This window comes from Blautia sp. AM42-2 (genome assembly GCF_003480245.1).
GTDB classification, from domain to species: domain Bacteria; phylum Bacillota; class Clostridia; order Lachnospirales; family Lachnospiraceae; genus Fusicatenibacter; species Fusicatenibacter saccharivorans.
Genome location: NZ_QUIM01000005.1, coordinates 391 through 58,061 on the forward strand (window position 1 = coordinate 391; position 57,671 = coordinate 58,061).

Sequence of the window (57,671 nt, forward strand, 5' to 3'; positions counted from 1 at the left end):
AAATGCCGCGATTTATTTGAAATCATCGAGTCCAGAGACTGCCGCAAGGCAACTATTATTATCTCACAGATTCCAGTATCCGGATGGTATCAGCTTTTTGGGGATTCCACCTACGCAGATGCCTGCTTAAGTCGAATGACATCTAAGGCATATCGCCTTGAATTTCCTGGCAGGGATCGCAGAATAACCAATAGTAATTAATCAACCTGCTGAGCTTTGCTCAGTTTGAAGCGGAATGGCGCTCCGTTCCTCTGGAACGGATGCGCAGTTCTTGCGGAATATGCAAAAGTATATAAACCCAAAAGATATTTGGTTGTAGGACGAAGAAATGATTTTGAATGCGATGAATGGATAGAAATTAAATCAGATTATACGGATGTGGAAATAGTTACGTATGATGACTTAGTTGACACAGTAGTTTCCCAATTCTATCAATAAAGAATTTAGCAAGGAGGATAAATGCCTAAAATAATATTACGATGCAACTACTTAAAGAATGCCCCACCTTCACATCTTGCCAATTACATGAACTACATCAGTACCCGTGAGGGTGTGGAGAAGGTAGACAGCACCAGCGCCTTACTGTACTGGTGCCGCATTCTTTTCTTTTTCAATCATTAAATCAAGATTAGAAAGATCCAGATCTTTAAATTCTACTCTTGTATTAGAACCTTCTTTGTGGATAATCATACTGGAAGCTATTTCTTCAAAATAACGCTCTTGTTCTTGAAGATACTCAACGGTCGGATGAAGAATATTCTGTCGAAGTCGTGAAGAATCTTCCTTAGATAAAATAATGGGACCTGTCATAACAGTATTGCGCATAATATTCTCCTTTCAATACCCTAATAAGTCAGCGGTCTGTTGTTCAAAATAATTTTTCACATACTGACTGTCCTTAATAAGGTCAATATACATGTATGTATTTACCGCATCAATATTCTTGCCCATCTCTTTAAATCCAATTTTTTTGTACCAGTCCACTTTTTCAGGTACTGCATTCAGGGTAATAAAACGAATTGGTAAAAAATCAGTCCATTGCCGTGCTTCATTAATAATTTTTTCTAATGTTTTTGTCCCAATTTTATTCTTTTGATATTTTGTTCCTATTGCCAGATAATTTATATACAAACTGGGAAGAAATTCTCCAAAATCATCAATTTGATAATCAGATATTTCTGAAATACAATCATAAAAAGCGACATCCCGAAAGGTTATCATATAGTATCCCACTACGAGTGACTTATATTCAATTTCATATGCATAACACTGTTGCAGCAGTGTGGCAAAATAGGAATTTTCAACATACTCATTAATCGCAGAATTCCCACAATCAAAGTTATTAACCGCAGATGTCATCAATTTATATTGAAGCTCTGCCATATCTTCACCCTTTCTTTTGGTTTAATTAATAGTCTGTATTTTACCAAGACAGATCATTTGTGTTAAAATCCATAAAAATAATTAGAATTCTTACTTTTTTATGCTAATTTGGCATGCGTGATCAGCTTCACCTAAAAACACTATATCTTAAACTTCAGCACAAATATGCGTGGATTATTAGTGGCAATGTAAGACATTTCCATGCCTTTACCGGTAGTTTCTCTATTAGATATGGGGTAATCCCTATCCCCTATATCAAACCCTGCGTGCGTTATTAACGCATACAGATCTTCTCTTTATATTTCATACTTTATTAGAATACAAACGTACATTATACTAAATTCCCCAGTCCACACATTACTTTAAGTATATCACAAGTCAGCAAATAAATCATCCTTGTATAAAATTATTTTCGGAGAAATTATGAAAGAAAAATCGTTTGTAAAAAAATAAAATTATATGATATCACAATTAAGAACAATACGGACACTGGAAATGTAAAAATCAGGATTTTTACCCCTGATACTATTGACGAATGCGAATTAGAGCGGATGAAAGTAATGCAATTAAACGAAGTACAAAAATTAGTGCGGAGTTCATATAAAGGAACAGTAACAATTTTGCTTTAATTTTCAGGTATGTCAGAGCGGCGAAATCAGTTGAAAGCGGCGGAGGAATACACATTGGGGTCAGACCCCATTAAAGATTACTAAAAAAGGGGAAGAAAGGATGTAGTTTTTAACTACATGACAACTATATACTATGATGCTATAATGGGATTAAAACAGGAAATGAGTTGGCATTGTACGATGAATCCGGTGGAATAGAAAATACAGGGATACGCCGACAGGTGATAAAGGAAATTACTGATTTTGCAAAAAAATATGATGTAAAAAAATTCTTCTCTTCGGATCAAGGCAAGAGGTGATTTTAAGCGTACGAGTGACATTGATTTAGCAGTGTCAGATGGAAAGTTTGATCGTTTTGCGCTTCATTAAAAATATGAAAAAAATATGAGACAGGAGGCGATTATAATGTACATATTCATACCATTTTTCTTTTTCATCTGGGGCGGTCTGACGGTGGCTTATTTTCATTTCGGATTTCAGCCAGAATGGCTTGCTACGATTCTGAATACGAGTTCCGCCGGCGACAGCGCAGCCAATGCTTTTATGCTCAGCACACGCGGTGGAATTTTTATCATCGGTGTCGGTGTTTTTTGCCTGATCTGGATTGTAGTTCGTCTTTGGCTTGGGATTGATAAATTCGAAGAACCTCAAGACTCTGGTTCTTTGCGCGAAGATATTGTGGAGATTTTTGACGCTTTGCTCACACCCATTCCCTCGTATGAAGAGGAGAAAGAAACAGATCCACTTAGCTTTGGTGCACTCTTCGATGAACTTTCCAGTACATCTTCCTCGGAGCCGGAATATCTGAGTGACAGTGATGGCAAAAGCGTTCGTATCACCGGCCGCGGTTCTGATGTTTTTTATCTGGAAAACGGTGATGTTGTCTATACTACAGACGGTCGTGATTTCTATACGACAGATGATGATGTGTATCATCACTATGAATGAAGCGGGCGTATTTGAAAGCAGTGGAGCAGTACGTTTGCCACATTGGGGTCTGCCCGTGCGTCCAGCAAAGGGTATATAGTCCGGTGGGTGGAAGCCCCATCAAATAAGCTGCTAACCACAGCATTTGAAGCGAGTGTTGAGTCTGCCGCGGCAACGCTGCAGGCTAAGCGTAGACAGCAAGGTAACAGGGATAGCTAGTGAGCGCCGAAATCCCAAAAGAACCAGAGGGCCGACATCGTGGTCAGGATGGAAGGCAACATATGTACTTATCGTTATTTTACTTGACTTTGCAGACTATCTGATTTATTATACTCGTAAAGAAGTAACTTACGAGTTACTAACTCACGAGTATAATTATTGGAGGTGAGCAGATGAGTCAATTCTATTGCCGTGAGGATGAGCTGCGGAAACTGAATAAACGGTATGCAGGTGATAAGTTTGAGTGCATTGTCATCTACGGCAGACGGCGTGTTGGTAAAACGGCACTGATCAACGAGTTCTGCAAAGATAAGCCTACCATTTTCTTTTCTGCATTGAACACGACAGGAAAGGAAAATCTGGAAGCTCTCTCAAAGTCGATTATGAGTTTTGAGCGGCCGGATATGGAGTCTGCACCGGAGTTCAGGTCCTATGATGCAGCTTTGGATGAGTTGACAGCACTTTCAAAGGAAAAGAGGATTGTCTTTGTCATTGATGAGTATCCTTATCTTGCAAAAGCAAAACCAGCTATTTCAGCGATGCTGCAGCACATCATCGACCACAAATGGACAGAGTCCAAGATGTACCTGATTCTTTGCGGCTCCTCTATGAGCTTCATGGAGAGTCAGGTGCTTGGAAAGGAAAGTCCGTTGTATGGCAGACGTACTGGCCAGTTTAAGATTGAGCCGCTAGACTATAAAGAAACCGCTGTGTTCCACCCAAATCTGTCTGCAGAAGACAATTCCCTGATTTATGGGATCACGGGAGGAGTTCCCCACTATATCAATAAGTTGGATGTGCGAGATAGTGTGGATGAAGCTCTGTTGGATAATTTCTTTGACCGCTCCAGCTATCTGTATGAGGAACCGGGGAACTTACTGAAGCAGGAACTCCGGGAGCCGGCCATTTATAATGCAATCATTAAAGCGATTGCAGAAGGTGCTTCCCGAATGAACGATATCAAGATGAAGGTCGGCGAGGAAAACTCGGTCGTATCGAAGTACCTGAAAACGCTGATCGACCTTGGCATTGCGAAGAAAGAAACACCGATTACAGAAAAACCGGGTAAGAAAACCATCTATCTGCTGGCTGATAACTTCTTCCGTTTCTGGTATCGGTTTGTGCCAATCAATATGAGTGCCATTGACTCTGGCAGAATTGCAAAGACCTATCCACACGCTGTAAAGCAGTATCTTCCTGATTACATGGGTCTAATTTATGAGAAGATGTGTCAGGATTACCTGCTCTATTATTCGGATAGCCTTCCTATTGAGCTGAGTGAAATCGGCCAGTGGTGGGGGACAGACCCGAAGAAGAAAAAGCAGATACAGATTGATATCGTCGGAACTCCTGTTGAGGGCAAAGACTATATCATCGGTTCATGCAAATACCGGAATGAGAAAATCGGTGTGGATGAACTCGATTTGATTCGGGATTATGCCTCAGTTTTTGGAAAGGGCAACAACTATCACTACTATATCTTCTCGAAAGGCGGATTCACAGATGGACTTCTTCAGGCACAAGAGCGAGGTGAAGTTCGGCTGATAACGCTGGAAGACCTTTACAAGTAAAAATTCTAATCAACCCTGCTGGTGAAAGCTGGCAGGGTATTTTTATACCCATTTTTAGCCTGTCTGCTCCGTGCAGATGGGCTTTTTTCATGCCGGCAAGGAGGTGGTTACGCAAATGGCATCCAGAATCCAGGGCACCACCGTTGAGATCGGCGGCGATACCACAAAGCTCTCCAAAGCACTGGAAAGTGTAAACAAGTCAATCAAGGGGACGCAGTCCGGACTGAAAGAAAGACACTTATACCTCTCTGGAAGCCCTGAATGCTGCGGTCAAAAAGATCGTAGCGGACATCAACCGGCGTCCTTTCCAGAAAAAATCTGACATTCGGAAATCCCGCATGAATGGATTTGAAAAGTACGACAAACCGCGTATGAACCAGCTTCCAGGCGAAAGTTATACACTTTGTGATTATAAATACTTTCTTAAAGTTCCAGATAATTACCACCTTGAGTATGATGCCCACTACTATTCTGTATTGTATACCTATAAGGGGAAGCTTGCAATTCTTAAGGCTACCATGACGGAGATACGGATCTGCGACGAGTATAACCGGCTGATCTGCCGACATCCGAGATACCCGCATAAACCACAGACAGCACTTCGGTATGCTCCAAGGTGCAGTTGTGGCTTATGCGGGCTTTTTTGTTATATGATCAACAAGTTATAAAATCAAACTCCTAAGCCGTATAAAATTGCTTTCATCTCCTTTACCATCCGGGTGAGAATCTCCTGCTCAATTGCATTACAGTCTAAAAGCAGACGGTGGATCTCGGAATCGGCAGTGGACGCGGAGTGCGTCAAACTGTCTACAAGAAGATCATCTGCTGAGACATTTAGTGCGTTGGTAAGCAGCTATTTGTTGCAGTGACTTGGCTGACTTTATTAAAAAGGCAATAGAACTCGAAGCGATTGATAGTGCCGGAGATTTGTATGGTGATGACGATGATCTTAGCCGGGATGAATATATTGAGAGAGATAAGAGAGTGCTTCTTTACATGAAAAAGCACCCAGAAATACGGAAAATCGTTGAGGAACAAATTGGAGAACCGATTACATCGATTTGGAAAGATGCTGAGGTGTAATTTGCCAAAAGTAAAGAGGCACACACAAATGGGGGTGTTAACATTGATTTCAAAATGTGGAATTTATACGTCGCAAGGAAAGCGGGTGCTTCTTGCAACCCGTGCAGTTGTAAATGGCCGCAAGGCTGTTGCCTATGTGAAGAACGGGCAATTGCAGGTACTGTCCGGATAACTGATCATATCCGGAGCATTATTTTGGCAGAGAAAATACCATCTTCATAAGTAAAGTCACAGGCACCGCCGTTTTTGTCGGTAATGTGGCGGACAGATTCGATCCCTATGCCGTTTCCGGAGTGTTTGGAGGATTGGAAAATATTGTTTTTTTGCTGTATTTTGCCATCGAAGGTATTCTCCACATGAATCAGAAGCAGATGATTATGGTGGGGATAAACCTCCACATTGATCTTTCTGCGGGCGGGTTCTGTTTTTACACTTGCCTGGATGGCATTTTCCAGCAGATTGGAAAACACAAGACACAGATCAATCTCGTCTATGGAAAGATCAGCAGGCAGGGAAACCAGTGCATGAAAAGGGATGTTTTCTCTTTTGGCAAGGGCGGAATAATATCCGAAAACACTGTCAACAGCCTGATTTTCACAGAAATGCAGGTTATAGTCAGAGATTTTGCCGGTTGCAGCCAAGAGATATTTTTTGATCTTTTCCATGTCACCCTGTTCTGCCAGAGCGGACAGCTGGACAAAATGATGGCGGATATCGTGACGGGCCTGTCTTGCTTCTTCAATGGCCATGCAGAGATTCTTGTACCTTTCCTGCTGAAGGGAAAGAAGATGGTTCTCATGCTGAAGTCTGGCATTTCTGTTCAGGCTGACCGCCAGCATGAGAAACATGGCATAAAACAGGAGCAGGATTATGAGCAGTACAAGACTTAAAACAATATAACACTGTAGGACCCGTCCGGTATATAAAGTACTGCGGTATTTAGGGATCATAAAAAGATTCACTCCGATAAAGATTACCGGAAGAATCCAGAATACATACCAGGTCTGGGCAAAGTTTTCGTCTGCGATCATTGTCTGTACACGGTGGCAGGCAGGATACCAGGCTGCCAGAACAAACAGCAGGCAGATGACATTATAGAAAATTCCGGCACCGGTATGAAACCACAGTTCATTTTCTGTAATATGCAGGTCAGCAGTTATAAGTGCATTGACTGCCCGGGACAGGCTGTTGATACATGCAAAAACTGCAAAGACTGCCAGAAAAATACTAACGGATTTCCAGACAGAGATTTTTAGCGTTTTATGATAAATAAGCATAATAACGGGCAGCAGAGGAAACAGGACCCATCTGGTGGGAAAGTGGAAGGCACAGCAAACCGCTCCTCCGAAAATACAGATTCCCAGAAGAAGAGGAAGAAGCCACGCTGTCAGCTTAAGCGGTGTCTGTCTCAAATAGCTTTTTACAGGCAGATATGTCAGCAGTATGCCGGGAATGATCACGGAAAGCTCAAGTACAGGGCGAAGCATGTCAGCCATTTCAGAACCTCCTTTGGAACAGAAATTCCATAAATGTCTGTCTGGCGTTTTTGAGAAGCTTTCTGCTTACCGGGATATTGCTTCCGTTATCAAGGCAAAAGCCTGTTCCGTCAAAATCAACTGCATGTTCCAGATTGATCACGACGCCCCGGTTACACTGATAGAAGCGTGGATCCATTTTCAGGGAGGTTATGAAGGAATCAAAGGACTGGCGGGTGACCAGTTCCCTTTCACCGGCAGTGTGGATGTAGATCATATGGGAAAAATGTTCTGCGTAGATTATTTTCCGGAAAGGGATCTGAATATTGCTGCCGTTGACCTTTACATCTATGTATTTCCCGGAATCCGGGATGCGGGAAAGGATTTCATCTGCCAGTGCGGAAATATCATTTTCACTGTAGGGCTTTACAAGATAGTGCAGAGCCCGGACCTGAAATCCTTCTAATGCATGGTCAGTGGAAGTTGTTGTGAAGACCAGCAGACAGTCAGTGTCTGATCTGCGAAGTTCTTTTGCTGTATCGATCCCGTTGGAACCATTCATATAAATATCCAGAAACACTACAGTGAAAGGACATTCCTTTGCCGCAGTGAGGAAGGCTTCTCCATTTTCATATTCAAGTATATCTGTATGGACATTGCGCCTGGAAAACTGAGATTCCAGTCTGTTTCGTAACAGTGTCCGTTCTTCTGAAATATCATCAACAATTGCAATTCTCATAGTAAATCTTCCTTATAATATATATTTATAAAATTCTGCCTGCTGAGAATTCCTCGTTACTGTTCACGCTGTTTTCGGTAATATTTTTTCATCTGTGCAATCGAATTCGCAGACAAGCAAGTGGTGTAGTTATTTCGAAAACGCTCTGGTAACAGTATATCATAAAACAATACCACGGAGTTGTAATTCATGTCATTTTCTGTCGTTTCGTGACAGAATTATTGAAATAATTTTGATATTTTTTATAATGAGGGTAACAAATGAAAGTACGTTAAATGGAAAGGAGAGGGATCGTGTATTGTATTGCCATACTGACCGACCAGGAACAGGAAGGACAAAACAGCGCGGAATATATCAGGAAGTACTGTGCAGAGAAGAATGTCTTTCCGCTGATTGAAATCTATCAGAGTCAGGAACAGTTTTTTGCAGAGACATTGAAAACAGTACCAACAGTGCTGTTTCTCGCATTACCGGGTGTAGCCGGCCTGAATGCAGCAGAACATCTTCGTTCCCTGTATCCGAAATGTGGAATCATCTGGTGTAGTGACCTTGATTTTTCTCTCCATGCGTTCAGGCTGCGGATAGAATATTTTTTTATGAAACCTGTGGAAGAGCAGAAAATAAAAGAAGGACTTTCCATCTGGCTTGAATGTAACAAAATAAGATAAGAAAGACATTTGTGAGGAAAACAACATGAAGACGATCATGAAGTATGAACTTGTCATAAATGAAGCACTTAGATCCGCACTTAATTACCATACACCTGACGAGCAGATTAATGAATTTATTCGTTTTTTCGGCAGACATATCAGTTCTGACAGAATATATATTTTCGAAGATTGTAAAGAAAGGCATGTCACAAACAATACGTATGAATGGTGTGCGCAGGGAGTGGTTCCCGAAATAGACAGATTGCAGAATGTAGATATGGACATAATAAAGTGGTGGTACGATACGTTTTCCAAGGGCGAAAGTATCATTATCGCTGATATAGAAGATATCAAAGAAGAACATCGCATGTCCTATGATATGTTAAAAGCACAGAATGTAAGAAATGTGGTGGTATGTCCTTTGCGTTACAAAGATGAGATAAGTGGTTTTTTCGGTGTGGATAATCCTCCAAAGGGTGATTACAGGGGGCTTACTATTTTTCTGGATATGATAGGAACGCTTCTTATCTCGTTACTGAAATTGCGTAATTCATTTATAAAGTCAAATAAAGAGGCACGGCTCAGCAGTTATACATCCCTCTCGAAGATCTATACATCCATGCATTTGGTTGATGTGCAGACAAAGAAATATCATATTGTAAAAATGACAGATCAGATCGTGGAATGTTTGGGAAAAGATTTCAAAAAAATGGGAGAATATGAAATCAGGGATGATTTTTGCGGACATATCAATGATATGGTTGAGAAAATGTGTATAGAATCACAACGTCAGGAATCACTGGAGTTTGTAGATATCAGTACGCTGGAAAAACGGCTTCTTGGAAAAAACAACATATCACATGAATTTATAGATAAAAAATCAGGTTGGTGTCGAAGCAGATTTATTCCTGTAGACTACGATGAAAATGGAAGACTTCTGCATGTGCTTTTTTGTATTGAGTGTATAGAAGAAGAAAAAAAGCGTGAGAACTGGCTGATTTATCTGGCGAAGACAGATCTTATGACAGGATTATGTAATCGTGGAAGCGGAGAAAAAAGGATTACTGAACTTTTAAAGGAAAAAACAAAGGGATTGCTTTGCCTGATCGACTGTGACAAATTTAAATCCATCAATGATACTTATGGGCATTCTGTAGGAGATAAGGCAATTATAGCCGTTGCGAAGACGCTGCAGAAAACATGTCGTGACAGTGATGTGGTTATGAGGCTTGGAGGTGATGAGTTCGCAATATTTATGCCGAAAATGTTGGAGCAAACAGTAGCTGAGAAATTCTTCGAGCGCCTTTTTGAAAATATTCGACAGATTGATATCATAGAGATGCGTGGAAAGAGTATAGAAATAAGTCTGGGTGCGTGTTTTTATGATGGATATGAAGATGTTTCTTTTGATCAGCTATACAGAAAGGCTGACAGGGCAATGTATCAGAGTAAAAAGCAGAAAGGCTGCAGTGCTGTAATTTATGGGGAGGGAATGTAAAAAATCTGGAAGGTTCCCAGTTATGAGCTGCATAGCGAAGCGGAACAAAAGGAGAAGTCTATGAAAGAAAAGAAAGTAATTGATTACACCAGAACCTATCGAAGAATTGAGATAGATAAAAAGAAATGTATTCTGTATATTGTCATACTGATTCTGCTTGGTTTTCTGCTTATGTGGACGCAGATCGATGATCTGACCAGGGTGATCTGTAAGATAGGGGCCGATGCTTTAAAAAAATATGAACCGCAGATGTATGTTGGGATCCGTTCAGAAACGTATCCTCTGTTTGGAAAAATCAGCTATCTCAGTGCAGGAACCGTATATCCGGGAATACAGATAAGCCTTATAAATGCAGCAGTTTCTCTTGCGGCAATCATTCTGCTGGCGGGACTTCCATGGAAGGGGCGCCCTCTTGCCATTTATCTGATCCTGTGCAGTGCGATTCATCTGATAAACAGTCTGTGGTTTGTGTTTGGGGAAAAATATTTTCCGTATACCTTAACCGTTTATTCAAAATTATATATGCTTCAGGAAATTGGCATATGGGTGATGTTTTTTGTCATGACAATTATGGTCACCGGAATTATAGGAGACCGGGGAGTGATCTATAAGCTTTTGACGCTTCTTGCAGTAATGCTGTATTCCATAGTATTTGGAACTGTTCGCTATGTGATCTTTATCTGGCTGCTGTACAGATTTTCTGTGATCTATATGGCGTTTTTCTACTTTATAATAGGGCCCATGTTTGACTTTTTGTATCTGGTTATGATTTATGCAGTGTTTGTCGACCGCATGATCGGTGTTTACGATTCAAGAAAGGGAAGGGAGGTATGGAAATGGTCGTAGCTATTATGAAAGGTTATACTATTTTTGTTATTATCCTGATGCTTCTGTACACTGCCAGACATTTTTATTTTACAATTGTACGACTTCTGGGCAGGCAGCGTCTCTATTACAATGATATCCTTACAGACCGGATGAAAAGTATTTCCGTACTGATCCCTATGCATAATGAGGAGCAGGTGCTTTCCAACGTTCTGGATTCTCTGCTGAAATGTGAGTATGACAGGGACAAACTTGAAATTATTCCGATCAATGATAATTCTACAGACCGTACAAGGGAAATGCTGGATGAGTATCACAGAAAGTATGAGTTTATACGCCCCCTTCACAGAGATTGTCCGGACAGAGGAAAGCCGGTAGGTCTGAATGATGCAATGAAGCTGGCAAAAGGGGAGATCATCATTGTATTTGATGCGGATTACAGACCTGCCAGAAACATGCTGAAACAGATTGCGCTGGGATTTGAGGATCCGCAGGTAGGTGCAGTTATGGGGCGGGTGATACCGTACAATACCAACACAAATATGCTGACCAGACTTATCAATCTGGAACGGTCCGGCGGATATCAGGTAGATCAACAGGCACGATATAACCTGAAAACAATTCCGCAGTATGGCGGTACAGTGGGAGGATTTCGAAAAGATTTTCTGTTAGAAACAGGTGGCTTTAATCCAAAGGTTCTGGCAGAAGATACGGAACTTACATATCGGCTTTTTACCAATGGATGGAAGGTCGTATACGCTAACTCGGCGGAATGTTATGAAGAATCTCCGGAAAGCTGGAATGTGAGAGGCAGACAGATCAGACGCTGGTCAAGAGGTCATAATGAAGTATTGTTCCGTTATCTGATCCCTACGATCACAACTCCTTATATGGGACTATTTCAGAAAATAGATGGCTTATTTCTGCTTTTTATCTATTCGGTACCGGTATTTCTGCTGTTGGGCTGGGTAGTTTCCCTTGGATTGTTTTTCCTGGGTGAAATGCAGATATTCAGTGGCTGGTGGGTTATATTGTTTTTGGGAATTTATAATTCCCTTGGAAATTTTGCACCATTTTTTGAGATAGGTACCTCGCTGATCATAGACGGACTTCCCGGAGAGGCATTGCTTCTGCCTCTTATGATGTTTAATTTTTTCTTCTATATGTGGAATATCTCTCTGGGATTTTGGGATGCAGTGGTAGATACTGTTACCGGAAGAGGTGTGAAATGGGATAAAACAGTGCGGTTTACTGTGCAGAAAACGGAAAAGGAGGCTGAAAAATGAAGGTATGGATCTTGATCTTTATTTGTATGTTCTCTATGCCTCTGTTGGTCGCAGTATTGCATTTCAGGATGAGAAAAGGGCAGATCCTGAAAATAAGGCAGGATTATGTGAAAGATGCCAGATATTTTGGAAAAAGCTTTTCTGCTCTGGTGGAAAAAGCTCTTCCGGAAATGAAGAATGGTACGATCATGCTTTCAAGACAGGAAAAGGTATTGGAAGCAGATGGAAACCAGGAATTTGCGCAGCCTGACATTGAAGATCTGGTCATTGCCCGAAATACCGTCTTTTGTCCGCAGCAAAATGATCTGCATTTTCAAAAAGAGATCTACAGTGAAAAGGATGCGTTGTTTGTGAAAGAAAACATACGGATCCGGGCTGTATACAGCAAAAAAAGACTGCTTTTCGGAAATAAGATCCGGCTTCTCAGATGGGCGGACGCAGAACATGCGGTTGCAGTTTATGATGAATGTGATCTGGGTGAAAGGGTATCAAGTGGAGAACAGCTTGTGATAGGCTTTGACAATGTTTTCCATAGTCTGTATGCACCGGTGATCCGTCTGGGACAGCGTCCGGAGGAACCGGACCGGTTTATGGAGGAATGTGATCCCAGAATATTTCGTATGCCGGTAATGAACAGTCATGAATATAACAGGCATTACATAGATGATGATATGGTTACGGAAAGCGGGACAGTTCCTTATACGATTATTTCCGATGGGGATATAAAGGTGATAGAGGACATTATCCTGCAGGGAGATATCCACAGTGATGGGGCTGTGAGAATCATGGAAAATGCATCGGTGCTTGGAAATATTTTTGCGGAGAATGATATACTGCTGGAAAAAAATGCAACAGTGCTCGGAAACATTTTTACACAGGGAAACATTATATTTGAAGAAGGCGCCAGTGCAGGTCAGCCGGGTAAGATTACTTCAGTTGTTGCCCGCGGAACAATAACATTTTATGGCGGTAATTATGTTTATGGATATGTGGTTTCAGAGGGCGGTGGAAAAATCCTGAAATCGGACAGAGAGGTATTGGGAGAGTATTGTTTTCCAAGTGAACCTGTTCATGAAGAAAAGATTACTTTCCGGGATCTGTCAGAATATGAAAATGTTAGCTTTCAGGGATTTCGAGGAGATATATATGTAAAAGAAGCAGTTATTCCTGAAGGTGCATCTGTTATTCCGAAGAGTCAGTTTTTTGGATGCAGAAGTCTTGAAAAACTGCATCTGCCGGAAAGCGTTTCTGTTATTGGGGACTATGCATTTGCTGACTGTCATGTGCTGAAAGTATGGGAAAGCATAGAAAAGCTTTCGCTGAAATCGGTAGGGACATCAGCTTTTGAAAACTGTTATGCATTGGAATTTGTAAGTCTTCCGGATTCCCTGACTGTGATTGAAGGAGCTGCATTTGCTGGCTGTGTGTCTGTTAATAAACTGATATTTTCAGATACCGCGCTGTTAAAGAAAATAGGTGATCATGCTTTTCGCGGGTGCAGGAATCTGAAAGAAGTATACCTTCCGGACAGTGTGGAATATGTGGGAATCAGTGCATTCAGAGATTGTGTTTCTCTTGAACAGATTTCCGTATCAGAGAAAATAAAAGATCAGCCGGGTATTACAGAACTGGAGAAAAACTGTCCAAATGCCAGGATCAGGTTCAGGGAGGTGAATTCAGTTGAAAAAGAATAAAACCGCAGAAGTGTTTCTGGTTTTGCTTGTTTTGATCGTGATGTCTGCAGGAATTCTGATCCTTCAGAATGGAATGGAAAAGTTGCAGAGTGTTAAGCAGGAAAGCGTATATGTTCCGGAAACAAGAGATGTATATAATAATTATGGCTTGAAAAATGACCAGTCTCTTTCAAAAACCAAAATCCTGGAAACGCAGGATCAGGTGATCTATACAGACCGTATCTTTAATATAAATCAGATTTCTGAGGATCGTATTTCATATGCGGCAGATATTATGAAAGCATTACAGAAAAAGAGTGGAAAAGACACTTATATTATGCCGATACCGCAAAGAGCAGTATTTGAAAGTGGATATGAAACTGAAAAGGAAAAATACAGTGATTTTATAGAGAAACTGGAAGCCTCTTTTTCAGATCCCTCAGTGGTTTTGAATCCGCTGTCTGAACTGGAGAAACATCAGGATGAATATATTTATTTCAGAACTGGAAATAGCTGGACAATGCGTGGGGCATTTTACGGGGCGCAGGTGATTTTTGGAGAACTTGGATATGATAAGGAAAACCTGGATGCTTACCGTGAATATGTTTTTGGAAATTTTAAGGGAAACCTTCTTTTGGAAGCGCTAGGAAAGTATACGACAGACGAAATAAAGAAAGGAATAGAAAACATGGAAGAAGAACCATTCTATATTTATATCAATGGTTCAAATCCCAATCGCGAAGAATTAACCTTTGAAAACAAAGAAGGGCAGCTACAGACACTAAAAAGACAAACGATACAGTTTAATGGCAGCGGAAATTATGCAGTCATTGGTTCGAGTTATAAGCATAGTATAGTGGAAGGAAGAGGAAAAGGACAGAGAAAGGGAAATCTTCTTCTTATTGCAGATACAAGAGGAAAGATGATGATATCTTATCTTTCAGAAATCTTTGAAAAGGTTTATGTATCTAATATGTATGAGGATGCAGATCTTATACAGAATCTGGATGAAATACTGGAAAAATATGATATAGAATATATTATATGGGCACAGGATGTTGCTGAAACAGGAAACAGATCCTATATGAATGCATTGAATCCACTTTTAAAGGAAGGAGGGAATGGCTGATGTCGGAACTGATCCTTAAGGGAACGGAACTGTTTATGGAAAAAACAGGAAGTGCAGACAAGCTTCATATAAGCGGAAATACAGAAAGAATGCTGTTCCTGATCCTTGGGATTCTGCTTGTTTTTGCAGGAGCTAAGGTGTACCGTCTGATTGTTTCCTTCATAATGTTCTGGGGAGTGACGATTGCCCTATGTACTGTTATGGATGGAAAAACCGGATGGGGGACGATCGTAACAGCATTTACGATACTTGGGTGTCTGATGGGATATATGGCATTTAAGTGGAAAACAGCAGATTCCATGATCTTGTCTGCCATGACTGCTGCGGCAGTTGTATGGATGTGTTATCCGTTCTGGTGGGCTGTAGTTATTTTCGCTGCAGGAGCTGCAGCTGCAGCGGCCTTTTTTCCGCTGGAGGGCGCGATCCTTTCTTCTGTTGTGGCAGGAATGTTTCTTCTTCATGAGACGGGAGTCAGATACGTGGCTTTGCTGACAGTATGCGGACTCCTGTTCCAGATCGTTCTGTTTGAACGAAAGTCAGAGAGGGGGCGTGAGATTTGGAAACGGTTTTTCGCAAAGAAATCAAATATCTGATCAGCCGCAGAGAGGCCATGATTCTTCAACAAAAGCTGGATGGCATTATGGAAAGAGATATCCATGGAGATAATGGCAGATATTTTATCAGATCTCAGTACTATGATTCCATAGACGATCAGGATCTATGGGATAATCTGGATGGAATGTATGAAAAAAGGAAGATCCGTTTAAGAATTTATTCCTTGAATGATCTATCTGCAAAGCTGGAGTTTAAATGCAAAAACGGATTTGACGGAGTGAAATATTCCATACCTGTCAGCCGTGAACACGCACTTCGGATGGAACAGGGAGATGCTTCGTTTCTTCTGGAATATGAAACAGAGCTGGCTATGAGATTGTATTTGCGGATCACACAGGGTTGTTACCGTCCAAAGACGATCATAGATTATCAGAGGCTGGCATTTGCTTATCCTGCAGGTGATGTAAGGATCACTTTTGATACGGATATCCGAGGAACGTTATATCCATATGGTCTGTTCGAGGAGGTTGGAACCGATGCGCTGGGCAGTACAGAACAGGTGCTGATGGAAGTAAAATATACAGGATTTCTGCCGGATATGATCGCTGAGACATTGAAAAAAGCGGATGAACTGTCCACCAGCCACAGCAAATATTCCAGAGCCAGAATGATGTGACTGTAAGTTTTACATGCGGCAGACCGGAGACCGATGGGAAACCGGATGCCGGGATTGGAGAAAAATATGAGAGAATTTATCGTAGAAAATCTGACAAATACAGAAGCACTGAGTGTGACTGTGATTTTAATGAATAATGTGATCGCACTGATCGTTGCCTTTTTTATTATGTTTACTTATAAAATTTCTTATGCAGGACCTGCATACAGCAGAAAATTTAATATTTCGATCGGATCGATCACGATTATCACAGCTATGATCATGAGCATTATCAGTAATAATATTGCATTGTCCCTTGGTATGGTTGGTGCTCTTTCTATCATAAGATTCCGCACTGCTGTAAAGGATGTAAGAGATGCTACTTATATTTTCTGGGCAATTGCGGCAGGCATTGGCTGCGGTGTATCTCAGTATGCGCTTATTGTTATTGGTTCTGCTTTTTTACTTCTTTTTCTTATTATTACAAGAAAAGGCTTTACATCCTGTAATAAGCTGCTGGTTGTTCAGGGAAAACCTGACTGCTTACATAAAACAGAGGCAGCAGTGGATACCTTCTTTTCAGGAAAGGCACATGTTTCCATGAGAAATGTTACAGAAGGCAGCTTTGAACTGGTTTATTCTATCGGAGAGGGAATCCTGTATAAAGCTGCAAAAGAAAATCAGATGGATATTTCAGAGAAACTGATCAAAATCGATGGTGTGAAAAGGATAAATATAGTTGACCAGAAGGATGAACTTTCGCAGTAAAAGGCTGCCTGAATGAGAGGTGTTGCTATGAAAAGGATAAGACGTATCCTTTTATGTATTCTGATGATAACAGTTCTCTGTGGAATATCCGTTGTGGGAAATTCTGTTGTAAAGTCGGAAAATAAGTCAAAGGAAAAAAAGAGAACCACTATCACGAAAGAAGAAGTGAAGGAGTGGGCTGCACCGGACGAAGAGAGTCTGGAATACTATGATTTGGGAGAATTCTCTACGACACTTCCGGTAGTCTATATGAATACAAAGGGACAGCAGGTCCTGAAGGAGAATGCAATCTGGGGAAATATTGCTCTGTTGGATGGAAACGGAGAGGAACAATCTGTTTTTTCTCTTCCCAATTCCATATACCGCGCTACGATCAAATACAGAGGCGCTTCTTCTTATAGCAAATTCGATAAAAAGCAGTATCGCATTAAATTTTATAAAAATGAAAAAGACAGTGCAAAAGAAGTGTCTCTTGCAGGAATGGGAGCAAACAGTGAATGGGTGTTAAATGGTCCTTATCTTGATAAGACGCTGATTAGAAATAAACTGGTATATGATCTGGCAAGGGAATTAAATGGATGGGCTCCGGACACCCGGTTTGTGGAATTGTTTGTTGATGGAGAATATCAGGGCGTTTATCTGGCAGTGGAGCCTGTAACAAACGGAGAAAGCAGACTGCGTCTCGCGGAATTTGGTTTGTTGTCCGGAGAAACTGCATATATTGTAAACAGAGACAGAATTGATACGGGCTCTGAAGAGATAGACACATGGGGAAAGACTAACGGCTATACATATAACGCTTTGTACATAAGATATCCGTCAAAAAATAAAATAACGGAAAAACAAAAAGCATATATCCAGAAAGATATTTCCGAATTTGAACAAGTTCTGTATGGGAAGAATTTCAGCGACAAAAGAATTGGATATCAGGCATATATAGACATGGATAATTGGGTGGACTATTTTATTATCAATGAATTTGCCATGAATTATGATGCTGGTAATCTTTCTACTTATTTGTATAAAGAATTGGACGGAAAACTGCAGCTTGCTGTATGGGACTTTAACAATGGTTTTGATAATTATCAGTGGTTCCGGACAGAAACGGATGTTCTTCATACTGTGGAGAATTCATGGTTTCAAAGGCTGTGGCAGGATGAAAATTTCAGGGACCGTGTCTGTGAAAGATACAGGCAATTACGAGAAACTACTCTCGCTGATGAACATATCGCTGAGAAAATAGCATCTTATCAGGAGAAACTGGGAGAGGCTGTGGACAGAAACTTTAAAGTGTGGGGATATTCTTTTAAAGAGAATCTGTTAGCCGGAACCAGTAAGGAGGGCACATCGAGGAATATCAGAAGCTATGAAGAAGCTATGAAACAGCTGACAGATACTATCCGCGAAAGACTGGCGTATCTGGATAAAGAACTGGGAGGAAATTGAAAATGAAAAAAGTACTGGTGATTTTTGGGACAAGACCGGAAGCAATTAAAATGTGCCCTCTTGTTCTGGAACTGAAAAAAAGTGAAAAACTGGAAACGCTGGTGTGTGTCACAGGCCAGCACAGGGAAATGCTGAAGCAGGTTCTCGATATTTTTAAAGTGGTCCCGGATTATGATATGGCGATCATGAAAAAAGGGCAGGATCTTACGGATGTGACAACGGCTATTCTTACAGGAATGAGGGAGATCCTGAAAAAGGAAAAACCGGATATTGTGCTGGTCCATGGAGATACGTCTACTGCATTTGCCGCATCTCTGGCTGCATTTTACCAGCAGATCCCGGTAGGACATGTGGAAGCGGGACTTCGTACTTATAATATGAAATCTCCCTATCCGGAAGAATTTAACAGGCAGGCCATTGGACTTACTGCCAGCCTGCATTTTGCGCCCACTCAGAAAGCAGCGAATGCACTGCTGAAAGAGGGTAAGGATCCAGAGCGGATCTTTATCACAGGAAATACAGGAATTGATGCTTTGCACTATACGGTGCGAAGTGATTTTTATCATCCGGAAACAGAATGGGCAAAAGGCAGCAGACTGATTGCTGTAACAGCACACAGAAGGGAGAATCTGGGAGAGCCCATGCGTGATATGTTCCGGGCTATACGCAGGATCGTGGAAGAATTTACAGATGTGAAGGTTATTTATCCTGTACATTTGAATCCGCAGGTCAGGAAGATCGCAGATGAGGAATTTGGTGGATGCGAGAGAATACACCTGATCGAACCACTGGATGTGGTGGAATTCCATAACCTGATGAAAGCCAGTTATCTGATCATGACAGACAGCGGCGGAATTCAGGAAGAAGCTCCTGCACTGGGAAAACCGGTACTGGTCATGCGGGATACAACAGAGCGTCCGGAAGGTGTGGAAGCAGGAACCTTAAAGCTTGTAGGCACGAAGATGGAGGATATTTACAGAGAATGCAGGCGGCTTCTTACAGAGCCGGAGACATACAGAAAAATGAGTGAGGCTAGAAACCCTTATGGTGATGGGACTGCAAGTATCAAAATCAGAAAAATCCTGGAGGATATAGATGCATAAGCATAAACAGAGCCAATGCAAAAGAAAAGTGAAACATCGAAAGAACGTGATGGGACTTATTATATTTTGCATAACTGTGTGCATTGTGTTTATGTTTGCTTATTATCAGAACCTGAGAAAAGAAATATCTGTCCGGCAGGAATGGCTGGAAACCGTCCTGACCAGAGAAAAAAAGTGGATCCTTGAGAATCAGGGCCCTGAAGGCGAAATCTATATGAATGGAAGTAAAGCCGGAGATGTTAATCCATACTTTGCATGTGTGGCTGCACTGGGGCTTCTGGCAGAAACAAAGAATTGCCCCATGACTGAAACAGAGCAAAAAGCTGTTGGCAGGTATCTGGACTGGCATACTGGGGTTTTGCTGGAAACAGATGGAAAAATGGGAATCTACAGGAAAGAGGGTGGGGAACTTATTTATAAAGAAAAGGCTGATTCCGAAGACGGATATCTTGGTATGTACCTTTTTCTTATGGGAAAATATCTGGAAAAGACAGAAAGTACAGACCTGCCGGAATCCTGGAAAAATGGAATCAGCCTTGCATTAAAAAAGATTCAAAGCCTGATGCAGGATGGAATTACACAGGTTTCAGAAGAAAACACAACAGTTTATCTGATGGATAATCTGGAAGTGTGGAAAGGCCTGTACGAATTGGAACTTGCAGGACTGGAAGATACGCAGGCGATCAGTGAAATTCGTAAAAAGATACAGAAACAGATAGAAAAGATATTCTGGGATGATGCGAATCAAAGATGGAGAATTATCGGAAACAGTGATCGGTATCATCAGACAGAATTTTATCCGGATGGTGTTGCTCAGATTTATCCGCTGATTTATGAATTTCCGGTAAAAGAGAAGAAAAAGCAAAAGGTATTATATGATCAGTTTACGGAAAGGTTTCAGTGGCAGAAACTGAATAAAAAAAGAACTGGCTTTTTGTGGGCAATGACAGGAATGGCTGCTGCGCAGATGAGGGATATCAATAACCTTGTGGAATTAGTAGGAAATTATGAAACAGAATATTGTAAGGAACGAAAATATCCGCTATATACAGGCGAAGCAGGATGGATATGCATGGAATGCGAGAAATTGTATGGATTATATGAAAGAAAAATAAAAACAGCATTTATACCATGTATATGATCTTGTGCAGAGTGAATAAACGAATACTATCGCAATTTTCAAAAATAGTACCTGTCAAAACAGCATATTTGCAATATGCAGTTTGCGGATGTTGATGAAGCCCAAAGAACCCGAATCTGATTGTAATCAAGTAAAACGCCGGTTGTGTGCACCAAGGCATAGCACATAAAGTGTCCCCGGAGAGCTGTAACAAGCCCTCGGGGGACATTTTTGTTCTTCATAGAGAAAACCACAAGCTATGCTTGTGGAAGAAAAGAGCCGTAGCGTTGAAACGGTAGAAAAAGAACCTCCTTTTGCTATAATTAGAAGCGGGTAACGCCAACCGCATCTTGGCGATGATATCGAGAAAGTCATTGTTAGAAGAGTGACTTCGATGACGGCTTTTGGGATGATGTCACTGTGTAAAAACTACCTCAAAGATCGTTCCACCAGACGGGCTGGACTGAACGGTTATTCTGCCGTCATGTACGCGCACGATTTCACGAACCAGGGCCAGCCCAAGGCCTACTCCGCCAAGCTGGCGGCTTCTGGATTTATCTACGCGGAAGAATGGTTCAAATATGCGTTCATTTAATTCAGCCGGGATTCCGCTTCCGGTATCTTCTACGGACAGGCAGATGCTTTTTCCCTTCCGGTATGCGGTTACGGTAACCTGTCCGCCGAAATGGTTGTATTTGATTGCATTCTCAACAAGATTGTATACCATCCGGTAAATCAAAATGTCACTTCCGACCATAGTGGTATCGTTACAGTTCCCGATCAGTTTTATCTCCTTTTCCTGGGCAAGCGGTTCCAGATCCACCAGTACTTCATCGACAAGGGCGTCAACGGCAATGGTTTCATCCCTGCTTACTGTTTGAAGCTCACTCATATCGAGCAGTGTCTTGACCATTTTGCTGAGCCGGCCGTTTTGCTCTGTCACCATTTTCAGTGTCTGTAAGGTGTCGGCGTCATTGCCCGGATGCGGGGTGGAATGGTATAAATCGAGCTGTACCTGCATGACAGACAGTGGAGTGCGAAGCTCGTGCGCTGCATTTGCCGTAAACTGTCTCTGGATTTCAAAAGCATCTGCGAGACGTTCCAGCATCTTGTTATACGAAATACGAAGCTGGTTCAGCTCTTTTACTTTGTTTTCTTCAATGCGCGAATCGGCCAGATTCTGTGCCTGCACCTCCTCGATTTTTTCGGAGAACTCACGAATGGGCCGAAGTGCATGGCCACTGATAAAATAGGTAGCGACACCGCCAAGAAGGGCCAATAAAGCGGAAAGGATCAGGCTGTTTCTTTTGTAGTCTGCTTTATTGTTGTACACCTGAACAGAGAAATCTCTGGCAAATTCATCCCACTTGTCCTCCGGAATGCTGATATAGATTTGATCGGAACCGTCTGCGGTACCGTCTCCGCCCTGATCTCCGGCATCATCGCCCCGGGCATCTACGGTCTCCTGCAGGGAATCGATATAATAAATTCCGTTTTTATAAACAAGCAGGGTCAGACATCCACAGATGACCGCAATATACAGGGTAATGATACAGGTAAGTCTCCACTGCAGTGATATTTTTTTCATCGGTCGGACTCCTCTCGTATTTGATATCCTTCGCCTACTTTATTTAAAATCGGATCGTATCCAAGTACCGCCCTGAGCTTTCGGCGAAGAGAAGACATATGGACGCGGATGGATCCGCTGAAGCTGTCCATGGAGGCATCCCAGACATGCTCGATCAATTCTTCCTGGCTTACCGGTCTGCCAAGGTGAAGAAGCAGATATTCCAAAATGCCGTTTTCTTTTCTTGTCAGGGAAACCAGGGTTCCGTTGGCATAGGCCTCCCGTTTGATGGTATCGAATTTGATCCCGCCACTTTCCAGACAGACATCCTTTTGCACAAATTTTCTTCTCGTCAGACTGCGGATCCGCGCTTCCAGCTCCTGCAGATGGAACGGCTTTTCCATATAGTCATTTGCCCCGGCATCGAGTCCTTCTACTTTGTCTGCAATCTGTCCTCTTGCAGATAAGATCAGAACCTTCGTCTCTTCGTTTTCCTTCCGGAGCTCTTTTAGAAGATCCATTCCGTCCATGCCGGGCAGATTGAGATCCAGGACAATCAGATCATAATTTTCTGCCAGGATGCATTCCAGAGCCTCCGCGCCATCATAACAGGTATCCACCTCGTACCCGGCAGCGTACAGACTTCTGGCAACTGTGTCACACATTTGTTTCTCATCTTCTACGATTAATAATCTCAAAATTTTTTCACCCGCCCATTTCTTAACAATGATTTTACAACTGCTATTGTATAATATCAGAGTCAGCTGGTCAATCAATAGAATAAAAGGAGCAACTATATTTTGAAGTGCAGAAAAATATCTCAAATTGTTTTAGTTATCACAGGCATAGCAATGATGGGCTATGGCGCCGTCAGAGGGGAAGCGGCTGCTGTGCTTGGGAAAGCAATTAAATTATGTCTGGAGTGTGTCGGAATTGGATAAGAAAAAGAAGTTACGATCAAAGAAAATAGCCGGAATACGCGGGTGGATACAGGCAGCGGCCACACTGCTTACCAATCCTCATATCCCCAATTTTTTTCAGGGCAAAATATATCAGGGCAAGGCGAAAACGGTATGCGTACCGGGACTAAACTGTTATTCCTGTCCTGCTGCGACGGGAGCGTGCCCCATCGGAGCCTTTCAGGCGGTTGTCGGATCATCCAAATTTAAGTTTTCCTACTACATAACCGGGTTCCTGATTTTACTCGGCGTGACACTGGGAAGATTCATCTGTGGTTTTTTGTGTCCGTTTGGATGGTTTCAGGATTTGCTTCACAAAATCCCCGGAAAGAAATTCTCCACGGCCAGACTGAAGCCGCTGCGGTATCTGAAATACATCATCCTTGTTGTTTTTGTGATTCTTCTGCCGATGTTTGCAACGAATTCGATCGGGATGGGAGATCCGTTCTTCTGCAAATATATTTGTCCGCAGGGCGTTCTGGAGGGGGCGATCCCGCTTTCCATCGGAAATGCCGCAATCCGGTCTGCACTGGGCAAGCTGTTTTCGTTTAAATTCTGTATTCTGATTACGGTTGTCGTGCTCAGCATCTTGTTTTACAGACCCTTCTGCAAATGGATCTGTCCTCTTGGGGCAATCTATTCCTTATTTAATAAGGTAAGCTTTTTACATATCACGATTGAAAACAGCAAATGTGTCGGATGCAACCAGTGTTCCAGGGCATGTAAAATGGATATCGACGTGTGCCGGACCCCAAATCATCCGGAATGCATCCGATGCGGAGCCTGCATCAAGGCCTGCCCGAAGGATGCGATCCACTACCAGTTTATGGGAAAAACGTGTCAGAAAAAGGACACTGGAGATCAACAGTCAGAGATCAGAAACCATTGATCAGCAGCAGATCACGAAGCATCGAAGGATGATATTGAATTCTTGTTTTTTACATTATACTATCTTAAAAGGAGCCATAATTTATGAAAACCAAAAGAACTTTTATCCCTGTTTTTACACTCAGCGTAGCATTATTACTTACCGCATGCAACGGAAAAGAGGCTGTAGACACAAAGAAAACGCAGACAACCCAGACGGAATCCGGCACAGAAGCTGTTACGGGATCTGTTGCGGAATCCGGAACCGAAACGGCAGGGGCTTCCGGCACAAAGCTGGACGATTTATATCAGCAGGAGAACCAGATTTTTGCAGATCATGCGGATGTATGGAACAAGGTGTTTGGCATGATGAATAAAAGCACGGCGGATCCGAGCGGAAATTATGCGGATTATCTGGCAGACACGGTTGAAGCCAACAAGGACTCTTTTTCTGAGGACGAGCTGAATACACTGACGGATGATATTGAAACGATACGAAAAATCGAGGAACAGATGGCGGAATTGGAAAACGGCAATACAGCATCGGAAGATAGCGATGCGAAAAACGATTCCGAAGAGGCATCTCCGTTCCGGGATTTCTCGGGCCAGGATTATGATGGCAACACCGTTGACGAAAGTCTGTTTTCCAAAAATGCGGTAACGGTCGTGAATTTCTGGTTTACCGGCTGCAAGCCTTGTGTTGCTGAGTTATCCAAGCTGAACGAATTAAATGATGCAATCAAATCCATGGGAGGCGAGGTTGTAGGCATCAACACAGAAACCTTCGACGGAAATCAGGATGCGATCAAAGAAGCAGCAGCGGTTCTTGAAAGCCAGGGTGCGAAATACCGCAATCTTTCCATTGACTCTGCTTCCGCTGCAGGAAAGTATGCTTCCGATATTATGGCATTTCCGACCACAATCTTAGTCGATCGAAATGGAAATATTGTGGGAGAACCGATGCTTGGCGGAATCGACAATCAGGAGAATTATGATACGCTGATGAAACAGATCCAGTCTGTGATAGATGCAGACAGCGCGAAGTAAGACGAGAGCTGCGGCAGCCAAAGGAAGCAAGCGATACCGCAAAGTGGGGCTTGCGGAAGTGATTTAGGGCTTGACATTATAGGAAGGGAGTGCGAAAAAGCAAAGTTACGTTTTTTCGCACTCCCTTTTCATAACAGGATTTTTTTCAAATACATTTACAAGACGAGGTAGCAGACAAAGGAAAAAGGAACGTTTTATTTTCCGTTTTGTTATGAATGGATAGTCCGTTCTGAATCCGCAGGTTTCATGGAGATCGTCAGTGATTTCCTGACGTTTATATACCGGCATGAAACCCTGTTCTTCTATATCCGCAAATGTTATGTCTTTTAAAGTGTGAAGTAATTGTTCTGTGGTATAAGTCCCTTTCAAGGAGCGGTTTAATAACCGGATGAAAAATATTGCGGTGGCTCCTGTTATTCTGGAAGATGGAAGGCTGTCCTTCTGTGTTCCGGGGGATGATGGTCCTCCGTGGTCCGGGGTGTGGAACCTGACTGGAAAGATTGTTTTGGGCGGGGATGATTATATTTACGAAAGCATCGGTCACCTGGTTGGCTGGTGCTTTTTTCGTGGGGAAATGGAGGTGGCGGAATGACGTATGAGTTCGGGTCGAAGGAGATTGTGAAGGGTTCTGGATATATTTCCAGGTAGTGCTGAACCACATTGGGGTCAGACCCCATTACTGTTGTGGGAAACTTTTGGGCGATTCCTGTTTTGGGGCTTGAAATTCGAAAAATCTTTATACAATCTTAATACCATGGAAAAGGTATTTATACGTTTTTAAAACGGAAGTCTCTAAAATAAGGAGGAATCAAAAAGAAGGAGTAAAAAGAGAAATGTGGAGTATAAAACTGCGATACAGGAAACAATGGTCGTCGTTTGAAATTATCATTCTTGGATTTGCGGGGGTAATTCTGGCAGGAGCACTGCTTTTGATGCTTCCTGTGGCTTCGCGGGAAGGAAATGTAACGCCATTTACAGAAACACTGTTTACTGCAACATCAGCCGCCTGTGTGACAGGACTGGCAGTCAGAGATACAGGAAGCTACTGGTCCGTCTTTGGACAGAGCGTGATTTTGCTGCTCATTCAGATCGGCGGTCTTGGTGTGGTTACGATCGCTGTTTCGATTGCGATGCTTTCCGGGAGAAAAATTTCCCTGATGCAGCGAAGCACGATGCAGGATGCGATTTCTGCCCCGAAGGTGGGCGGAATTGTGCGCCTGACGCGTTTTATCCTCAAAGGAACCTTTGGAATTGAATTGTTGGGGGCGTTGTTTCTTCTGCCTGTTTTTTTTCGGGATTACGGCGGAAAAGGAATCTGGATGGCGTTGTTTCATTCTGTATCCGCATTCTGCAATGCAGGATTTGATCTTCTCGGAAAAACGGATCATCTGTATCCGTCCCTGACTTCTTATGTGGGAAATCCACTGGTTAATCTTACGATTATGGGGCTAATTGTAACAGGTGGAATCGGATTTCTGACCTGGGATGATATCTATACAAAAAAATACCATTTTCGTCAGTACTGCATGCAAAGCAAGGTGATCCTGCTTACAAGTCTGTTTCTGATTTTTGTTCCGGCGGCCTTCTTTTTCTTCCGGGATTTCGCTGGAATGCCGGTCAAGGAGCGGACGCTCTGCGCATTGTTTCAGTCCGTGACAACAAGAACGGCCGGATTTAATACGGCAGATCTTTCCGGGATGACAGGTGCTTCCCAGGCGATTATGATTGTTCTGATGATGATTGGCGGAGCACCGGGATCAACGGCTGGCGGAATGAAAATTACCACATTTGCCGTGCTGACAGCTAATGCGTCTGCTACGTTCCGTCAGAGAGAGGACACACAGATGTTTGGACGCAGGGTGGGCCAGGAGGTATTAAAAAATGCATCTACGATTCTGATGATGTATCTTTTTCTGGTGCTGATGGGAGGAATGGTGATCAGTGTGGCAGAAAATCTGCCGATTTCTGAGTGTCTGTTTGAGACAGCATCTGCTGTTGGAACGGTTGGCCTGACGCTTGGAATTACGCCGCAGCTCGGTGTTCTTTCGAAAGGAATTCTGATCGCACTGATGTTTCTTGGAAGGGTTGGCGGTCTGACTCTTGTTTATGCTGCGATGCCGGGGAGAAAGAGCGCACATGCAAAAATGCCGCTGGAAAAAATAAATGTAGGATAAGAAGAGAGGAAGAGAAGAGATGAAAAATATTTTACTGATTGGAGTAGGAAGATTTGGGAGACATATTGCCATGCATCTGAATCAGCTTGGACATCAGGTGATGGCGGTAGACCGAAATGAGGAACGGATCGACGCCGTGATGCCGTATGTGACAAATGCACAGATCGGTGACAGTGTCAATGCAGACTTTCTGCGATCCCTTGGTGTGGGAAATTATGATGTCTGTATTGTGACGATCGGAAGCAGCTTTCAGGATTCGCTGGAAACCGCGTGTCTTTTGAAGGAGCTGGGCGCAAAATGGGTCGTGTCCCGGGCAGAACGGGATGTACAGGAAAAATTCCTGTTGCGGAACGGAGCGGATCAGGTTGTTTATCCGGAAAAACAGATGGCAAAATGGACAGCGATTCGTTACAGCTCGGATCATGTGTTTGACTATATTGAAATTGACAGTCAGTATGCGATTTTTGAGGTTGAAATTCCGGAGAACTGGATTGGAAAAAATGTCGGCCAGCTGGATATCCGGAAAAAATACGGTATTAATATTCTGGCAACAAGAAAATATGGAAAAACAGATGTTGCGGTGTCTCCGGAGACAGTTCTGGATGGCGATGCTACCATATTGGTTCTTGGTGAATATAAAGCGATCCAGAAATGTTTTCGAATCTGAAAGAGAGGTGATTTCTGTGTTAAGTGTAGGACTGCTCTTCGTTACCCTGGTCGGTTTTTTGTCTGGAGGCGTGCTCGTAGATCAGATAGAGACATTTTTCACGGAAAACAGAAGAGAGGAACCGGAAACGGGACAAAATTTCACGGAAAACAGAAAACAAGAACAGGGAACGGGAGAAAAAAAGATTTCCTGACTATAGCTTTCTCTTCGTTTATGATCTACAATAGGAGGTGGGGTGAGACAGTTGGAAAAAGAAAAACAAAAAAAAGAGCATATCCTGGTGTGTCTGTCCTCTTCGCCATCCAATGAAAAAATTATTCGGACTGCGGCGCAGATGGCACAGGCGTTTCAGGCCGGCTTTACGGCATTGTATGTGCAGACAGCAGAAAAAACAGAAAAAACACCGGAGGATCTGGCAAGGCTGCAGAAGCATGTTCGTCTGGCAGAGCAGAGCGGGGCAGAAATTGTAACGACACACAGTGAGGATATTGCCCTGCAGATTGCAGAATACGCAAGAATTTCCGAGGTGACGCGGATTGTCATTGGAAAGAGCATGATGAAGCAGGGCTATTTCCATCAGCGAAGGGTGTGGACCGAGCGTCTGACGGATCTTGTGCCTGATCTGGAAATTCACATCATTCCAGACTCAGACGTGTACCGGAGATATCAGAAACGAAAAAAATTTCTGGAGTGGATGGAGCTGCCTTCCTGGAAAGAACTGATGCTTACGGTTCTGATTCTGGCTGCTGCGACCGGAATTGGAGAAATCTTTTTTCGGCTCGGTTTTACCGATGCCAATATCATTACCGTATATTTGTTTGGCGTCATGCTGACATCTATTCTGACCAGCGGTTATACCTGTAGTGTAATCAGTTCTGTGGCAAGTGTTATCCTGTTTAATTATTTTATGACAGAGCCAAGGCTTTCGTTGTATGCGTATGGTTCCGGCTATCCGGTGACCTTTGCGATCATGCTTGGCACTTCAATCCTGACCAGTACGCTTGCTTTAAAATTGAAAGAAAATGCAAAGCTTTCTGCACGAGATGCCTTTCGAACCAAGATTCTTTTTAATACCAGCCAGCTTCTGCAAAAGGCAGAGGATGCGTCAGAAATTTTTGATATTACGGCAACGCAGCTGATAAAGCTTCTGGGAAGAAATCTGGTTGTGGCGCCGGTAGAAAAAAAGAAAAACGGCATTGTGCAGGGAACTCTTTATAACGCCGAAACAGGAATAAAATCAGAAAAAGTTTTTAATGTGAAAGAACAGGAAATCCTGCAGTGGGTTCTGAAAAACCGGAAACGGGCGGGAGCTATGACAGAACGTTTTTCTGAAGAACCGTATCTGTACCTTTCCATCTATGCGGCACAGAACAGATATGGTGTGATCGGCATTTTCATCGGACAAAAGCCACTGGATGTGTTTGAGAACAGTATCCTGCTTTCTATTCTGGGAGAGTGCGCCATGGCACTGGATCGGGAACAAAGTGCGAGAGAAAAAGAAGAGGCGGCAGTCATGGCGAAAAATGAGCAGCTTCGGGTGAATCTGCTGCGGACGATTTCCCATGATCTGCGCACACCATTGACATCAATTCTCGGCAATGCAGACTCTTTGATCAGTAACTTTGACGCACTGGACGAAGGGATGCGGAAACAGATTTTTTCGGATATTTATGAGGATGCCGGATGGCTGATTGAACTGGTGGAAAATCTGCTTGCGCTTACGAAAATAGAAGATGGAAGTGTAAAACTGCAGTTATCCGATCAGGTGGTTGAGGATGTAGTCCGTGAGGCGCTGCGCCATGTAGAACGGCGGAAAAACGAACATAAAATTACGGTGGACTGCGGGGAAGATGTACTGCTCGCCCGCATGGATGCAAAGCTGATTGTACAGGTACTGGTAAACCTGATCAATAATGCAGTAAAATATACACAGGCAGGATCCAAGATCCGGATTACGGCCGGAAAAGAAGAAAAAAACGTATGGATTGCGGTGGAGGATAATGGACCCGGCATTCCGGCGGAGTGCAGGGAGCATGTATTTGAAATGTTCTATTCCGGAAAAAATAAGGTGAGTGACAGCCGCAGAAGCCTTGGTCTTGGGCTGGCGCTGTGCCGCTCCATTGTAAATGCGCATGGCGGGGAACTGGTGCTTCGTGACTGCGCTCCGCACGGCTGTCATTTTCGTTTTACGCTGCCGCTCAGTGAGGTGAATTTAAATGAATAAGACATTGATACTGGTCGTGGAAGACGATACGCCAGTCCACAACCTAATTACGACAACACTGAAAACACACGATTATAAATAACCACATTGGGGTCAGACCCCATTACTGTTTAGAAATTTTGTTCCTGTTTTGGCAATTCTGACACTGCAGACTGTGCTGAATGACAATATCAAAACGGCAGAAGATGTTGAAACTTATCTGGGTCTTAACACCTTGGTCGTTGTTCCGGATTTTGGAAGCAAAAAGAAATCCAGAAGACGAAGAAAAGACTGAACATAAACACAGAAAATTAAAAAGGAGCATCTCCGGTTTCGAACTTGAAACCTGGAGATGCTCCTTTTTCGTATGCTGCAGAATGAAAAATTATTCTCCCGCCACCGTCACATCCCGCAGCAGTACCGCACACGGTACCACGCGGTTGTTGAGCTGCTGTGTCTCTTTCGAGAAAGTCAGATTTTTCAGCACATCGTCATAACGGGCGGAAAGTGATCCGCTGGTTGTAGGATGGGAGGTGGTTCCGTCGCTCTCATATGCGAGACGGATCTCACCGCCGCAGGTGCCGCTTACGGCATCCATATCAAACGCACTGAAATCGGTGATTTCTATATGCGGCATGCTGCGTAGCTCGTCGAGTGTTTTCGAACCGCCTTCAACTACCATGTTATTCATGGAAGTAGTATCCTTCATGCCGATATAATGGGCATGCTGAAGGCTGCCCCAGTAGGAGCGGCAGATGCCGTTTTCAAACAGAACGCGCTCGGCTACCGGCATACCGGTTTCGTCGTACGGCGCGTTTTTGGCAGAGCCGTCGAGCGTCGGCACGAGGCGGATGTTCAGCGGATCAGCATCCGCGCCGGTGATGGATTCACCGATTTTTGCTTTTGCAACGCCCATATACTGATAAGAAGCGTTGGTATGCATGGCAAAATACTGGAAGAAGCTGCCGACGGCGTCTCCACTTAAGAGAACATCGGCGTGCTCGTTCTGCCGGGTCGGAACAGCATTCAGACGCTGGCGGCCGGTGTGGAACATTCCGCGCACTTCGGCGATGATCTTCTCGGCAGATTTGTCGGAGAAGCGGAGATCCCTGTAGATCTCAATCTCATGATCATCCTTGCGGGAGTTTGTGACAACCTCGATCTCACAGTCAAAGCCGGAGAATGTGACATCGACACCGCGGGAATTGCGGATGTGTGTCTGTTTCTGATTGACAAAAATCTCATAGGAGTTTACGCGGGAATCCTCTTCCGATTTGATTTCCTGCATGGCCTGCACCAGTTTTACAAGTTCAGAGGTAAGATCGCGGGAGGCATCAGGCATTCCATCATTTGCCGGTGCATCCGATGGCTCTGCAATCGGGTACCATGGGTTCTGCACGAACTGTGCAGCGAACAGCGCCTGGTCAATTTCCTGCTGCATTTCTTCGCGGGAAATGCCCTGGTGGATCTCTTTTTCTGCGCTTCCGCGGAATTTCCCATCCTCACTGTCGACAAAGACAGTCAGAAACGTGTGCGTTACTTTTTTCGCACGGCTCATGTCGAGCTTCTGACCGATGAAAAATGCCTCGCGGGATTCGGTCTGCTCTTCGCGGATCAGAAAGTCGCTGGTTTTGCTTGTTTTTAATACATCGTATAATTCGTTCATCAGCCTAACCTCACTTTACATTTCAGATACGGGCCGCCATCGCTGACTTTGACCCATTCTTTGTGACCTTTTCCGCACATGCCGGAGCCGAAGAGCTCTTCTTTGTCGGAAACCATGGAGATGCTCTTTAAGAGATCCGGAACGTAGCCGGTCAGGGTGACAGGAGATACGACTTTTCCGGTCAGCTTACCGTCTTTGATCTCGCGGCCGAGTCCGACCATGCACTGGATGCCCCAGTGTTTCGGGTCTTCCATACCGGACTGAACGCTTTCGAGAAGATAGCCGTGCTCAATCGAAGCGATCATATCATCGAGTTTATCTGTGCCTGCGGTGAAGTAGGTGTTGGTCATACGGGAGTAGACTTTGCGCTCGAAGCTCTCGCGTTTTCCGTTTCCGGTCGGCGTGGTGCCAAGGCGGAGTGCGTTTACGAGATCGCTGATGCCGGTAACGAGTGTACCGTGGTCGATGACCGTGGTGTCGGTGCCGAGCGTTCCCTCATCATCAAAAAGATAACTGCTGACCTGCTGTGCGCCGACTGCTCCGTCGTGCATGGAGGAGAGCTGGGAGGCAACAGGCTTGCCGATATACTCTTTGGCGAGTGCGCGGTCTTTGACAAACATATCCATCTCGACACCGTGGCCGAATGCCTCGTGTGCAATCACGCCGGTGACATCCGGTGCGGTGATGACATCGTACATGCCAGGGGTGACCGGATCGGAGTGGAGCTTGTCGTACAGAACGGCGATGATTTCCTCAACAATCGCATCCATCTCATTTAAGATTTCCACGCCTTTCAGGCCGGAGCAGGAACGGTACGACATATTCTGTTTTCCGTTTTCTGTGCCGATTGCGGAAAGGGAGCCTTCCGAGAAAGCGTAGGACTGCATCAGATCCTTTTTGGAGGAGAGGAACAGCTTGTTGACACGGGCAAAGCTGACGGTACTCTGGAATTCCAGAATTCCTTCATGGGCAGCGCCGGCGTCGCAGAGCTTCCGAAGGTGGGAGAGAATCTCCTCTGCGGAGACGGTCTCCGGGTCAATCCCGATTTCATTCTGCATCGTTTTTGCGATGGCTTCTTCCTGCACGAGAGGAGACTCCATCTGCGCAATGCCGAGTGCCTTTAATGCCTGAAATTCGGATTTCAGCGCGGAAGTAATTTCCTCCGCAAGATCTGCGGCATCGGTGAGGTTGTTGAAGGAATATTCGGTGTAGGAACCGTCCAGCCATGCACGGACAACGAAGCCGCGTTCACAGAAGTGATAATCGCCGACGCTGGTCTGATGCATGCTGACACGGTAGGTCGTACCTTTGACATCGGTGCAGAGCACGCTGACGTAATCAAATTCGCGCTCGAGCAGACGGATCAGTTCCTGAATCTGTGGTTTGATTTCCACAAGATAGGATGACATTGGAACCTGCATAAGTTTGGTGTCCTTTCTGGAGCCTGCCGGAGTGTTCGATAGAGAACCTGTGCCGGGGCTCAAAATAATAGAATCCGGAAAAAATAGTTTCGAAAAAATCCCGAACATAGTTTCATTATAGAAGTGGGAAATGGAAAAAGCAATAAAAAAAGGTTGACAAAATGAATTTTGATGATATACTTTGAATATCAAAACATTTGAAAAGAAAAATGTTTGAGAATGAAATAAGCAAGAGGACAGTAAGGTGAAAAACGGCAGAATTGCGGGAACCGGTTCGTATGTACCGGAGACAATATGGAAAAATGAAGATCTGGAAAAGATGGTGGAGACGAGCGATGCCTGGATCCGGGAGCGGACAGGAATCGGTGCGCGCCACATAGCCGGGGAGGAGACGGTTGCCCAAATGGCAGTAAAGGCGGCGAGAAGAGCGCTGGAAAATGCCGGGATCTGTTCGACAGAATTGGATCTGATTCTCGTCGGAACCTCCTCGTCGGAGAGCATCTTTCCGAATACCGCCTGTCTTGTGCAGGATGAGATCGGAGCTTTCCGTGCCGCCTGTCTCGATGTCAGCGCCGCCTGCACCGGATTTCTTGCGGTGTATGAGCTGGGCCAGATGTATATCCGGAGCGGCAAGGCAAAAAACGTGCTGCTGATCGGCGCGGATGCCCTGAGCCGCCTGGTGGACTGGAGTGACCGCGGAACCTGCATTCTGTTCGGGGACGGCGCGGGAGCCGTTGTGCTGACGGCGGAGGAGCAGGAGACAAAAGCGTGCGAAAAGATCCATTCCGATGGAGAAAAAGGCGTGTCGCTGACCTGCGAAAAGGGAACGTATCTGCAGATGGACGGCCGTGCCGTGTTCCAGTTTGCCTTATCCCGCGTGCCGGAAGTCATCCGCGAGGTGCTCGCGGAAGCCGACATGGCAGTCGAAGAGATTGATGCGTTTATCCTTCATCAGGCAAACAGCCGCATCATCGACGGCGTGGCAAAACGACTGAAGGCACCGAAAGAAAAATTTCCGCGGAATATCGAAGCATACGGCAATACGTGTGCGGCGAGCATTCCGATTCTGCTGGATGAGTGGAACCGGTCCGGCAGAGCCCAAAAAGGACAGAGAATCGTTCTCTCCGGTTTCGGAGCAGGACTGATCTGGGGCGCGGCGTACCTGGAATGGTAAGAAACGCCCATATAAAATAAGAAGAATAAGAAAAAAGTGAGGACAAAAACATGTTAGAAAAAGTAAAAGAAACCGTAGCAGAAGCACTGGGAGCAGACATCGATACCATCACAGCGGAGACTTCCTTCAAAGAGGATCTCGGAGCAGATTCCCTGGATCTGTTTGAAATGGTCATGTCCCTCGAGGACACCTGCGGCGTGGAAATCCCGACCGAGGATCTGGAAACGATGGTAACTGTCGGTGATGTTGCAGAGTATCTGGAGCAGCACAAAAACTAAGAAAGATCGGGAAGCAGGAGGAAGCGATTCATGATCACAGAAGTGACAAAATTACTCGGGATTCAGTATCCAGTCATTCAGGGCGGCATGGCCTGGGTGGCGGAGCATCATCTGGCAGCGGCAGTTTCCGAGGCCGGCGGCCTTGGCCTCATCGGAGCATCGGCGGCACCGGCAGAGTGGGTTCGGAATGAAATCCGCGAAGCAAAAAAACTGACGGACAAACCGTTCGGCGTCAACATCATGCTGATGAGCCCGTATGCGGATGAGGTGGCAAAAGTGGTTGCCGAGGAAGGCGTAAAAGTCGTTACGACGGGCGCAGGAAATCCGGAGAAATATATGGAACTGTGGAAAAACGCTGGTATCCGCGTCATCCCGGTGGTCGCTTCCGTGGCTCTTGCAAGACGAATGGAGCGCGCAGGCGCAGATGCCGTTGTGGCAGAAGGATGTGAGTCCGGCGGCCATATCGGCGAGACGACAACGATGGCACTCGTTCCGCAGGTGGCAGATGCTGTAAAAATTCCAGTCATTGCGGCCGGTGGAATTGCGGACGGACGCGGCATGGCGGCAGCCTTTATGCTGGGTGCCGAGGCGGTTCAGATGGGAACACGTTTTGTCGCTTCGAAAGAGGCCGTTGTGCATGAAAATTACAAGCAGCTGGTGATCAAGGCGAAAGATATTGATACCCGCGTGACAGGCCGCACAACCGGTCATCCGGTGCGGGCGATCCGAAATGAGATGACACGCCATTATCTGGAACTGGAAAAAGAGGGAGCTCCGTTCGAAGAGCTGGAAAAACTGACGCTCGGCGGTCTTCGAAGAGCCGTTGTGGACGGCGATGTCAAAACCGGAAGCGTGATGTCCGGTCAGATTGCAGGTATGGTAAAAGACGAGAAAAGCTGCAAAGAAATCATAGAGCAGATGATGAATGAGATGGAAGAACTTCTGAAAGGAGCACCGGCGCGGTTATGAGTAAAACAGCATTTATGTTTCCGGGACAGGGTTCCCAGTGTGTCGGCATGGGCGCGGATTTTTATGAAGCATGTCCGAAAGCGAGAGCCGTCTACGATATGGCATCCGAGCTGATCGGGATTGATATGAAAAAACTCTGTTTTGAGGAAAATGAACATCTGGATCAGACAGAGTTTACCCAGATTGCACTGCTGACAACCGGAATGGCGATGGAGCAGTCCATCCGGGCGTGCGGCCTTACGCCGGATGTGACAGCGGGCCTCAGCCTTGGCGAGTACAACGCGATTGTGTCCGCCGGCGGTATGGAAATGGCGGATGCGATGAAGGTCGTCCGCAGAAGAGGCATCCTGATGGAGGAGGCCGTTCCGGCAGGCGAGGGCGCGATGGCGGCGGTGCTCGGCATGGAAGATGCAAAAATCGAAGAGATTTTGAGCGGGATTTCCGGCGCCTACATTGCCAATTACAACTGCCCGGGTCAGATTGTCATCACCGGATATGAGGCGGCAGTGGCAGAGGCTTCGGAAAAGTTAAAAGAAGCAGGCGCAAAGCGGGTACTTCCGCTGAACGTAAGCGGCCCGTTCCATTCCCCGATGATGGAAGCTGCGTCCCAGGGGCTGACCGAAGCGCTCGAGGGTGTCGGCTTTATGGAGTTGAAGATTCCGTATGTGACGAATGTAACCGGCCAGTATGTGCGTGATACCGCACTGACGCGCGGCCTTCTGATCCAGCAGGTGGCATCCGGTGTGCGGTGGCAGCAGAGCATCGAGGCGATGATTGCGGACGGCGTTGATACCTTCGTGGAGATCGGACCGGGAAGAACACTGACCGGCTTTTTAAGAAAAATCAACCGGGATGTAAAGGGTTACAATATCCGCACCTATGAGGAAATGCATCAGGTGTGCGAAACTTTATTATAGATAGTGGATTATGCAGCAGGAGAATGAGATGTTAAGTGGAAAAACAGCAGTAGTAACGGGCGCATCCCGCGGAATCGGGCGTGCGATTGCAGAAAAACTGGCGGCGGAGGGAGCCTTTGTTGTCATCAATTACAATGGTTCGAAAGAGGCGGCCGAAACCGTGCTTGCGGGAATCCGTGCGGCAGGAGGAGACGGCTGTGTGATGCAGTGCAATGTATCGGATTTTGCGGCGTGTGAAGCGTGGATGAAGGAAATTCTTGCTTTGTATGGGAAAATCGATATTCTGGTCAACAACGCGGGTATCACAAAGGACGGCCTTCTGATGGGCATGTCGGAGGAAGCCTTCGACCGTGTCATTGAGACAAACCTCAAGGGAACGTTCAACTGCATCCGCTTTGCGGCACGGCCGATGATCCGTCAGAAGAGCGGCTGCATCATCAACATGGCTTCTGTGGTCGGCGTGGCAGGAAACGCCGGACAGGCAAATTATGCGGCATCGAAAGCAGGTGTGATCGGCCTGACGAAAACAGCGGCACGGGAACTGGCGTCCCGCGGCATCCGCGTCAATGCGATTGCGCCGGGCTTTATTGAGACTGATATGACGGAGGTTCTTTCGGATAAAGTGAAAGAAGCATCCGTATCCCAGATTCCGCTCGGCCATTTCGGAAAGCCGGAGGATGTGGCAAACCTGGCTGCATTTCTGGCATCCGAAGCGGCAGCTTACATCACCGGACAGGTGATTCACTGCGACGGCGGCATGGTGATCTAAGAAAAGGAGAGTTGGAATGAAGAGAAGAGTAGTCATCACAGGGCTGGGTGCGGTAACCCCGATTGGAAATACCGTGGAGGAATTCTGGAACGGCGTCCGCAAGGGAGCCTGCGGAATCGGAACGATTACGAAATTTGATACAGCAGAATATAAAGTACATCTGGCAGGCGAGGTCAAAGGCTTCGTGGCAAAAGAACGCATGGATTTCAAGGCGGCAAGACGAATGGGAACTTTCTCCCAGTATGCCGTTGCGGCAGCAAAAGAAGCGTTTGCAGATGCCGGCATTTCCATGGAGAATGAAGATCCGTTCCGCGTCGGCGTTCTGGTGGGCTCCGGCGTCGGTGATCTGAATGCATGCGAGCAGGCGAAAGCCAAAATTGATGCCGGAAATCAGTCCCGCGTCAACCCGTTTACCGTTCCGGTGATGATTGCGAACATGGCGGCGGGAAACGTTGCGATTGCACTCGGCGCGAAAGGAAAATGTACCAGCGTGGTAACGGCGTGTGCGACAGGAACGCACTGCATCGGCGATGCCTTCCGCGCAATTCAGTACAACGACGCGGACATCTGTGTGGCAGGTGGTGCGGAGAGTGCAATTACGCCGGTCGGCGTGGCAGGCTTTTCGGCACTGACCGCACTTTCCGAGTCGGAAGATCCGCTGCGGGCTTCGATTCCATTTGATAAAGACCGGAACGGTTTCGTCATGGGCGAGGGCGCCGGCATTCTCGTACTTGAGGAGCTGGAGCACGCGAAACAGCGCGGCGCGAAGATCTATGCAGAGGTAGTCGGATACGGCGCAACCTGCGACGCGTACCACATTACTTCTCCATTGGAAGATGGAAGCGGTGCGGCACGTGCGATGGAGCTTGCGATGGAAGAAGCGGGAGTAAAACCGGAAGAAGTTACTTATATTAATGCACACGGAACGTCCACACATCACAACGATCTGTTTGAAACGCGTGCGATCCGGAAAGCCTTCGGTGATGCGGCAGACCATGTGCTGGTCAACTCGACGAAATCGATGGTCGGTCATCTGCTCGGCGCGGCAGGCGGTGTGGAAGCTGTTGTCTGTGCGAAATCCATTCAGGACGGCTTCGTGCATCAGACGATTGGAACAAAGGAAGCAGATGCGGAATGCGATCTGAATTACTGCATCGGCGCTCCGGTGGAAACCGATGTGAAACTGGCAATGAGCAATTCCCTTGGTTTTGGCGGCCACAATGCGGTGCTGCTGTTTCAGAAATATGAATAAAGCGGCATCGTGTTCCGGTGCAGAAAGGAAAATAAGATGGAATTAGATCAGATTTTACAGTTGATTGATAAAGTTTCGGATTCTTCGCTGACCGCGTTTGATTACGAGGCTGATGGGATCAAGATTGCCATGGAGCATGGAAAAGCAGCTCCGGTGCAGGTGCAGATGAGCGGGGTTCCATCCGGTGCCGGTCTGCAGATGGCAGAGATGATGGGCGGAGCAAATGGCGTGACAGCGAAAGAAGCAGCCATGCCGGAGAGAAAAGAAACGGCAGGAAAAAGTACAGCGGCTGAGGATCACAGCGAAGCAGAAGAAGGCGTTTTTGTGACATCCCCGCTGGTCGGAACATTTTATACAGCTCCGGCAGAAGATGCCGAGCCGTTTGTGAAGGTCGGCGACACCGTGAAAAAGGGACAGGTTGTAGCGATTGTGGAGGCCATGAAGCTGATGAATGAGATTGAGAGCGAAGTGGACGGAGTGATTGCGGAGGTTCTGGTGAAAAACGGCGAGATGGTTGATTACGGAAAACCGCTGTTCCGGGTAAAAGCGTAAAGCCGGGACGAGAAAGGAAGCAGCGAATGAACAGTTTGACAACGAAACAGATTCAGGAGATTATTCCACACAGACATCCGTTTCTGCTGGTGGATTACATAGAAGATTTTGAGCCGGGCGAATTCGGCATTGGGTATAAATGTGTGACGTACCGCGAGGATTTTTTTGCGGGTCATTTTCCGCAGGAGCCGGTGATGCCGGGCGTGCTGATTATCGAGGCGCTGGCGCAGGTCGGTGCGGTTGCGATTCTTTCTCTTGACGAGAATAAGGGAAAAATTGCATTTTTCGGCGGCATCAACAAGTGCCGTTTTAAGGGAAAAGTGAAACCGGGAGACAAGCTTCGTCTGGAGACGAAAATTATCCGCCACAAGGGACCGATGGGCGTCGGGGAAGCGGTCGCTTCGGTCGACGGCAAGGTGGTCGCGCAGGCGGAACTGACCTTTATGGTGGGGGCAGCACAATGATTCGAAAAGTTTTGATTGCAAACCGTGGGGAGATCGCGGTCCGGATTATCCGGGCATGCCGTGAGATGGGAATTCTCACGGTTGCTGTTTATTCGGAGGCGGACCGGGAGGCACTGCATGCGCAGCTCGCGGATGAGGCGGTGTGCATCGGGCCGGCACCGTCGAAGGACAGTTATTTAAATATGGAACGTATTTTGAGTGCGGCGCTTGTGACGGGGGCGGATGCGATTCATCCGGGATTTGGATTCCTGTCGGAGAACAGCACGTTTGCGCGGAGATGCCAGGAGTGCCACATTACGTGGATTGGGCCATCTCCTGAGGTGATGGACCGGCTGGGTAATAAGTCTGAGGCGCGAAATACGATGCAGGCAGCCGGTGTGCCGGTGATTCCGGGGACGAAGGAACCTGTTTTTGACTGGGAGACGGGTCTTTCTGAGGCCGACCGGATTGGTTTTCCGGTGATGATTAAGGCGGCGCTTGGAGGCGGCGGCAAGGGTATGCGTATGGCGGAGACGCGCGGGGAGTTCCAGAGTGCGTTTCAGACGGCGCAGAAGGAGGCTAAAAGTTCGTTTGCGGACGGAACGATGTATGTGGAGCGGCTGATTCGTCATCCGCGTCATGTGGAGTTTCAGATTATGGCGGACTCGTTCGGGAATGTGATTCATCTTGGCGAGCGGGACTGCTCGATTCAGAGGAATCATCAGAAGATGATTGAGGAGTCGCCTTGTGTGGCGATTGATGATACGCTGCGGGAGCGGATGGGCTCGGCGGCGGTCCGGGCGGCGAAGGCGGCGCATTATGTGAATGCGGGGACGATTGAGTTTCTGCTGGAGCCGGACGGGAATTTTTATTTTATGGAGATGAATACGCGGATTCAGGTGGAGCATCCGGTGACGGAGTGGGTCACGGGGATGGATCTGATTCAGGAGCAGCTTCGGGTGGCTTCGGGGATGCCGCTGTCGGTGACGCAGGGGGAGGTCCGGCTTTCGGGGCATGCGATTGAGTGCAGGATTAATGCGGAGAATCCGGCGAAGAATTTCAGGCCTTGTCCGGGGAAGATTACGGAGATGCATCTGCCTGGGGGATTTGGAGTACGGGTGGATACAGCGGCGTATGACGGGTATGTGATTCCGGCGTTTTATGATTCGATGCTGGCGAAGCTGATTGTGCATGGGAGGACGCGTGAGGAGGCGATTGCGCGGATGAGGAGTGCGCTGGGGGAAGTCGTCATCGAGGGAGTCGACACTAACGTTGATTATTTGTATTCTATTTTAAATGAAGAGGAGTATCTGGCCGGAAGGGCGGATATTGAGTTTGTGGAGCGGTTGACGGAGAGATTGTGAGAGACGGACGCCGCCCGGCAGTACAGCAGAGGGGGACGGCGCGGTTTCAGAGGAAAGAAACACTAAGGCCTCCAGCATTTGCTAAAACTATTTTCAAAAATCCAAAACCCGCTGTCGCTCAGACAGTTAGATTTTTGAAAATAACGCAAATTCTGGAAGCCTAAGTGTTTCTAGTTCCTCCTGCAAATGCGCCGTCCCCCTCTGCTGTACTGCCGAGCGGCTGAGATCAGACACACGACTGGGAGAGTGTGGTCAGCGACACCGCGGGGCGGTGCAGCTGGGATGACAGGAGTGAGCGGTGAAGAGAGAATGAATGCCTCGATGGGTGAGGTGTGAGGTTGGAAGATTGTTATGGTGACAATAGAGTGAAAGTGTTATGACGTAAGGAGTGATGGTGGTATGATGCTGGGTAAGTATTTTAAGAAGACGGTGTTTCGGAAGGAGCACACGGCGGATGGGGTGGTGCCGGAGGCGCCGCAGGGGATTTTGAAGAAGTGTAATGCTTGTAAGGGGGCTATTTTTACGGAGGATGTGAAGAGGAATCTTTATATTTGTCCGAAGTGTGGGAATTATTTTCGGGTGCATGCGTATCGGAGGATTGAGTTTCTTCTGGATGATGGGAGTTTTGAGGAATGGGATCAGGGGATGACGGCGGGGAATCCGCTGGGGTTTCCGGGGTATGAAGAGAAGGTGAGGGCTCTGCAGGAGAGAACAGGACTTACGGAGGCTGTTGTGACTGGTAAGGGACGGATCAACGGGATGGAGACGGTGATCGGGGTCTGTGATGGCAGGTTTATGATGGCCAGTATGGGTGAGGCTGTTGGGGAGAAGATTACGCGGGCGGTGGAGAGGGCGACGAAGCTCTCGCTGCCGGTGATTTTGTTTGCGTGCTCGGGAGGGGCGCGGATGCAGGAGGGGATTGTTTCTCTGATGCAGATGGCGAAGACGTCGGCGGCGCTGAAAAGACACAGTGATGCGGGGCTTTTGTATGTGAGTGTGCTGACGGACCCGACGACGGGCGGCGTGACGGCGAGCTGGGCGATGCTGGGGGATATTATTCTGGCGGAGCCGCATGCGCTGATCGGGTTTGCGGGACCGAGGGTTATTGAGCAGACAATAGGACAGAAACTGCCAAAAGGGTTCCAGAGGGCGGAGTTTCTGGTGGAGCATGGGTTTGTGGATCGGATTCTGCCAAGAGAAGAGGCGAAAGAGGTGCTGGCGGAGATTCTGCGGATGCATGGGAAAGATATCGAAGTTTCCTCGGAAGTGCTGACTTTGGGGGATGGAGACGTGAAGCGGTCTTTGGCAGCACCAGAAACGGGAGAGAAAACATCGGCTTGGGACTGTGTGCAGAAAGCGCGGAAAAAGGACCGACCGGTGGGAGAAGATTATATTCGGGAGCTGTTTCCTGATTTTATTGAGTTTCATGGTGATCGACTGTATGGCGATGATGCGGCGATCATCGGCGGTATTGCATCGTTTGACGGCACACCGGTCACGGTCATCGCCGAGGCGAAAGGCGCGGATACGAAAGAAAACATCCGCCGCAATTTCGGCATGCCGTCCCCGGAGGGCTACCGCAAAGCCCTGCGTCTGATGAAACAGGCCGAAAAATTCCACAGGCCTGTTATCTGTCTCGTAGACACCCCAGGCGCCTTCTGCGGAATGGAAGCCGAAGAACGCGGCCAGGGCGAGGCGATTGCGCGGAACCTGTATGAAATGTCAGCGTTAAAAACGCCGGTTCTTTCTATTGTCATTTCAGAAGGCGGCAGCGGCGGTGCACTGGCACTCGCCGTGGCGGATGAAGTGTGGATGATGCAGAATGCCATCTACTCCATCCTGTCGCCGGAGGGATTTGCAAGCATCCTGTGGAAAGACGGCAAACGCGCGCCGGAGGCCGCCGAGGTGATGAAGCTGACGGCGGGGGATTTGAAGGAACTGGGAATTGTAGAAGAGATTGTGGAAGAGCCGGGGGAGTTTACGGTGGACACAATGCCAGTGGTGTGTGAAGAATTGAGAGGCAAAATTCTGAGATTCCTGGAAAAGTATGAGAAGATGGATGGGGAAGAACTGGTAGAGGAGAGGTATCGGAGATTTCGGGATATGTGAAAAGAAGATTTTGACATATTCTGAAATGCATGATATTATGATATTGAAAAGAGTGCTACCGATAGACGGTTAGTCCATATTTATTGGTTTATGTAAAAATAGTCGCCAAAGTTTGCAGGACTGGGCGGCTATTTTTGTGATTTCGCAGTATCTTTGCCGAAGTTGTATCCAAGGCTAAAGCAGGTTAAGCCGAAACTTACAACTGCTATGAAGTCGATAATACTCATGGCTTAGCCCTCCTTTCCAAGGAATTCCCATATAAAGGGTTTCTATGTAATCGGAGAGTCACAGTCCCTCCGTAGAAGGACTAACCGCCTACCGTTATGGCAGCACCCGTATATTGAGTATAACATCAATGGATTGACGGATGAACTGAAGGCGCAGCGTCGCCCTCCGTGAGGGCGTGAGTTGAAATGATGCGTCCCCACACAACCGGCCCGATTCCTTTGTCGCCCTCCGTGAGTTGAATCTTCAAACATTGGTGGAATTATTTAGAGTATGATGTATCACACTTCGTGAGTTGAAATAACAGCAGTTATTCTGCAAGCAGAGGAGCGTTCTCTCAGGAGTGAAATGTGTTTGACATGAAAGTTAAATAATGTTAATCTATAACTAGCGTAAGCGACAACTAACCGCTCATGTATTCGCAAGAACCATGAGCGGCTATTTTTCTATTTTAATATTCGGTGAGAAAGGAGGAAAATTGTGAAGAGTCCATTTAAAATATTTTGGATCGTACTCGGTTTTCTGTGCCTGGGATTTGGTACCATCGGCATTGTGCTTCCGATTCTGCCGACAGTTCCATTCTATATGGCAACCCTGTTCTGCTTTGCGAAAAGTTCGGAACGGCTGCACAGCTGGTTTATTGGGACCCAATCATATAAGAAGCATCTCGACAGCTTCGTACAGCATCGGGCGATGACGGTAGGAACGAAATGTAAAATTATCGGGATGGTAACGGTTGTGATGGCGATCGGCTTTTTTGCTATGAAGAATGTGCCGATTGGAAGAATCTGTATTGCTGTGGTATGGATGTGCCATATTTTGTATTTCTTCCTGCGGGTCAAAACCGTAAAAACAGAAGATCATATCCTAGGAGAAACAAAATGAACAAAGTAGAAAAAAAGCGGCAGAAAGAACAGTACGTCGTGGAAGAGATGATCCGCCTGTACTGCCGGAAGAACCATGGAAAAGAGGGGCATGCATCCGGTGGGATGTGTCCGGAATGTCAGAAATTAGCGGACTATGCAAAACAGCGGAGCCAGAAATGTCCCTTCATGGAACAGAAAACATTCTGCGCAAACTGCAAAGTACACTGCTACAAGCCGGAAATGCGGGAAAAGATCCGCGCCGTTATGCGGTTTTCGGGGCCGAGGATGCTGCTGTATCATCCGATTTTAGCTATCTGGCATTTAATCTGCAGCATGAGAGAGAAGCGAAAAGCAAAAGCATAAAAGAGAGGTACTTATGATTAAAACAAGACTGGTGGGGCTGCTGTCCCACGCGAAAAAGTATATCGTGTACACGATTCTGTGGCAGTGGGCGGCGCTTCTGTCGCAGGTGATCGCGGTATTTACGATTGCCGATCTGCTGGAGCGGGTTGTGTATGGCGCGGTAACGGCGACGGCTGTGAAACGGACGGTTTTTATGCTGGCAATTGTTGTTGTGATCCGCTTTTTCTGCGAGCGGATGGGTGCGAGGTCTTCGTATCTTGCGTGTGTGGATGTGAAACGGATTCTGCGTGAAAAAATTTATGAGAAAATGCTGAAACTGGGGGCATCCTACAGCGAACAGGTATCATCCTCGGAGGTCGTACAGGTATCCACGGAAGGCGTGGAGCAGCTCGAAACCTATTTTGGAAAGTATCTTCCGCAGCTGTTCTACAGCCTGATTGCGCCGCTCACCTTGTTTGTGATCCTCTGCCGGGTGAGCATGAAAGCGAGCGTGATTCTTCTGATCTGTGTGCCGCTGATCCCGATTTCGATTGTGGTTGTGCAGAAGATTGCGAAGAAGCTTCTGAACAAATACTGGAGCATTTACACCGGCCTTGGCGATTCCTTCCTTGAAAATCTGCAGGGTCTGACGACATTAAAAATTTATCAGGCCGACCAGCAGAAAGCCGACGAGATGGATGTGGAATCCCAGAACTTCCGCCGGATCACGATGAAAGTTCTGACGATGCAGCTCAACTCAACGAGCGTGATGGACATCGTAGCATACGGCGGCGCGGCGGTTGGCATGGCGGTGGCGGTATCGGAATTTCTGAAAGGAAACCTCACCGTGTCCGGCACGCTCTGCATTGTGCTGCTGGCGAGCGAGTTTTTCCTGCCGCTTCGTCTGCTCGGATCATTCTTCCACATCGCGATGAACGGCATGGCGGCGAGTGACAAGATTTTCAAAATCCTCGATCTGCCGGAGCCGCAGACGGGAGAGCGGACGCTGCCGGACGGACCGCTGGATGTCGTGTTGGAGGATGTACATTTTTCCTATGAAGAGGACCGGGAAATCTTAAAAGGCATTGACCTGACGCTCCCGGCGGGCAGTTTTGTATCACTGGTCGGCGAATCCGGCTGCGGAAAGAGTACGATCGCGGGTATCCTTGCGGCAAAGAACCGTGGATATACAGGGCGCATCACCCTGGGCGGTGTGCCGCTCTCGGAAGTCGCTGAGACGGATCTGATGAAGCACGTTGTTCTGGTCCGCCACAATAGTTACTTATTTAAAGGAAACGTAGAAGAGAACCTGCGCATGGCGAAACCGGATGCGACGAAGGAGGAGATGGAGGCGGTTCTGCAGAAAGTCAATCTGCTGGGATTCTTACAGACACAGAACGGACTGCAGACAGAGCTTCTCGAAAAAGCAGGAAACCTCTCCGGCGGCCAGTGCCAGCGTCTTGTGATTGCGCGGGCGCTGCTTCGGAGCGACAGTGCGGTGTATATCTTTGATGAAGCCGCATCGAATATTGATGTCGAGAGTGAAGAGCTGATCATGAATGTGATTCATGAACTCGCAAAGACGAAAACGGTATTGCTGATTTCCCACCGCCTTGCGAACGTCGTACAGTCAGATCAGATTTATTTCCTGAAAAACGGTACCATCTGCGAGCGTGGAACGCATGCGGAACTGATGGAACAGAACGGAGCATACCGTCATCTGTACGACAGCCAGATGGTACTGGAAAACTATGGAAAGCAGGGGAATGCATGATGAACGAGAAGAAAAATACAGCAAAACGCAGAAGCGCCCTCCGGATTATGGGAAGCCTGATCGGGCTGGTGAAGCCATTGCTTCATATTATGATGGCGGCAATTATTCTTGGAACAATGGGATATTTATGTGCGATCTTCCTGACGATTCTGGCAGGACAGGTCATCGTGCATGGCTTACTGACGGGCGCGGCAGGGACGAGCCTTTCGGTGCAAAACATGTGGCTTGTACATACCCCGGTAAAAACGATACTCACGGTGATGATCGTGATCGCGGTGCTGCGCGGCATTCTGCATTATGCGGAGCAGTACTGCAACCACTTTATTGCTTTTAAACTGCTGGCGATCATCCGCCATAAAGTGTTTGCAGCTTTGCGGAAGCTCTGCCCGGCGAAGCTGGAAGGACGGGACAAAGGAAATCTGATTTCGATTATCACAACCGATATCGAACTTCTGGAAGTATTCTATGCGCATACGATTTCCCCGATTGCGATTGCAGCATTAACTTCTTTGATTATGGTATGCTTCATTGGAAGATACCATGTTCTGGCAGGGCTGCTTGCACTTGCGGCGTATCTGACGGTCGGCGTTGTGATCCCGATGTGGAACGGAAAGCGCGGAAGCCAGAAAGGAATGGAGTTCCGGACAGGCTTTGGCGAGCTGAACAGCTTCGTGCTGGATTCCCTGCGTGGCCTCGACGAGACGATTCAGTACGGACAGGGCGAAAAACGGAAAGAGCAGATGTCAGGGCGGTCGAAAGAACTGACTTCTGTGCAGGAAAACTTAAGCCGCATGGAAGGCTCCCAGCGGTCTGTCACCAACATGGTGATTCTTCTGGCATCGTTCGGCATGCTGGCACTGACGATCTATCTTTACACGAAAGGCGGGATCGGATTTGAGGGAGTCCTGACCTGCACAATCGCGATGATGGGTTCCTTCGGCCCGGTCGTGGCGCTGTCCAGCCTGTCGAATAACCTGAATCAGACGCTGGCAAGCGGCGAGCGTGTGCTTTCCCTTCTCGAGGAAGCGCCGCTGGTGGAGGAAATTCCGGGAGATGCGGCATCCGGCGGTGACCACGCATTTGCAGGAGCCGAGGCGCAGAATGTAACGTTTGCCTACGAAGACGAGACGATTCTGGATCAGTATTCGCTGAAACTGGAACCGGGAAAAATCACCGGCATCCACGGCGCGAGCGGTTCCGGAAAATCGACGATCTTAAAACTTCTGATGCGCTTCTGGGATGTCCAGACGGGGCGCGTTTCCGTGGACGGAGCCGATGTCCGCAAAATCCCGACAAAGCATCTGCGCGATATGGAAAGCTATGTGACGCAGGAGACACACCTGTTCCACGATTCGATTGCGAACAATATCGCTATTGCAAAACCCGGCGCGACGCGGGAAGAAATTATGGAGGCGGCGAAGAAGGTGTCCATACATGATTTCATCATGACACTGCCAAACGGCTACGACACCGAAGTCGGAGAACTCGGCGATACGCTGTCCGGCGGAGAAAAACAGCGGATCGGTATCGCGCGGGCATTCCTGCATGACGCATCCATGATCCTGCTGGACGAGCCGACATCGAATCTTGATTCCTTAAATGAAGGAATTATTCTGAAATCCCTGAAAGAATCGGCAGAAGAGAAAACCATTGTGCTCGTATCGCACAGAGTGTCCACGATGAACGTCGCGGATGTGGTATATGAAATGGAAAATGGCCGGATTTCCTGATTTTACAGCACTTGACAGAGAAAAGACGATGTGCTACACTAACAGTCGTTAAAGAAAAGACAATTAAATATCGATGTGTAAGGTGTCGGACATACGTGTCCGGTGAAAAGGGAAGCAGGTGTGAATCCTGCACGAACTCGTCACCGTATTTTGCAAGCAGGGGAATGATCCACTGGGAAACCGGGAAGGAGACCGATGCGCTGGAGTCAAATCCTGAAGCAATGAGCCGGGAGACCTGCCTTTCGCAGTACAGGAACGTTACGTTCGTGCCACGAGGAACTGGCAGTACAAAACAGGAAAGCGGACATTTGCCCCACAGCGGGTGAGATGGTTTTCTTTGTGATGAAAATACTGGAAGCCCCTCGTTGAAAAACGAAAGGGCTTCTTTCTATTTACGCGGGCAACGAGCCAAAGTCCGTGCTTGCACGAGACCTTAGCGACTGCAGCGATAACTTGAGAAACTCGCGGAGCGTGTTTCTCATAGTTTGAAATGTAAAACGTCCCCGATATTGGTTGTTGCAAAGATACCAGCAAATGGGAGGAAAACAAAAATGAAAAAGAAACTTGTAGTCGCTTTAATTTCAGCAGCTATGGTAACATCTATGCTCGGCGCATGCGGAAGCAGCAACGCATCCAGCAGCAGCGCAAGCAGCACAGCAACAAGCAGCGTAAGTGCATCTTCCGCATCTGAGGAAGACACCACAGCAGCAAGCAGCAGCGTAAGCGCATCTTCTGCATCTGAAGAGGTATCCGCAGATGCAGACCAGGAGGCAGCAGATAAAGTGGCAGCTTTGATTGACGCAATTTATGTACAGGAAAGAAATGATAACACCGACGAGCAGTGCAAAGAAGCAAAAGAGGCATGGGATGCCCTGACAGACGCGCAGAAGGAACTTGTAGAAGGAGAGAACGCAGATCCGGATTACTTCGGAAGAGACACAGGGGATGCTTCCAAGGATGATCCGTTAAACGGAGACGAGATCGGCGAGGATGAGCTTCTGGTTGTAAGCTTTGGTACTTCCTTCAACGACAGCCGTGCTGAGGATATCGGAGGCGTTGAGAAAGCTCTGCAGGCTGCATATCCGGACTGGTCCGTAAGACGTGCCTTCACTGCACAGATCATCATCAACCATGTACAGGCCCGCGATGACGAGAAGATCGACAACGTAGATCAGGCACTGGAAAGAGCTGTAAGCAATGGCGTGAAAAAACTGATTATTCAGCCGACTCATCTGATGCACGGCGCAGAGTACGACGAGCTGAAAGAAGCAGTAGATAGCTATAAAGATAAATTTGAGTCCGTAACCATCGCAGAGCCGCTGCTTGGCGAGGTTGGAAGTGACGCTACCGTAATCAACGAGGACAAACAGGCCGTTGCAGAAGCAATCACGGCACAGGCAGTAAAATCTGCAAATTATGACAGTCTGGATGCAGCAGCAGAGGACGGCACTGCTTTCGTATTTATGGGACATGGTACTTCCCACACTGCAAATGTAACCTACAGCCAGATGCAGACACAGATGGATACTCTTGGATACAAAAACGTATTCATCGGAACCGTTGAGGGCAAGCCGGAAGAGACCGCTTGCGAGAACGTGATCGAGGCAGTAAAAGCAGCCGGATACAAGAAAGTAATTCTTCGGCCGCTGATGGTTGTTGCAGGTGACCACGCAAACAACGATATGGCAGGCGAGGATGAGGATTCCTGGAAGAGCCAGTTTGAGGCATCCGGTGCATTCGACGAGATCGACACTCAGATCGAAGGTCTTGGAAGAATTGATGCTGTTGAGCAGCTGTATGTACAGCATACCAAGGCAGCTATGGACGGCAACGGCGTTCAGGACGATGCTGAATAATTAGGGGTTGCATTCCGAACGTAAAATAGAGTAAAATAAGATCCGGCAGTACGGCTGAAGAGACTCAGTGTGCTGTCGGATTTTAAGTTGAGCGGATGAAAAAGATCCGCTTCAAGGTGATACAAGGAGGAAATTTATTATGAGAAAAAAATTGGCAGTTCTTTTTCTTGGAGCAGCACTGACTGTATCCATGCTCGGCGCATGTGGCGGAAAGGATGCAGCGTCATCTTCTGCATCTGCAGTATCTGCGTCTTCTGCGGCAGACGCATCTTCCGCTTCTGTACAGGATGCATCTAAGGCAGAGAGCAGTACATCCACATCAGATGTTTCAGCAGAAAGCGCATCGGCAGCGGAGACTGCAGGAGAAAGCAACGCATCAGAGCTGGAAGACGGTACGTATACGGCAGACTTCAATACAGACAGCAATATGTTCCATGTCAATGAAGCAAAAGAAGGGAAAGGTGTCCTGACGGTAAAAGACGGAAAAATGACCATCCACGTCAGCCTGGTATCCCAAAACATTGTCAATGTCTTTGTGGGAACAAAAGAAGAAGCGCAGGCAGACGGTGCAGAGCTGATCGAGCCGACCACAGATGAGGTAACGTATTCTGACGGAACCACAGATGAAGTGTACGGCTTTGATATCCCGGTAGAAAAACTGGACGAGGATTTCAATGTTGCGATCATTGGTAAAAAAGGAACCTGGTATGATCATGTAGTCAGCGTATCCAATCCGGTACCACAGGAGTAATCCGGGAAAAAACAAAAAAGATATCCACAGAAGGTGAACCATTTTGCACCGTCTGTCCACAGAAATTGTGGACAGAGAGGGGAAAAACGGTTCCCTTTGTGGATATCTTTTCTTATTTCTCCGGAAACAGTTTGCGGAACAGAAAACGGATGAAGGGTCCGCAGTACATGAGCTGCCAGAAGAAGGCAACCGGGAAATTTAAGAACGTGGTTTGGAGCCAGACAGCGACAAATTCTTTTCCGGCATTTTTAAACAGCAGTGTTGCAATAAAACTCATAATCGGACACATAATAGCAATAATCATAATGGAAATTGCCAGCGTGATTACGATCGGACGATCCTGCGGTGTTACCATGCAAAAAGCTAATTTGTGAGCCAGATGATCCACGAGGAAAAACTCGAGGATAAAAGCGGCCGGCCACATGATTATCATCTCGTGAAACGCCATCAGAAAGAACTGATTTGTCATTCCGCCGATGTTCATGGAAATGTTGTAGCAGATCATGGCATAGACCATCAGAAAGGACATCATGAGGGTAAATACAACGTTTTGAAATTTTGTTTTTGGCATCGATTGTTCTCCTTTTCTTTGCAATTTTGAAAAATGGGCGCAAAAAAGACACATGTGTTGTTCGTTAACCAAGCAATGCACTTGTGCCGTTTCCAATCTGATACCAATCTTTTCTGCAGTTTTTAATTTTGAACCGTCGATTATTATAACGTCTCTGGCGGCGTTTGGCAAGAGGAAATTGAGAAATTTTTAAAAAAGACAGATAAACAAGAAAATTCGATGCGTGCTGGAAGCACGGTTTGGCGAATGGTGCGGGGAACGGCACCGGCGCGAAAAAGAATGGATTGCGAAACGGGAGCGGGATTGCTACAATAGAACATAGTGAAAACAAAGAGAAAACGCAAAAGGAAATCAATATTATGTCAGAGATCAGAAAAATCGAAAACTTTGCGGCGCCGGAGCTCGACGTGTATGCGCGTCTTTCAGAACCGCAGTTATTGCACTATTATGAACCGCAGCCAGGCCTTTTTCTCGCAGAGAGTCCGCGTGTCATCGAGCGCGCACTGGATGCCGGTTATGAACCGGTTTCGTTCCTTGCCGGAAGCGCAGAGCTTGCCGCAAACGAAGCACTCTTTGCGCACTGCCCGGACGCGCCGGTCTATACAGCAGAGACGAAGGTGCTGGAACAGCTCACAGGCTTTGCCCTTACGCGCGGCATGCTCTGCGCGATGCACCGCCGCACGCTTCCGGCTATGGAGGAAATCTGCCGGAATGCCCGCCGCGTGGCGATTCTGGAAAATGTCGTGAACCCGACGAATGTCGGTGCGATTTTCCGTTCCGCCGCCGCGCTTGGCATCGATGCCGTGCTCCTCACATCAGGCTGCAGCAACCCGCTGTACCGCCGCGCCATCCGCGTGAGCATGGGAAATGTCTTCCAGGTCCCGTGGACCGTGCTGCCAGGCGGCAGTTACTGGCCGGAGCAGGGAATTGCTGCACTGCAGGAACTTGGATTTTATACCGTTGCGATGGCATTAAAAGAAGACTCCGTTCCGATGGATGATCCGTCGTTAAAAACGCATGAAAAGCTCGCCATTCTGCTCGGAACCGAGGGTGACGGACTGGCAAGTGATACGATCGCTGAAACAGATGCAACCGTGCTGATTCCGATGACACACGGTGTGGATTCACTGAACGTCGCTGCGGCGAGCGCTGTCGCATTCTGGGAGCTGGCGGGAAGAAGATAAAGATGTTCCGTCGGTACCGGAGATTACGGAATAAAAATAGGATCAGAGATAGATTTTCGGGATGCATATTTTGATGCATCCCTTTTTGAATTTACGAATTTTGAAATTCCTTCCGATACATCTGCGGCGTACATCCCACTTTGTTTCGGAACTGCCGGTTGAAGTTGGAAAGGTTGCGGAAACCATTGTCGTACGCGATTTCGGACACACTCCGCGTCGTACTGCGCAGCGCCTCGCAGGCGGCTTTGATCCGAAGCTGTGTCAGATATTCAACGGCCCCGAGGCCGAAGGTCTGCTTAAAACAGCTCATAAAATAGCTTTTGCTCAAATGCGACAGCCTGGCAAGTTCCTCTATGGTAATCGGGTCGGCGAAGTGCTCCTGGATATAGGCGAGCACAGGCCGCAGGTTTTCAGCAGCCGCAGGCATGGCGGGACGATCGGTGCAGAGTTCCGGCGATGCGGCGAGCAGATAGAAGAAGCGGAGCAGCTCACTTTTCAGCAGAAGATCGGAGACAGCAGAGTTTTCACGGATGCAGCGGAAAATCTGATGGACGGATGCAGAAAGTGCAGCATAACCGGAATGTTCGGGTGAAATCGGTGCCTGGATGCGGCGCCGGGCGGAGAAAAACGGCTGCAGAATTTCCGTGTAGCTGCGGTCGTCATACCCGCCGATCAGCATATTCTGGTGGAAAACAATCGTATCATAAAACATCGACTCCTGCCCGGCGGGCAGAATGGCATGTACGAGGTTCGGCTGAATCAGAAAAATATCACCGGCATGCGCCGTAAGCAGACGGTCCTCATACTGAAAATACCCCGTTCCGCGTTTGATATAATTCAGCTCCATCTCCCCGTGCCAGTGCAGCGGTACGCCGGGAAAATAGTCGGGCATCCGGCAGTCATAATAACTGTAGGGAACCTGCATGGAGCCGTGCTGGCGTTTTTCTTTCGCAGCAGAAAGCATCATAAAATCCTCCTCCAAAAAGCATGTCCGTAAAATGCCGGGAATGGCAGAGCGTGGCATGGATAAAATCAGTTAATGTTCACTCAGCAGTGAAACACTTGCTGTTTCGCTGCGTAAGAAAGTGATTCAGGTGTGAGCAGCCCTCCTTTTGCGAAGCAAAACTTTAAATGAGGGCTGCGAAGGTTACAGTTCGCTGGGTACCAGTGAACTGTAACTAAAATCATAGAATAGTATTAGAATGAAATAGGAAATTACTGGTATTTCAGCGGATACAGTAGTAATATATCATATAGAAACACTTGCTTCAACGACGAAAATACAGCAGAAATAAGAGCGAAAGAGGGAAAGAAAAAATGTCAAAATGGTTAGATAACGCAGTATTTTATGAGATTTATCCGCAGTCCTTCAACGATACCAACGCCGACGGAATCGGAGATTTCCAGGGTATCATTGAAAAATTAGACTACATCAAGGAGCTGGGCTGCAACGCCATCTGGATCAACCCGTGCTTCCTGTCCCCATTCGGTGATGCAGGATACGATGTCGCAGATTACTGCCGCGTTGCACCGCGCTACGGAACGAATGAGGATCTGAAGAGAGTTTTCGAAGAGGCACACAAACGTGACATGCACGTTCTGCTCGACCTGGTTCCGGGCCATACATCTGTTGAGCATCCATGGTTCAAAGAATCCATGAAAGCAGACCGCAATGAATTTACAGACCGCTACGTATGGACCAATAACGTATGGGAAGCACCGGAAGGAATGGGAAGCCTGCGCGGCATTTCCGAGCGTGACGGCGCCTGCGCCATCAACTTCTTCTCCAACCAGCCGGCCCTGAACTACGGCTTTTATCAGCCGGATCCGGAAAAACCGTGGCAGCAGTCCTTTGATGATGAGGGACCGCAGGCAACGCTGGCAGCGATGGAAGATGTCATGAGATTCTGGCTGAACATGGGCTGCGACGGCTTCCGTGTCGATATGGCGGGCTCCCTGGTAAAGAACGATCAGGAAGGCAAAGGAACCATCCGCCTGTGGCAGCAGGTACGGAAATTTCTCGACGCCGAGTTCCCGGATGCAGCCATGGTATCTGAGTGGGGCGAGCCGGACAAATCCTTACAGGGCGGTTTCCACATGGACTTCCTGCTTCACTTTGGACCGTCCCATTACAACGATCTGTTCCGCTGCGATGAGCCATTCTTCTCCAAACGCGGAAAAGGAGATATCTCTGAGTTTGTAGAGACCTACAAAACCAACTACAATAAGACCGCACAGAAAGGCCTGATCTGCATCCCGTCCGGAAACCATGATATGGACCGTCTGGCACGCCGTCTGCAGGGGGATGAGCTGAAAATTGCTTTCGCTTTCCTTCTTTCCATGCCAGGTGCGCCGTTCATCTACTACGGTGATGAAATCGGTATGCGCTACGTCGAAGGCCTGAAATCCGTTGAGGGCGGATACAACCGCACCGGTTCCCGTTCTCCGATGCAGTGGGATGACAGCACCAACGCAGGATTCTCCAGCGCACCGGCCAGCGACCTCTACATCACCATGGATCCGGGCAAAGACCGTCCGACCGCAAAAGCACAGATGGCCGATCCGGATTCCCTGTACCACGAAGTTAAAAAACTCATCCAGATCCGCCAGAGCAGCAAAGCACTCTTAAGCCGCGGAACCATCGAGTTCGTTTATGCAGAGAAAAACCAGTATCCGCTGGCATACGTCCGTGAGGCTGAGGGTGAAAAAGTCCTCGTTATCATCAATCCATCCGACAAAGAGCAGTCCTTCCCATACAGTGCAGAGCTGAAGGATGCCCTCTACACGATCGGAGGAAAAGCAGAATCCAAAGACGGAACCATCACCATCCCGGCACAGTCCGCAGGATTCTATCATATCTGATCGAAAATAAAAATGACAGGGAGATCCAATCGAATTTTTTCGGAGGATCTCCCTGTTTTTAAATATGATACACTCTCAGCTCATGCAATGCCCTGGTCGCTGCAATATACTGCGCCTGCATCATCATCTCCCTTTTCTCGTCCTTCGGGAAAATCGAGAACACCTGATCAAACTCCAGCCCTTTTGCCAGATAAAATGTGGTAACCGTCAGTCCTTTCTTAAAACTGGAGCTGTCACGGTTCAGCCAAGAAAGCCGCTTCTCACAGTCAAAATCTTTTTCCGCCAGAATCTCCCGTAAAATCAAATAAGCCCGTTCCGCCGTCTTCTCATCCGGTACAATCACCGCCGCCGTCTCATACGTTTTCTCCTCTGGAAACAGCGTATCCACTGCCTCCCGCAGAGCCGCCTCAAGATCCGTGACATCCCGTTCCAACACCGGCATTCCGTGCCGTTCAAACAGCTCCAGATCCGTCACGCCAATGAGATTTGCCGCATACGACGCAATTTCCACCGTATTCCGGTAACTCTTCCGCATCTCAATCCGCCGCAGATCCTTCCCGAAAATCCCCGGTAAAAACTGCAGTACATCCTGCTGCTGATCCGCCATCGTCTGCGCCCGGTCCCCGAGAATCGTCATCTTACAGGAAAACATCCGCCGGATAATCAGATACTGCAGCCGTGAATAATCCTGCATCTCATCAATCACCAGATGCTTAATATTCGACCGCTCCGCCTGCCGCGACAGCCGGTATTTCAGATACAGAACCGGATACACATCCTCATACCGCAGCTTCCGCTTCTCCAACGGCCGCCGCGGCAGCGTCTGATAACCTTCCTTCTTCAGAAAACGATTGTAGAGAACATAAAAATCCATCGTCTCATACATCTTCCGGAACTTCTCAATCAGCGGAATCCGCTCCTCCTCCGGCAGATCCCGGTTCAGCAGCGTCTCGATCTCGTCAATAAACGTCTCCGCCACCGCATCCATCCGCGAGAGCAGCGGAATATCCGCAAACTTGTCATAAAACAGCGTAATAATCTCCGATTCCGACTTCACAAACGACTTATACGAAACGTCTGAGAAATTCATCAGCTCGTCCTCAAGTTCCAGCGCAAATCCCTCCATCTGGTCCACAAACGATTGCGACTGTTTTAAAGCAAACCGTTCTGCGGCTTTTGGATCCCGCATCTCCCGCTCAATCTGATCACAGCGATCCTCACAGTCCGCCGCCGTGTCCTGTAATTTGCGGTAAGCAAAGAGATCAAAACTCATCTCCTGAATATTCTCCTCACCGAGTTCCGGCAGAATATGTGAAATATAATCCGAAAATACCCCGTTCGGCGATAAAATCAGAATATTCGAAGACTTCAGATTCTGTCTGTCATGATACAAAAGGTAGGCAATCCGATGCAGCGCCACCGATGTCTTGCCGCTTCCCGCCGCTCCCTGAATTACCAGAATCCGGTCCTTTGTATTGCGGATGATCGCATTCTGTTCCTTCTGAATTGTGCGGATAATATTCTTCAGCTGTACCTCGCCGTTGCTGCCAAGCTCCGCCTTTAAAATATCATCATCAATTTTCACATCACTCTCAAATCCGTAAATCATCTTTCCATCCCGGATCTTATACTGCCACTTGGAACAGATTTCCCCTGTCATCTCGCCGCCCGGCGCCAGATAGGAAGCCGGCCCGCGGTCAAAATCGTAGAAAAGACCGCTGACCGGGCTTCTCCAGTCGTAAATCAGCGGCAGCTCGCCCGGCCGCTCCGCAAAATTGCCGATGCCGATATAGAAAATTTCCGGCTCATCATCCCCGTCATAGCGGAAATCCACACGCCCGAAGAACGGAGAATCCAGCATTTTCCGGAAGCGGCTCCGCAGAAGAAGCTGCTCCTGATTCGCATTCACCTGATGCAGCAGCGCCTGCTGATTGTCGTAATCCTCATATCCGTACTGGTCCATCTCGGTATAGTTCTGCCAGTAATAATCGTGCATATTTTCAATCTCTTTCTGTCCGTCCAGCAGAGACTGGCTGATCTCGGCAAGACGCGCCTGCAGCTTTTCCAGCACAAAAGAAAGATATTCCTGTCCGTTTTTCTGGTCTGTCATAAAAGGAAACCTCCTCTTAAAAATATAATGTCGAGTGCCGGAAAACCCGGCTGATCTTATCAGTATAGCAGACAGGCACGTTTCCTGCAATTCAAACATAAAATAAAGAAAAATCCCCTTTGAGGTGCCGCTTTTCTTGGAACCCTTTTTAAAACCACTGTCTGCACAGGAAGAAAAAAGCTGTCTGGATGCGTATCAGAGGGGCGATACAAAAGCCAGAGACATTCTGGTCGAGCGGAATCTGCGCCTGGTCGCGCACGTTGTGAAA

Annotated in this window: 57 protein-coding genes, 2 pseudogenes and 1 riboswitch (1 of these 60 running past the window's edge); of the genes and pseudogenes, 47 read left to right on the forward strand and 12 right to left on the reverse strand. The window is 46.9% G+C overall.

What is annotated here, in order from left to right:
- A partial coding sequence (locus tag DW915_RS07505) for an ATP-binding protein (protein ID WP_158581046.1) occupies positions 1-201 on the forward strand: 201 nt, incomplete at its 5' end.
- A gap of 378 nt (positions 202-579) precedes the next feature.
- On the opposite strand, the gene DW915_RS15625 is transcribed toward DW915_RS07505, so the two are convergent.
- Positions 580-825 (reverse strand): hypothetical protein, encoded by a 246-nt coding sequence (locus DW915_RS15625; RefSeq protein ID WP_147342474.1) that lies wholly within the window; start codon positions 823-825, stop codon positions 580-582.
- Positions 826-837: 12 nt separating this feature from the next.
- A complete protein-coding gene (locus DW915_RS07515) occupies positions 838-1,383 on the reverse strand; it encodes a GNAT family N-acetyltransferase (RefSeq protein ID WP_117804818.1) in 546 nt (181 codons plus the stop codon).
- Positions 1,384-2,417: 1,034 nt separating this feature from the next.
- Between DW915_RS07515 and DW915_RS07520 the strand changes: the two genes are divergently transcribed.
- From DW915_RS07520 to DW915_RS15725, 6 genes are all read left to right on the forward strand, one after another.
- Positions 2,418-2,960: a hypothetical protein gene (locus DW915_RS07520; RefSeq protein ID WP_117804794.1), complete on the forward strand. Its 543-nt coding sequence runs from the start codon at positions 2,418-2,420 to the stop codon at positions 2,958-2,960.
- A gap of 371 nt (positions 2,961-3,331) precedes the next feature.
- Positions 3,332-4,729 carry an ATP-binding protein gene (locus DW915_RS07525; protein WP_112483362.1) on the forward strand — a complete coding sequence of 466 codons (1,398 nt, stop codon included), beginning with the start codon at positions 3,332-3,334 and terminating at the stop codon, positions 4,727-4,729.
- Between the two features lie 115 nt (positions 4,730-4,844).
- Positions 4,845-5,051: a hypothetical protein gene (locus DW915_RS07530; protein WP_055265006.1), complete on the forward strand. Its 207-nt coding sequence runs from the start codon at positions 4,845-4,847 to the stop codon at positions 5,049-5,051.
- A gap of 49 nt (positions 5,052-5,100) precedes the next feature.
- Entirely contained in the window at positions 5,101-5,397 is a 297-nt protein-coding gene (locus DW915_RS16555; protein WP_431834947.1) for a Mu transposase domain-containing protein, read from the forward strand.
- Between the two features lie 202 nt (positions 5,398-5,599).
- Positions 5,600-5,812, forward strand: coding sequence for a hypothetical protein (locus DW915_RS07540; RefSeq protein ID WP_118741870.1), 213 nt, complete (start codon positions 5,600-5,602; stop codon positions 5,810-5,812).
- Between the two features lie 28 nt (positions 5,813-5,840).
- Positions 5,841-5,984, forward strand: a complete 144-nt coding sequence (locus tag DW915_RS15725; RefSeq protein WP_158581036.1) for a hypothetical protein — start codon at positions 5,841-5,843, stop codon at positions 5,982-5,984.
- A gap of 4 nt (positions 5,985-5,988) precedes the next feature.
- On the opposite strand, the gene DW915_RS07545 is transcribed toward DW915_RS15725, so the two are convergent.
- Entirely contained in the window at positions 5,989-7,308 is a 1,320-nt protein-coding gene (locus DW915_RS07545) for a sensor histidine kinase (protein WP_118741871.1), read from the reverse strand.
- Position 7,309: 1 nt separating this feature from the next.
- Positions 7,310-8,026: a LytR/AlgR family response regulator transcription factor gene (locus DW915_RS07550; protein WP_055264998.1), complete on the reverse strand. Its 717-nt coding sequence runs from the start codon at positions 8,024-8,026 to the stop codon at positions 7,310-7,312.
- A gap of 293 nt (positions 8,027-8,319) precedes the next feature.
- Here DW915_RS07550 and DW915_RS07555 point away from each other — a divergent pair, with 293 nt between their 5' ends.
- From DW915_RS07555 to DW915_RS07610, 13 genes are all read left to right on the forward strand, one after another.
- Complete coding sequence (locus DW915_RS07555; protein ID WP_082426128.1) at positions 8,320-8,694, forward strand: response regulator; 375 nt, start codon at positions 8,320-8,322, stop codon at positions 8,692-8,694.
- Positions 8,695-8,719: 25 nt separating this feature from the next.
- Entirely contained in the window at positions 8,720-10,174 is a 1,455-nt protein-coding gene (locus DW915_RS07560) for a sensor domain-containing diguanylate cyclase (RefSeq protein ID WP_118741872.1), read from the forward strand.
- Between the two features lie 60 nt (positions 10,175-10,234).
- A complete protein-coding gene (locus DW915_RS07565; protein WP_118741873.1) occupies positions 10,235-11,020 on the forward strand; it encodes a hypothetical protein in 786 nt (261 codons plus the stop codon).
- Positions 11,011-12,285 carry a glycosyltransferase gene (locus DW915_RS07570; protein WP_118741874.1) on the forward strand — a complete coding sequence of 425 codons (1,275 nt, stop codon included), beginning with the start codon at positions 11,011-11,013 and terminating at the stop codon, positions 12,283-12,285. The genes DW915_RS07565 and DW915_RS07570 overlap by 10 nt, the downstream gene beginning before the upstream one ends.
- A 4-nt stretch (positions 12,286-12,289) precedes the next feature.
- Complete coding sequence (locus DW915_RS15730; RefSeq protein WP_158581037.1) at positions 12,290-12,535, forward strand: hypothetical protein; 246 nt, start codon at positions 12,290-12,292, stop codon at positions 12,533-12,535.
- Positions 12,536-12,875: 340 nt separating this feature from the next.
- Positions 12,876-13,979 (forward strand): leucine-rich repeat protein, encoded by a 1,104-nt coding sequence (locus DW915_RS07575; RefSeq protein WP_158581038.1) that lies wholly within the window; start codon positions 12,876-12,878, stop codon positions 13,977-13,979.
- Complete coding sequence (locus DW915_RS07580) at positions 13,966-15,087, forward strand: DHHW family protein (protein WP_118741876.1); 1,122 nt, start codon at positions 13,966-13,968, stop codon at positions 15,085-15,087. Before DW915_RS07575 ends, DW915_RS07580 begins: the two co-directional genes overlap by 14 nt.
- The gene (locus tag DW915_RS07585) at positions 15,087-15,680 is read left to right on the forward strand and encodes a hypothetical protein (protein WP_118741877.1); all 594 of its coding nucleotides are present in this window, start codon (positions 15,087-15,089) and stop codon (positions 15,678-15,680) included. Before DW915_RS07580 ends, DW915_RS07585 begins: the two co-directional genes overlap by 1 nt.
- Positions 15,644-16,318: a polyphosphate polymerase domain-containing protein gene (locus DW915_RS07590; protein ID WP_055264982.1), complete on the forward strand. Its 675-nt coding sequence runs from the start codon at positions 15,644-15,646 to the stop codon at positions 16,316-16,318. Before DW915_RS07585 ends, DW915_RS07590 begins: the two co-directional genes overlap by 37 nt.
- Before the next feature lie 66 nt (positions 16,319-16,384).
- Positions 16,385-17,065 (forward strand): DUF4956 domain-containing protein, encoded by a 681-nt coding sequence (locus DW915_RS07595; protein ID WP_158581039.1) that lies wholly within the window; start codon positions 16,385-16,387, stop codon positions 17,063-17,065.
- 249 nt (positions 17,066-17,314) lie between these two features.
- Positions 17,315-18,511 carry a CotH kinase family protein gene (locus DW915_RS07600; RefSeq protein ID WP_243033806.1) on the forward strand — a complete coding sequence of 399 codons (1,197 nt, stop codon included), beginning with the start codon at positions 17,315-17,317 and terminating at the stop codon, positions 18,509-18,511.
- A gap of 2 nt (positions 18,512-18,513) precedes the next feature.
- A complete protein-coding gene (wecB, locus tag DW915_RS07605; protein ID WP_118741880.1) occupies positions 18,514-19,614 on the forward strand; it encodes a non-hydrolyzing UDP-N-acetylglucosamine 2-epimerase in 1,101 nt (366 codons plus the stop codon).
- 214 nt (positions 19,615-19,828) lie between these two features.
- Positions 19,829-20,755, forward strand: coding sequence for a hypothetical protein (locus tag DW915_RS07610; protein ID WP_147398425.1), 927 nt, complete (start codon positions 19,829-19,831; stop codon positions 20,753-20,755).
- Positions 20,756-21,149: 394 nt separating this feature from the next.
- On the opposite strand, the gene DW915_RS07615 is transcribed toward DW915_RS07610, so the two are convergent.
- The gene (locus tag DW915_RS07615; RefSeq protein WP_118741882.1) at positions 21,150-22,322 is read right to left on the reverse strand and encodes a sensor histidine kinase; all 1,173 of its coding nucleotides are present in this window, start codon (positions 22,320-22,322) and stop codon (positions 21,150-21,152) included.
- Complete coding sequence (locus DW915_RS07620) at positions 22,319-22,999, reverse strand: response regulator transcription factor (RefSeq protein ID WP_199676779.1); 681 nt, start codon at positions 22,997-22,999, stop codon at positions 22,319-22,321. Before DW915_RS07620 ends, DW915_RS07615 begins: the two co-directional genes overlap by 4 nt.
- A 99-nt stretch (positions 23,000-23,098) precedes the next feature.
- Between DW915_RS07620 and DW915_RS16420 the strand changes: the two genes are divergently transcribed.
- The 3 genes from DW915_RS16420 to DW915_RS07635 all read left to right on the forward strand — a co-directional run bounded on the left by DW915_RS16420 (position 23,099) and on the right by DW915_RS07635 (position 25,174).
- Positions 23,099-23,242, forward strand: coding sequence for a CD1871A family CXXC motif-containing protein (locus DW915_RS16420; protein WP_055218540.1), 144 nt, complete (start codon positions 23,099-23,101; stop codon positions 23,240-23,242).
- Complete coding sequence (locus tag DW915_RS07630) at positions 23,235-24,149, forward strand: 4Fe-4S binding protein (RefSeq protein ID WP_117760975.1); 915 nt, start codon at positions 23,235-23,237, stop codon at positions 24,147-24,149. The genes DW915_RS16420 and DW915_RS07630 overlap by 8 nt, the downstream gene beginning before the upstream one ends.
- A gap of 83 nt (positions 24,150-24,232) precedes the next feature.
- Positions 24,233-25,174, forward strand: a complete 942-nt coding sequence (locus DW915_RS07635) for a TlpA disulfide reductase family protein (RefSeq protein WP_118741883.1) — start codon at positions 24,233-24,235, stop codon at positions 25,172-25,174.
- A 105-nt stretch (positions 25,175-25,279) separates the two neighbouring features.
- On the opposite strand, the pseudogene DW915_RS16560 reads toward DW915_RS07635, so the two are convergent.
- Positions 25,280-25,567: pseudogene (locus DW915_RS16560) on the reverse strand (hypothetical protein); the annotation flags it as partial.
- Between DW915_RS16560 and DW915_RS07645 the strand changes: the two are divergent.
- From DW915_RS07645 to DW915_RS16425, 5 genes and pseudogenes are all read left to right on the forward strand, one after another.
- Entirely contained in the window at positions 25,563-25,766 is a 204-nt protein-coding gene (locus DW915_RS07645) for a hypothetical protein (protein ID WP_118741884.1), read from the forward strand. The pseudogene DW915_RS16560 and the gene DW915_RS07645 sit on opposite strands and share 5 nt — an antisense overlap.
- 241 nt (positions 25,767-26,007) lie before the next feature.
- Positions 26,008-27,348, forward strand: coding sequence for a TrkH family potassium uptake protein (locus DW915_RS07650; RefSeq protein WP_118741885.1), 1,341 nt, complete (start codon positions 26,008-26,010; stop codon positions 27,346-27,348).
- A 19-nt stretch (positions 27,349-27,367) separates the two neighbouring features.
- A complete protein-coding gene (locus tag DW915_RS07655; RefSeq protein ID WP_022462603.1) occupies positions 27,368-28,015 on the forward strand; it encodes a potassium channel family protein in 648 nt (215 codons plus the stop codon).
- 235 nt (positions 28,016-28,250) lie between these two features.
- The gene (locus DW915_RS07660) at positions 28,251-30,239 is read left to right on the forward strand and encodes a DUF4118 domain-containing protein (RefSeq protein ID WP_118741886.1); all 1,989 of its coding nucleotides are present in this window, start codon (positions 28,251-28,253) and stop codon (positions 30,237-30,239) included.
- Positions 30,232-30,318: pseudogene (locus tag DW915_RS16425) on the forward strand (DNA-binding response regulator); the annotation flags it as partial. The gene DW915_RS07660 and the pseudogene DW915_RS16425, both read left to right, overlap by 8 nt.
- A 285-nt stretch (positions 30,319-30,603) precedes the next feature.
- On the opposite strand, the gene DW915_RS07670 reads toward DW915_RS16425, so the two are convergent.
- Together DW915_RS07670 and DW915_RS07675 are read right to left on the reverse strand one after the other, a co-directional pair.
- Positions 30,604-31,884, reverse strand: coding sequence for a metallopeptidase TldD-related protein (locus DW915_RS07670; RefSeq protein ID WP_055227410.1), 1,281 nt, complete (start codon positions 31,882-31,884; stop codon positions 30,604-30,606).
- A complete protein-coding gene (locus DW915_RS07675; RefSeq protein ID WP_118741887.1) occupies positions 31,884-33,305 on the reverse strand; it encodes a TldD/PmbA family protein in 1,422 nt (473 codons plus the stop codon). The genes DW915_RS07670 and DW915_RS07675 overlap by 1 nt, the downstream gene beginning before the upstream one ends.
- A 244-nt stretch (positions 33,306-33,549) precedes the next feature.
- Here DW915_RS07675 and DW915_RS07680 point away from each other — a divergent pair, with 244 nt between their 5' ends.
- From DW915_RS07680 to DW915_RS07755, 16 genes are all read left to right on the forward strand, one after another.
- Positions 33,550-34,479 carry a beta-ketoacyl-ACP synthase III gene (locus tag DW915_RS07680; protein WP_022462598.1) on the forward strand — a complete coding sequence of 310 codons (930 nt, stop codon included), beginning with the start codon at positions 33,550-33,552 and terminating at the stop codon, positions 34,477-34,479.
- A 50-nt stretch (positions 34,480-34,529) separates the two neighbouring features.
- On the forward strand, positions 34,530-34,757 hold the full coding sequence (acpP, locus tag DW915_RS07685; protein WP_022462597.1) for an acyl carrier protein: 228 nt from the start codon (positions 34,530-34,532) through the stop codon (positions 34,755-34,757).
- Between the two features lie 30 nt (positions 34,758-34,787).
- Positions 34,788-35,726, forward strand: a complete 939-nt coding sequence (gene fabK, locus DW915_RS07690; RefSeq protein ID WP_022462596.1) for an enoyl-[acyl-carrier-protein] reductase FabK — start codon at positions 34,788-34,790, stop codon at positions 35,724-35,726.
- Complete coding sequence (gene fabD / locus DW915_RS07695; RefSeq protein ID WP_022462595.1) at positions 35,723-36,643, forward strand: ACP S-malonyltransferase; 921 nt, start codon at positions 35,723-35,725, stop codon at positions 36,641-36,643. The genes fabK and fabD overlap by 4 nt, the downstream gene beginning before the upstream one ends.
- 28 nt (positions 36,644-36,671) lie before the next feature.
- Positions 36,672-37,412, forward strand: a complete 741-nt coding sequence (gene fabG / locus DW915_RS07700; protein ID WP_022462594.1) for a 3-oxoacyl-[acyl-carrier-protein] reductase — start codon at positions 36,672-36,674, stop codon at positions 37,410-37,412.
- Positions 37,413-37,428: 16 nt separating this feature from the next.
- Positions 37,429-38,664 carry a beta-ketoacyl-ACP synthase II gene (gene fabF, locus DW915_RS07705; RefSeq protein WP_118595073.1) on the forward strand — a complete coding sequence of 412 codons (1,236 nt, stop codon included), beginning with the start codon at positions 37,429-37,431 and terminating at the stop codon, positions 38,662-38,664.
- Between the two features lie 36 nt (positions 38,665-38,700).
- Positions 38,701-39,216 (forward strand): acetyl-CoA carboxylase biotin carboxyl carrier protein, encoded by a 516-nt coding sequence (gene accB, locus DW915_RS07710; protein ID WP_055218562.1) that lies wholly within the window; start codon positions 38,701-38,703, stop codon positions 39,214-39,216.
- 26 nt (positions 39,217-39,242) lie between these two features.
- Positions 39,243-39,680 carry a 3-hydroxyacyl-ACP dehydratase FabZ gene (gene fabZ / locus DW915_RS07715; protein WP_022462591.1) on the forward strand — a complete coding sequence of 146 codons (438 nt, stop codon included), beginning with the start codon at positions 39,243-39,245 and terminating at the stop codon, positions 39,678-39,680.
- Positions 39,677-41,023: an acetyl-CoA carboxylase biotin carboxylase subunit gene (locus tag DW915_RS07720; RefSeq protein ID WP_118741888.1), complete on the forward strand. Its 1,347-nt coding sequence runs from the start codon at positions 39,677-39,679 to the stop codon at positions 41,021-41,023. Before fabZ ends, DW915_RS07720 begins: the two co-directional genes overlap by 4 nt.
- 399 nt (positions 41,024-41,422) lie before the next feature.
- Positions 41,423-43,132: an acetyl-CoA carboxylase carboxyltransferase subunit alpha gene (locus tag DW915_RS07725; protein ID WP_082424464.1), complete on the forward strand. Its 1,710-nt coding sequence runs from the start codon at positions 41,423-41,425 to the stop codon at positions 43,130-43,132.
- Positions 43,133-43,837: 705 nt separating this feature from the next.
- Positions 43,838-44,242: a YbaN family protein gene (locus DW915_RS07730; protein WP_117761007.1), complete on the forward strand. Its 405-nt coding sequence runs from the start codon at positions 43,838-43,840 to the stop codon at positions 44,240-44,242.
- Positions 44,239-44,586, forward strand: a complete 348-nt coding sequence (locus DW915_RS07735; RefSeq protein ID WP_022462170.1) for a nitrous oxide-stimulated promoter family protein — start codon at positions 44,239-44,241, stop codon at positions 44,584-44,586. Before DW915_RS07730 ends, DW915_RS07735 begins: the two co-directional genes overlap by 4 nt.
- 13 nt (positions 44,587-44,599) lie before the next feature.
- Positions 44,600-46,339, forward strand: a complete 1,740-nt coding sequence (locus tag DW915_RS07740) for an ABC transporter ATP-binding protein/permease (protein WP_118741889.1) — start codon at positions 44,600-44,602, stop codon at positions 46,337-46,339.
- Positions 46,339-48,069, forward strand: coding sequence for an amino acid ABC transporter ATP-binding/permease protein (locus DW915_RS07745; protein ID WP_118741934.1), 1,731 nt, complete (start codon positions 46,339-46,341; stop codon positions 48,067-48,069). Before DW915_RS07740 ends, DW915_RS07745 begins: the two co-directional genes overlap by 1 nt.
- Positions 48,070-48,132: 63 nt before the next feature.
- A riboswitch (cobalamin riboswitch) is annotated at positions 48,133-48,326 on the forward strand.
- 294 nt (positions 48,327-48,620) lie between these two features.
- Positions 48,621-49,925 (forward strand): sirohydrochlorin cobaltochelatase, encoded by a 1,305-nt coding sequence (locus DW915_RS07750; RefSeq protein WP_118741890.1) that lies wholly within the window; start codon positions 48,621-48,623, stop codon positions 49,923-49,925.
- Positions 49,926-50,064: 139 nt separating this feature from the next.
- Positions 50,065-50,676 carry a hypothetical protein gene (locus DW915_RS07755; protein WP_118741891.1) on the forward strand — a complete coding sequence of 204 codons (612 nt, stop codon included), beginning with the start codon at positions 50,065-50,067 and terminating at the stop codon, positions 50,674-50,676.
- A gap of 112 nt (positions 50,677-50,788) precedes the next feature.
- On the opposite strand, the gene DW915_RS07760 is transcribed toward DW915_RS07755, so the two are convergent.
- Positions 50,789-51,247 carry a DUF2798 domain-containing protein gene (locus tag DW915_RS07760; RefSeq protein WP_118741892.1) on the reverse strand — a complete coding sequence of 153 codons (459 nt, stop codon included), beginning with the start codon at positions 51,245-51,247 and terminating at the stop codon, positions 50,789-50,791.
- 359 nt (positions 51,248-51,606) lie between these two features.
- On the opposite strand from DW915_RS07760, the gene DW915_RS07765 reads away from it, so the two are divergent.
- The gene (locus tag DW915_RS07765) at positions 51,607-52,431 is read left to right on the forward strand and encodes a TrmH family RNA methyltransferase (RefSeq protein ID WP_022462176.1); all 825 of its coding nucleotides are present in this window, start codon (positions 51,607-51,609) and stop codon (positions 52,429-52,431) included.
- Between the two features lie 91 nt (positions 52,432-52,522).
- On the opposite strand, the gene DW915_RS07770 is transcribed toward DW915_RS07765, so the two are convergent.
- A complete protein-coding gene (locus DW915_RS07770; RefSeq protein WP_158581041.1) occupies positions 52,523-53,398 on the reverse strand; it encodes a helix-turn-helix domain-containing protein in 876 nt (291 codons plus the stop codon).
- Positions 53,399-53,748: 350 nt separating this feature from the next.
- On the opposite strand from DW915_RS07770, the gene DW915_RS07775 reads away from it, so the two are divergent.
- A complete protein-coding gene (locus tag DW915_RS07775) occupies positions 53,749-55,293 on the forward strand; it encodes an alpha-amylase family glycosyl hydrolase (RefSeq protein WP_117761016.1) in 1,545 nt (514 codons plus the stop codon).
- Positions 55,294-55,351: 58 nt separating this feature from the next.
- Here DW915_RS07775 and DW915_RS07780 read toward each other — a convergent pair whose 3' ends face one another.
- Positions 55,352-57,403 carry a HelD family protein gene (locus DW915_RS07780; RefSeq protein ID WP_118741894.1) on the reverse strand — a complete coding sequence of 684 codons (2,052 nt, stop codon included), beginning with the start codon at positions 57,401-57,403 and terminating at the stop codon, positions 55,352-55,354.
- Between the two features lie 136 nt (positions 57,404-57,539).
- On the opposite strand from DW915_RS07780, the gene sigK reads away from it, so the two are divergent.
- Positions 57,540-57,671 carry the beginning of an RNA polymerase sporulation sigma factor SigK gene (sigK, locus tag DW915_RS07785; RefSeq protein WP_022462180.1) on the forward strand. It continues 495 nt past the right edge of the window, so 132 of the gene's 627 nt are visible here — the first part of the coding sequence; it begins with the start codon at positions 57,540-57,542; its stop codon lies off the right edge, out of view.

Coding starts and splice junctions, on each gene's coding strand:
- DW915_RS15625 (WP_147342474.1), bottom strand. CDS start 825: ATGCGCAATACTGTTATGACAGGTCCCATTATTTTATCTAAGGAAGAT.
- DW915_RS07515 (WP_117804818.1), bottom strand. CDS start 1,383: ATGGCAGAGCTTCAATATAAATTGATGACATCTGCGGTTAATAACTTT.
- DW915_RS07520 (WP_117804794.1), top strand. CDS start 2,418: ATGTACATATTCATACCATTTTTCTTTTTCATCTGGGGCGGTCTGACG.
- DW915_RS07525 (WP_112483362.1), top strand. CDS start 3,332: ATGAGTCAATTCTATTGCCGTGAGGATGAGCTGCGGAAACTGAATAAA.
- DW915_RS07530 (WP_055265006.1), top strand. CDS start 4,845: ATGGCATCCAGAATCCAGGGCACCACCGTTGAGATCGGCGGCGATACC.
- DW915_RS16555 (WP_431834947.1), top strand. CDS start 5,101: ATGAACCAGCTTCCAGGCGAAAGTTATACACTTTGTGATTATAAATAC.
- DW915_RS15725 (WP_158581036.1), top strand. CDS start 5,841: ATGGGGGTGTTAACATTGATTTCAAAATGTGGAATTTATACGTCGCAA.
- DW915_RS07545 (WP_118741871.1), bottom strand. CDS start 7,308: ATGGCTGACATGCTTCGCCCTGTACTTGAGCTTTCCGTGATCATTCCC.
- DW915_RS07550 (WP_055264998.1), bottom strand. CDS start 8,026: ATGAGAATTGCAATTGTTGATGATATTTCAGAAGAACGGACACTGTTA.
- DW915_RS07560 (WP_118741872.1), top strand. CDS start 8,720: ATGAAGACGATCATGAAGTATGAACTTGTCATAAATGAAGCACTTAGA.
- DW915_RS07565 (WP_118741873.1), top strand. CDS start 10,235: ATGAAAGAAAAGAAAGTAATTGATTACACCAGAACCTATCGAAGAATT.
- DW915_RS07570 (WP_118741874.1), top strand. CDS start 11,011: ATGGTCGTAGCTATTATGAAAGGTTATACTATTTTTGTTATTATCCTG.
- DW915_RS15730 (WP_158581037.1), top strand. CDS start 12,290: ATGGATCTTGATCTTTATTTGTATGTTCTCTATGCCTCTGTTGGTCGC.
- DW915_RS07575 (WP_158581038.1), top strand. CDS start 12,876: ATGGAGGAATGTGATCCCAGAATATTTCGTATGCCGGTAATGAACAGT.
- DW915_RS07585 (WP_118741877.1), top strand. CDS start 15,087: ATGTCGGAACTGATCCTTAAGGGAACGGAACTGTTTATGGAAAAAACA.
- DW915_RS07595 (WP_158581039.1), top strand. CDS start 16,385: ATGAGAGAATTTATCGTAGAAAATCTGACAAATACAGAAGCACTGAGT.
- DW915_RS07600 (WP_243033806.1), top strand. CDS start 17,315: ATGAATACAAAGGGACAGCAGGTCCTGAAGGAGAATGCAATCTGGGGA.
- wecB (WP_118741880.1), top strand. CDS start 18,514: ATGAAAAAAGTACTGGTGATTTTTGGGACAAGACCGGAAGCAATTAAA.
- DW915_RS07610 (WP_147398425.1), top strand. CDS start 19,829: ATGAATGGAAGTAAAGCCGGAGATGTTAATCCATACTTTGCATGTGTG.
- DW915_RS07615 (WP_118741882.1), bottom strand. CDS start 22,322: ATGAAAAAAATATCACTGCAGTGGAGACTTACCTGTATCATTACCCTG.
- DW915_RS07635 (WP_118741883.1), top strand. CDS start 24,233: ATGAAAACCAAAAGAACTTTTATCCCTGTTTTTACACTCAGCGTAGCA.
- DW915_RS07645 (WP_118741884.1), top strand. CDS start 25,563: ATGAAAAATATTGCGGTGGCTCCTGTTATTCTGGAAGATGGAAGGCTG.
- DW915_RS07650 (WP_118741885.1), top strand. CDS start 26,008: ATGTGGAGTATAAAACTGCGATACAGGAAACAATGGTCGTCGTTTGAA.
- DW915_RS07655 (WP_022462603.1), top strand. CDS start 27,368: ATGAAAAATATTTTACTGATTGGAGTAGGAAGATTTGGGAGACATATT.
- DW915_RS07670 (WP_055227410.1), bottom strand. CDS start 31,884: ATGAACGAATTATACGATGTATTAAAAACAAGCAAAACCAGCGACTTT.
- DW915_RS07675 (WP_118741887.1), bottom strand. CDS start 33,305: ATGCAGGTTCCAATGTCATCCTATCTTGTGGAAATCAAACCACAGATT.
- acpP (WP_022462597.1), top strand. CDS start 34,530: ATGTTAGAAAAAGTAAAAGAAACCGTAGCAGAAGCACTGGGAGCAGAC.
- fabK (WP_022462596.1), top strand. CDS start 34,788: ATGATCACAGAAGTGACAAAATTACTCGGGATTCAGTATCCAGTCATT.
- fabD (WP_022462595.1), top strand. CDS start 35,723: ATGAGTAAAACAGCATTTATGTTTCCGGGACAGGGTTCCCAGTGTGTC.
- fabG (WP_022462594.1), top strand. CDS start 36,672: ATGTTAAGTGGAAAAACAGCAGTAGTAACGGGCGCATCCCGCGGAATC.
- fabF (WP_118595073.1), top strand. CDS start 37,429: ATGAAGAGAAGAGTAGTCATCACAGGGCTGGGTGCGGTAACCCCGATT.
- accB (WP_055218562.1), top strand. CDS start 38,701: ATGGAATTAGATCAGATTTTACAGTTGATTGATAAAGTTTCGGATTCT.
- fabZ (WP_022462591.1), top strand. CDS start 39,243: ATGAACAGTTTGACAACGAAACAGATTCAGGAGATTATTCCACACAGA.
- DW915_RS07720 (WP_118741888.1), top strand. CDS start 39,677: ATGATTCGAAAAGTTTTGATTGCAAACCGTGGGGAGATCGCGGTCCGG.
- DW915_RS07725 (WP_082424464.1), top strand. CDS start 41,423: ATGATGCTGGGTAAGTATTTTAAGAAGACGGTGTTTCGGAAGGAGCAC.
- DW915_RS07735 (WP_022462170.1), top strand. CDS start 44,239: ATGAACAAAGTAGAAAAAAAGCGGCAGAAAGAACAGTACGTCGTGGAA.
- DW915_RS07740 (WP_118741889.1), top strand. CDS start 44,600: ATGATTAAAACAAGACTGGTGGGGCTGCTGTCCCACGCGAAAAAGTAT.
- DW915_RS07745 (WP_118741934.1), top strand. CDS start 46,339: ATGAACGAGAAGAAAAATACAGCAAAACGCAGAAGCGCCCTCCGGATT.
- DW915_RS07750 (WP_118741890.1), top strand. CDS start 48,621: ATGAAAAAGAAACTTGTAGTCGCTTTAATTTCAGCAGCTATGGTAACA.
- DW915_RS07755 (WP_118741891.1), top strand. CDS start 50,065: ATGAGAAAAAAATTGGCAGTTCTTTTTCTTGGAGCAGCACTGACTGTA.
- DW915_RS07760 (WP_118741892.1), bottom strand. CDS start 51,247: ATGCCAAAAACAAAATTTCAAAACGTTGTATTTACCCTCATGATGTCC.
- DW915_RS07765 (WP_022462176.1), top strand. CDS start 51,607: ATGTCAGAGATCAGAAAAATCGAAAACTTTGCGGCGCCGGAGCTCGAC.
- DW915_RS07770 (WP_158581041.1), bottom strand. CDS start 53,398: ATGATGCTTTCTGCTGCGAAAGAAAAACGCCAGCACGGCTCCATGCAG.
- DW915_RS07775 (WP_117761016.1), top strand. CDS start 53,749: ATGTCAAAATGGTTAGATAACGCAGTATTTTATGAGATTTATCCGCAG.
- DW915_RS07780 (WP_118741894.1), bottom strand. CDS start 57,403: ATGACAGACCAGAAAAACGGACAGGAATATCTTTCTTTTGTGCTGGAA.